The sequence below is a fragment of the Mordavella massiliensis genome (assembly GCF_016902415.1).
Taxonomy (GTDB): Bacteria; Bacillota; Clostridia; order Lachnospirales; family Lachnospiraceae; genus Merdimonas; species Merdimonas faecigallinarum.
Genome location: NZ_JACJLV010000022.1, coordinates 1 through 41,577, shown reverse-complemented (window position 1 = coordinate 41,577; position 41,577 = coordinate 1). Strand labels below are relative to the sequence as shown.

Sequence of the window (41,577 nt, the reverse complement as noted above, 5' to 3'; positions counted from 1 at the left end):
TTAGTATATTATATAGAGTACAGAATAAAAATGCAATCAATACAAAGGAGTATCAGAATATGAGTCGTACATTATTACAGCAGTGGAGAGACATTGCATATGATGAAAGCGCTGATAAAGGACAGCTTCAGAAGTTCTGGGGCCGTTATTTTCAGATCGAGAAGGAAATCTATGAGCAGCTGCTCTCCAATCCGGATGAAGAAGTAAAAGGAACCGTAAAGGAACTGGCCGAAAAGTACGGACAGGAAGTCCTGACCATGGTGGGATTCCTGGACGGGATCAATGAAAGCCTGAAGGAAGAAAATCCCATCGAGACCATGGATGAGGATACGGTAGTAAGCCTTGCCTTTGATAAGGAGAAGCTTTATAAAAACATGGTGGACGCAAGGGCAGAGTGGCTCTATGAGCTTCCGCAGTGGAAAGACATCTACTCTGAAGAGGAATTAAAGAGACTGTACAAAGAGCAGAGAGAGTCAAGAACTGTCCGCAAGGGGAAAAAGATCGGACGTAACGATCCGTGTCCCTGCGGTTCCGGCAAAAAATATAAACAATGCTGTGGCAGATAGGACTGGCGGCCTGCGGGGCCGCCTGTTTCCTGTATTACGGGGTGATCTGTGCCTGCCTGCATAAGTGGGATTCCACCTTTTCCAGATTCTGGCCCGCGGCCGGCCTGCTGTTTCTTCTGCTGGCGGCGCTTTTTCGGTGGACAGACCTGGACGGGATCCTTGCGGGGCTTTTTCTTCTGGCTGCAGCTGTTTTCCTTTTTACAGAAGGAAAGATCCTTTCCGGCATGCGAAAAGGCAGGACAGGGAAATGCCGGTATCTGATCGTGCTCGGCGCCCATGTGGAGAAAGACCAGATCACAGATTCCCTGCGAAGAAGACTGGATACGGCGCTGGAATACTTAAAGACGCATCCGGATACCCTGGCAGTCCTGTCCGGCGGACAAGGAAAAGGAGAGGCTGTGACAGAAGCGGCGGCCATGGCCGGTTATCTGCAGCAAAGAGGGATCAGAGAAGAGCGTCTGTTTCAGGAGGACCGCTCCACGACAACGGAAGAGAATCTGAAGTTTTCCCGTGCATTTCTTGCGGATCCGGAAGCGGCAGTGGGGATTGTTTCTAATAATTTCCATCTTTACCGGGCGTGCGCCCTGGCGCGGAGGCTGGGATATCAGAAGGTGTTTCCGCTGCCGGCCGGGTGCCATCCGGTCCTTTTTCCCAATTATATGGTGCGGGAATGTTTTGCGGTGTGGAAAAGCTGGGGCAGGCTGATCCTTTCAAAGATTTAACGCCGGTTTTCCAAAACTCTGGTTGACAAAGAAAAAACCGGTGTTATAATGAGAACATATACGAAAAAGCGTTGAAGAGAAGAGTAGGAAGGGAAAGAGACGACAGAGAGAGGGACAAGGATGCTGAGAGTCCCGGATCTTGGAACCTTTACGAAGACCACCTTGGAGCGGCTGTAAACCAGCACGGTGATTCCGTTATCATCAGAAATGAAGTGGTTCCGGCTGTTATGGCCGGTGCAATCAGGGTGGAACCGCGAGATGACTCGTCCCTTACAGTAAGCAGTTGCTGTAAGGGATTTTTTTGTTATCAGCATGGAAAGGAAGGATACAAAGGATGGCAGAAAGAGAAGCTTATCAGCATAAGGTCCAGTATTATGAGACCGACCAGATGGGGATCGTCCATCATTCCAACTATATCCGCTGGTTTGAGGAAGCCAGGACCGATTATATGGATCGCCTGGGCATGGGATACGCCAGGATGGAGGAGATGGGGATCTTAAGCCCGGTGCTGTCAGTGTCGGCGGATTACCTGCGCATGGTTTATTTTGGCGACACGGTATCCATTGACTGTTATATCAAAGAATATAACGGGATCAAGCTGACCATTGCCTATGAGGTGACAGCAGGAAAGACCGGGATGGTCCACTGCAAAGGCGTGAGTAAACACTGCTTCATCAACCGGGAGGGAAGGCCATTGTCTCTGAAACATTCCGCACCGGAATTTCACGAGATGTTCCTTGCGGGAAAGGAAGCGGCAAAGGACAGGCACCCGGAAGCAGAGGATCACAGAAAACAGCAGAAATAACGAAAAGCAGAATAAAAAGAAAGGAAGAGGGAAACTATGAAAATCACATTGAAAGACGGATCTGTAAAAGAGTATGCAGGCGGGATGTCCGTACTGGATATCGCAAAGGATATCAGCGAGGGACTGGCAAGAGCGGCCACATCCGCAAAGGTGAATGGGGAGATGGCGGATCTTAGGACCATGATCACAGACGACTGTGAACTGGAACTTCTGACCTTTGACAGCGAGGAAGGAAAAGGAGCGTTCTGGCATACCACATCCCACATTATGGCGCAGGCGGTCAAACGGCTGTATCCGGAGACAAAGCTTGCCATCGGCCCGTCGATCGACCACGGATTCTACTATGATCTGGACCGGGAGACTCCCTTTACCACAGAGGATCTGGAAAAGATCGAAGCAGAGATGAAAAAGATCGTAAAAGAGGCGCTTCCTATTGAGCGGTTTACCAAAACCAGGGAAGAGGCTATCGCATATTTTAAGGAGAAGGATGAGCCTTATAAAGTAGAACTGGTAGAAGATCTTCCGGAAGGGGAAGAGATCAGCTTCTATCAGCAGGGAGAGTTTGTAGATCTGTGTGCAGGCCCGCATCTGATGACTACAAAAAATGTAAAGGCATTTAAGCTGACCAGCCTGGCGGGAGCCTACTGGAGAGGCAGCGAGAAAAACAAAATGCTGACCCGTATCTACGGCATTTCCTATCCGAAGAAATCCGAACTGGATGAATATCTCCACATGATGGAAGAGGCTAAAAAGCGGGATCACAGAAAGCTGGGAAGAGAACTTGGCATCTTCATGATGTGCGACGAAGGCCCGGGATTCCCGTTCTTCCTTCCCAAGGGAATGGTGCTGAAAAATACGCTTCTGGATTACTGGAGAGACCTGCATAAAAAGAACGGCTATGTAGAGATTTCGACTCCGCTGATCTTAAGCCGTCACCTGTGGGAGAATTCCGGCCACTGGGATCACTACAAAGATAACATGTATACCACACAGATCGACGGGGATGATTATGCGGTAAAGCCCATGAACTGTCCCGGAGGCATGCTGGTTTACAAGTCTGAACCCCGTTCTTACAAGGATCTGCCGCTGCGGGCAGGCGAGCTTGGGATCGTCCACAGACATGAGAAGTCCGGCGCGCTCCACGGTCTGTTCCGTGTACGGTGCTTCACACAGGACGACGCTCATATCTTCATGATGCCGGAGCAGATCCGGGATGAGATCAAAGGCGTGGCCAGACTGATCGACGAGATCTACAGCCTGTTCGGATTCAAATACCATGTGGAATTGTCCACCCGTCCGGAGGACAGCATGGGAAGCGATGAAGACTGGGAGATCGCAACCGAAGGACTGAAAGGCGCTCTGGACGACCTGGGGCTGGATTATGTGATCAACGAAGGCGACGGCGCTTTCTACGGACCGAAGATCGACTTCCATCTGGAAGATTCTATCGGACGTACCTGGCAGTGCGGAACCATTCAGCTGGATATGCAGATGCCCCAGCGCTTTGATCTGGAGTACACAGGCGCGGACGGAGAAAAACACCGTCCGATCATGATCCACAGAGTGGCCTTTGGATCCATCGAGCGTTTCATCGGTATCCTGATCGAGCATTTCGCGGGCGCATTCCCCACCTGGCTTGCGCCGGTACAGGTAAAAGTCCTGCCGATCTCTGATAAATATATGGACTACGGCAAAGACGTCCTGGCAAAACTGGAGGCAGCAGGTATCCGGGCAGAGATCGATACCCGCGCGGAAAAGATCGGATACAAGATCCGTGAGGCACAGATGAATAAGATCCCGTATATGCTGGTGGTCGGCGCCAAAGAAGAAGAGGCCGGGGCAGTATCCGTAAGAAGCCGTTTCGCCGGAGACGAAGGCCAGAAGAATCTGGATGCATTTATCGAGAACATCCGCAAAGAGATCGACTCCAAGGAGCAGAGAGCGGTAGAGATCTCCGAAGAATAATATTTTTTAAAAATATATGAAAACCTGGATGTTTGAAAGATAGAAAAACGGGCATAATAACCTTCGATCATAGTTCCAAAAAGAACAGGAGGGATATTATGCCGGAACTGAAATGTACCGTGCAGACTTGTACGCACAACCAGAATAACTACTGCTGCCTGGACAGGATCGTGGTGGGCGGAAATACCGCAAAGCAGGCGGAAGACACCTGCTGCGACAGCTTTGAGAAGAGAAAAGGCCAGTCCATGAGCAACTCGGCCAAAGAAGCATCCGCTTACAGCAGCATCGACTGTAAGGCAAAAGACTGCATGTACAACAAAGAATGTGAATGCCAGGCGGGCAAGATCAGCGTAGAAGGCGGAGACGCCTGCCGCTGCCAGGAGACGGCCTGCGCCACATTCCAGAAATCCATCTAAAGGTCAAATGGGGACAAATGGGGACGGGGGATTTTCAGAAATCCCCCGTCCCCATTTGATATTGACGGGATTTTCCCGAGAGGGTATAATTTATGTATTGTACGTACATACCGCGCGCTTTTGACCGAAAGGCGCGGTATCATAGTTTTTGTAAAAAGGAGAGACAGCCATGCCCATCAGAGTGCAGAATGATCTTCCCGTAAGGGAAATACTGGAAAAGGAAAATATATTTGTGATGGACGAGCACCGGGCCACGCACCAGGATATCCGTCCGATCAGCATCGGCCTTCTGAACCTTATGCCGTTAAAGGAGGATACGGAGCTTCAGATCTTAAGATCCCTGTCCAATACTCCTTTGCAGGTGGATGTTACGTTTGTCATGGTGTCTTCTCATGTATCGAAGAATACGCCGACCAGCCACCTGAATAAATTTTATTACCGGTTCGAGGAGATCCGTGACCGGAAGTTTGACGGGTTTATCATTACCGGCGCGCCGGTGGAGCAGATCCCCTTTGAGGAAGTGGATTACTGGGAGGAATTAAAGGAGATCATGGAGTGGAGCAAAACCCACGTGACCAGCACCCTGCATCTGTGCTGGGGCGCCCAGGCCGGCATCTACTATCATTACGGCATCGACAAAGAGATGCTGCCCCAGAAGGTGTTCGGCGTGTTCCGGCATCGGGTGCTGAACCGGAAGATCCCGCTGGTGCGGGGCTTTGACGACGTATTTCTGGCGCCGCATTCCAGGCACACCCAGACGCCTATTGACAAAGTCCGCGCCGATGACAGACTTACCATTCTGGCGGAGTCCGAGGAGGCGGGACTGTTTCTTGCCATGGCGGAAAACGGGCGGAAGATCTTTGTAATGGGCCATCCGGAATATGACCGGATCACCCTGGATCAGGAGTATAAACGGGACCTTTCCAAAGGCCTGGATATCCAGATGCCAAAGCATTATTATACGGAGGACGATCCTTCCGTCAGGCCCCTTCTTACCTGGCGGGCGGCGGCCAATAACCTGTACACCAACTGGCTGAACTATTATGTCTATCAGGTAACACCGTACGATCTGTACGGAACGCCGTTTTAAATAAAATAATAAGAAAAAATGGATGAAGAAATCCCTGCAGAAAAGAAATCTTTTTTGCAGGGATTTCTTCTTTTGTTCAGAATAGACAGATATTTGAAATAAGTATATGGAATAACCCTTATATCCACGGCATAAATTGTACTAAAATTCAAACATCATTAGTCAGAATGACGAATAATATGTCATTTTTATAACAAATGTTGCTATTTTCAATATATTCATGTAGAATGAAGCTAAGATTGAAGGCGGGAGAACTGCGGAAGGAGGTAAGGTTCTCTTGCGCGGGCATAGTAACATTTCAACAAAACATGTACAGACAAAGGAAAAGAGAAAAGAAAAGGGGGCTTGAATTTATGTTTGATGCCATTAACAATGTTGTGACAACAGTCAACGGTGTGGTTTGGGGCTGGCCTATGATCATCCTGCTTCTTGGAACCCATGTTTTTATGACGTTCCGGACAGGATTCATTCAGAGACACTCCATCGGAAAAGGTATTAAGCTTTCCGTAACCAAGGACCCGGAGGCAGAAGGTGAAGTATCCCAGTTCGGAGCGCTGACCACGGCTCTTGCCGCTACTATTGGTACCGGTAACATCATCGGTGTCGGTACGGCCATCGCCATGGGCGGCCCCGGAGCGGTTCTTTGGATCTGGCTCAGTGGTGTATTCGGAATCGCTACCAAATATTCAGAATCACTGATCGCTGTAAAATACAGAGTGAAGACAGAAGACGGACGTATGCAGGGCGGTGCTTTCTACGCACTGGAGCGCGGACTGAACATGAAGTGGCTCGGTATGCTGTTTGCGATCCTGGCAGGTCTTGCATCCTTCGGTATCGGATGTGCGACACAGGTAAATGCCATCGCAACCGTTGCAAACGAGAACTTTAATATTCCTCCGCTGGCAGTCGGCATCGTGATCGCTGCTCTTACCGCTTTCGTTATCTTCGGCGGAATTAAATCTATTGCAAACGTATGTGAGAAGCTGGTTCCTTTCATGGCCGTCTTCTACGTGCTGGGATGTCTTATCATCCTTGGCATGAACTATGACTTTATCATTCCTGCGATCGCAACGATCTGCAGACTTGCATTCACACCTGGCGCGGCAGCCGGCGGTCTGGTTGGTACCGGTATCCTGATGGCGATGCGTTTTGGTATTGCAAGAGGTCTGTTCTCCAATGAATCTGGTATGGGTTCTGCTCCTATCGCAGCTGCAGCGGCTCAGACCAGAAACCCGGTTCGTCAGGCGCTGGTATCCTCTACCGGTACTTTCTGGGATACAGTAGTTGTTTGTCTGATGACTGGTCTTGTACTGGTAACGACCATTATGAAGAACCCGAACATCAATGCAGACGAAGTATCTGACGGCGGTATCCTGACTTCTCTGGCATTCGGACAGATCCCGGTTCTTGGCCCATTGATCCTGACTCTTGGTATCATCACTTTCGCTTACTCCACCATTCTCGGATGGGCATACTACGGTGAGCGCTGCGTGGAATACTTTGCAGGAAGATTTGGTAAAGGCGTCCTGATCGGATACCGCTGCCTGTACATCGCAGTTGCAGTGATCGCTCCGGTTGTAGCTCTTGACCTGGTATGGCTGATCGCCGATACCCTGAACGCCTTCATGGCCGTACCGAACCTGATAGCGGTTCTGCTGCTGTCCAATGAGATTGTTCGTGAAACCAAGAAATACATCAATAACCTGGATATGAAGGATGAGACTCCGGTTCCGGTTATTAAGAGTAAGAAATAACAGATAACAGAAACATTTAACAAACTTTGTCTTGACAAATGTACTTTGTTGAATTAAAGTAATACGTGTAAAAAGAAAAACCGATGAGAAAGAGTAGTAGCTGATCTAGAGAAGTCAAAGAGAGCGGCAGGCGGTGGGATTGCCGTATGGATCCGGTCAGTGAATGGACTTTCGAGGGCGGCCTGAAATCTTCGGAGAGTATGGTTTGTCGGGAACCGAACCCGTTATCAATCAGGAGTGTATGTTAGTACATGAGAAAAGTGGACGATTCGTCAATTTGAGTGGTACCGCGATGATATGATTATATTACCGCCTCAAACCTTATGTTTGAGGCGGTTTTTTATTTCATAACACGGTTATAACATGGCGGCGCCGTCCGGATCTATTTTCTCTCCTAACAATCCGGGATGCTGGCAAACGCATCTCGCATCAAAAAAAGAAAAGGAGACAAAATTATGAAGAAGAAATTAATGGCAGGACTTTTGGTAACAGCGATGACAGCAGTGATGGCGGCAGGATGCGGCTCCGGCTCTTCCGAAAGCGGCGGAGAAGACGGTTATACCATCGGGATCTCCCAGTTTGCAGAGCATGGTTCTCTGGATAACTGCAGGGAAGGTTTCCTGGCCGGCCTTGAGGCAGAAGGGATTGTGGAAGGAGAGAATCTGACGGTGGATTATCAGAACGCGGCTTCTGACATGGGAACCACAGGACAGATTTCCGACAGCTTCGTGTCTTCCGGTGTGGATCTGATCTGCGCCATCGCAACGCCCAGTGCACAGAGCGCATACAACGCGGCCATGGATACAGATATTCCGGTGGTTTATACAGCAGTCACCGATACAGAGGCTGCGGAACTGACCGATGCGGACGGCATGCCGGTAGGCAATGTGACAGGAACTTCGGATAAACTGCCCATTGAGGAACAGTTGAAAATGATGCGGGAGATCCTTCCGGACGCAAAAACCCTGGGAATCATGTATACGACCAGCGAGGCCAATTCGGTATCTGCCATTGAAGAATACGAAGCTCTGGCAGGAGATTATGGATTTGAACTGGTGACCACAGGCATCTCCACCACAGCGGACGTGGCTCTTGCTGCAGACGATCTGTTAAGCAAGGTGGACTGCATCACCAACCTGACAGACAACACGGTGGTGGCTTCTCTTCCTACCATTCTGGAGAAGGCAAATGAGCAGAAGGTTCCGGTATTTGGAAGCGAGATCGAGCAGGTGAAGATCGGATGTCTGGCTGCAGAGGGAATCGACTATATCGCCCTTGGCGAGCAGACCGGCAAGATGGCGGCCCAGATCCTCAAAGGAGAAAAAGAGGCTTCCGAGATGGCCAGCGAAGTGATCACAGAACCCGGATTCTATGTGAATACCAAAGTGGCGGAAAATCTTGGCATTACCATTCCGGAAGCATTAATATCCTCTGCGGTAGAAAACTTTGACGAGATCACTGCGGAGTAAACACTAGGAGGCATTTTCATGAACTTTTTCATTACCATACTGGAGCAGGGCCTGATCTACGGGATCCTTGCACTGGGAGTTTATATCACATACAAGATCCTGGATTTTCCGGATCTTACTGTAGACGGAAGTTTTCCTCTGGGAGCGGCGGTAACAGCCGCCCTCATCACCAGAGGCATGGATCCGTATCTGACTCTTCCGATCGCCTTTCTGGCAGGCGTTCTGGCAGGAATCTGCACGGGACTGATCCATGTAAAAGGAAAGGTAAGGGATCTGTTGTCCGGTATCATTATGATGACGGCTTTGTGGTCCATCAATCTTTATATTGCAGGAACTTCCAATGTACCGCTGTTCTCCCAGGAGACCATTTTTAAGAACGACCGGATCGAAGGACTGATCCCCAAGGCGCTTTCGCCTTACACCACATTGATCCTGATCTTCCTTCTTACCATTGTCTGCAAGGTAATCCTGGATCTGTACTTAAAGACGAAGTCCGGTTTTCTGTTAAGAGCGGTCGGAGACAATGCGGTGCTGGTTACCTCCCTTGCAAAGGATCAGGGAAATGTGAAGATCTTAGGTCTGGCTATCGCAAACGGCCTGGTGTCTCTGGCCGGCTGTGTTTTTGCCCAGGAGGAGCGGGTGTTTGAGATCTCCAGCGGAACCGGAGCCATTGTCATTGGTCTGGCAAGCGTGATCATCGGCACCAGCCTGTTCCGCAAGGTAACGCTTTTGAAAGCAACCTCCGCGGTACTGATCGGTTCTGTGATCTACAAGGCATGTGTGGCCATAGCGCTTCGAAGCTTTGAGCCCCAGGCCATGAAGCTGATCACAGCAGTGCTTTTCCTGATCATTTTGCTGATCAGTATGGAAAGAAAGAAGAAGGTGAAGGCAGATGCTTGAATTAAAAGGAATCAGTAAATATTATAATCCGGGAACCATCAATGAAATGTGCCTGTTTAAAGGATTTGACCTGACCATTGAAAAAGGAGAGTTCCTCTCCGTGGTGGGAAGCAATGGTTCCGGAAAAACCTCCATGCTGAACATTATCTGCGGGAGCATCCCGGCGGAGTCGGGACAGATCCTGATGGGAGGCAGGGATATTACAAAGGAAAAAGAATTTAAGAGAAACGCAAAGATCGGAAGAGTTTATCAGAATCCGGCCATGGGGACCTGTCCGTCCATGACGATCCTGGAAAATATGTCTCTGGCAGACAATAAAGGAAAGCTGTACGGACTGGGAAGAGGCACCAATAAGGCCCGCATTGATTTTTACAGAGAGCAGCTCTCCTGGCTGGGTCTTGGCCTGGAGGATAAACTGGATGTGAAGGTGGGGGCGCTTTCCGGCGGGCAGCGCCAGGCCATGGCGCTTCTGATGTCCACCATGACGCCCATTGAATTCCTGATCCTGGATGAACACACGGCGGCCCTGGATCCCAAGACGGCGGATCTGATCATGGAACTGACAGACCGGATCGTGCGGGAAAAGAAGCTGACCACCATCATGGTGACACACAATTTAAGATACGCGGTAGAGTACGGCGACCGTCTGATCATGATGCACGAAGGCACGGTGATCCTGGATAAAAAGGGAGAGGAAAAGCAGGCGGTATCCGTAGAAGAAGTGCTGACTCTCTTTAATGAGATCAGTATTGAGTGTGGAAACTAGAGAACAGGAGAATGTGAAATGGCAAAAAGAATCGCACAGTTTGAGAAAGTAAGCTTCGGACAGTTCCTGGAAGGATATCAGGATTCATTTGGTGCAGCGCCGGAAACAGAGATCCGGGAGATTTATGACAGGATCTGCCTGCCCAGGCGGGCAACCGCAGGATCCGCGGGATATGACTTCTATACTCCGGTATCCATAACCCTTGCGCCGGAGGAGACGGTGAAGATCCCTACCGGAATCCGTGTAAAAATGGACCTGGACTGGGTGCTGAAGTGCTATCCGAGAAGCGGACTGGGATTCAAGTACCGTCTGCAGCTGAATAATACCGTGGGCATCATTGACAGTGACTATTACGGTTCAGATAACGAAGGGCATATTTTTGCAAAGATCACCAACGACAGTAAAGAAGGAAAGACGGTGGAATTAGCCGCCGGAACCGGATTTATGCAGGGAATCTTTGTGGAGTATGGTATTACGGCAGATGACGATGCGGAAGGGATCCGAAACGGTGGATTCGGAAGCACCACAAAATAGATGAACCATTACAAGAAAAATACATAATTCCAGACAGATCCGGACATACTGTTTTATCAGAAGAGAATGGGCCGGCGAAAAGCCGGACGAAGCAGAAAGGCGGGGAACCACCATGGCAGATAAAAAGGAAAAGCAGCAGTCCCGGATGAGGAAGAAAGAAGAAGAGAGGGAAAAACTGAAACATACGAAGATCGGCGGGTCCAGGGAGGAGAATGCCGGCTATATGAATCAGATCCTGCCGGTGCAGGAAAGCTTTGACCTGGTAAAGAGAGACCTTCTGATCGGCGGCCGGATGGCAACCTTTTATTTTATAGACGGATTTACCAAGGATGAGGTCATGCTCAAGGTAATGGATTCCATGATGAAGATCAAAGAAGAAGAGATGCCGGCAGACGCCCAGCAGTTTACCCGGATCGGAGTTCCCTATGTGGAGGTGGAGGTGCTGGAAGATTTTGACGCAGTGATCCGCAACCTTTTATCCGGAGTCACCTGTCTGTTTATCGACGGATACGAAGGATGCATTGCCATTGACTGCCGCACCTACCCGGCCAGGGGCGTGGATGAACCGGCCAAGGATAAATCTCTCCGGGGATCCAGGGACGGATTCGTGGAGACGATTGTATTCAATACGGCACTGATGCGGCGAAGGATCCGGGATCCCCATCTGGTGATGGAGATGAAAGAAGTGGGGGACAGTTCCCGTACAGACGTGGCGGTGTGCTATATGAGCGACCGGGTGGACCGGGAGCTGCTTCTCAATGTGAAGCGGCGGATTGGAGAGATCCGGGCGGACGATCTTCGGATGAATCAGCAGAGCCTTGCGGAATGCCTGTTCCGGCGCAAATGGTACAATCCATTTCCCAAATTCAAGTATACCGAGCGTCCGGACACGGCGGCTGCCTGTCTGCTGGAGGGAAAGATCGTGATCCTGGTGGACAATTCCCCGTCTGCCATGATCCTGCCTACTTCGATCTTTGATGTGATCGAGGAGGCCAATGACTATTATTTCCCGACCCTCACCAATCTCTATCTGAAGACGGCCAGAGGGCTGATCACTTTGATGACCGTATTTCTGACACCGGTTTTCCTTTTGTTTGTACAGAATCCCCGGTGGATCCCGGAAGTATTTGATTTTGTGATGGTAAAGGGAGAAGTCAACATTCCCATTATCTTTCAGCTTCTGATGCTGGAGATTGCCATTGACGGACTGAGGCTTGCGGCCATGAGCACGCCTACGATGTTAAGTACGCCCTTAAGTGTGATCGCCGGCCTTGTGATGGGAGAGTTTTCCGTACAGTCCGGCTGGTTTAATTCTGAAGTGATGCTGTATATGGCATTTGTGGCTGTGGCCAATTATACGCAGCCCAATTTTGAACTGGGATATGCCCTGAAATTTATGCGTCTGGAACTTCTGATCCTGACGGCTCTTTTGAACTGGATCGGATTTGCGGCCGGTTTCGTGATCGTGGTGTTAAGTATTTGTTTCAATAAAACTCTGTCCGGGCGGAATTATCTGAATGTGAAATTGAATTGACAGAAAAAGGGTGGTATAATGGGTTAGAAATTGTTACCCAAGGAGGATTGGTCATGAGTGAATTTGTGATTACAGTAAACAGTACGGTAGATCTGCCCAAGGAATGGCTGGAGGAAAGACAGGTTCCGGTCATTGCTCTGAAATATACGATCGACGGAGAGACCTATGAAGATATGAACGGTCTGTCCTCCAAAGAATTTTTCCAGAAGCTTCGGGACGGGAAGATGGCCACCACTTCCCAGATCAACCCGGAGCAGGCCAAGGAAGCGCTGGAGCCTTTCCTGAAAGAAGGAAAGGACGTGCTTCACCTGGCATTCTCTTCCGGACTTAGCGGCACCTGCAACAGCATGATGATGGCGGCGGAAGAGTTAAAAGAAGAGTATCCGGACCGGAAGGTGATCGTCATCGACACCCTGTGCGCCTGCTTAGGAGAAGCGCTGCTTCTTTATTACGCGCTGAAGAGAAAGAGCGAAGGCATGTCCATAGAAGAAGTGGCCAAGTGGGTAGAGGAGAACAAATTACATATCTGCCACGACGTTACCGTGGACGACTTATATCATCTGCACCGGGGAGGCCGGATCTCCAAAGCGACAGCTGTGGTCGGCACCATGGTAAAGATCAAGCCCATGATCTATATGGATAATGAAGGAAAGCTCCAGGTGATCGGAAAAGAAAGAGGAAGAAAGAAATCTCTTAACAGGATTGTGGATATGGCTGTGGAGCAGGCAAAGAACTGGAAGGAAAATGATATTGTCATGATCACCCACGGCGACTGCGTGGAGGACGCGGAATATGTGGCCGGACTGGTCCGTGAAAAGATGGGCATTGACAATATCCTGATCAACAATATCGGTACGGTGATCGGAAGCCACACCGGCCCCGGCGTAGTAGCCGTATTCTGCATGGGAGATCACAGATAATGAGAAAAGAACTGAAGATCGATCCCGCTATGAAGGAATTGTGGCCCGATACAAAAGTGGGATGTTTCTGGTACCGGGTGAACGTAGAACAGAAAAATGAAGCCCTTTGGAGCTATCTGAAAAAAGAGATTTACAAACAGGTAAAGGATGCTATCTTTGATTACGGGGTCAATGAGATCCCCAATATCAAAGAGTCCAGAGCCGCTTACAAGGCATTCGGGAAGGATCCCAGCCGCTACCGGGTTTCCTCGGAAGCGCTGATCCGGAGGATCGGCCAGGGGAAAGGGCTGTATGAAGTGAACACGGTGGTGGACGCCAATAATCTGATCTCCATCCGGTCCGGTTTTTCTGTAGGCTCCTATGATGTGAGCCGCCTGGGAGAGCAGCTGGTCTTCCGGACCGGCAAGCCGGGGGAGACCTATAAAGGGATCGGCAAGGCGGAGGTTCATATCGAGAACCTGCCGGTGCTGGCCGATGCACTTGGCCCTGTGGGAAGTTCCACCAGTGATTCCGAACGGGCCATGATCACAGAAGAGACGAAGGAAGTCCTGACGCTGATCTATTGCTTTTCCGGAAAAGAAGAATTGGAAAAAGCCATGGAATATGGAGAAACGTATCTGAAACAATATGCCGGCGCAGCCGACCTTACAAGCTGGATCGCGGAATAAATGTTCCCGGAGATGTCCTGTGAAAAAACAGGAAAAATCTCCGGGAATTTTTGCGGAATTTTTAGCCGAAAAAACGGTTGACAATTAAAATAAAGGACGTTAGTATAATATTGTTAGTTACCGAACTGTTATGAAAAATACAAAAAAACAGAGGTGATACAGATATGGCAGATCATGCGGGAAAATGGATCAACCGCGTATCTCATCAATTGAAAAGACAGATTTTCTGGGATGAAAAGCCCGAAGATCTCACGATTTTGCAGAAGAGTATTCTGCATTTTATTTTGTTTGAAACGATGCACCGGGATCTCTATCAGAAGGATCTGGAAAAAGAATTCAAGGTCCGAAGATCCACGGCTTCGGAAAACTTAAGGATGCTGGAAAGCAAAGGGTATGTGCGCCGGGAATGTGCCAGGCAGGACGCAAGGCTGAAGCGGATCATTCCCACCCGCAAGGCGGTCCTTCTAAGGGATGAGCTTCTTTCGGCCATTGAACGGACCGAGGGGCGGATCCGGGAAGGCGTGGAAGAAGAGGACCTGGAGGTCTTTTTCAAAGTTCTCAAGCACATCTCTTCAAACTTAAGTGCATGGGAAAAAGAAAATGTAAGAACAGAAAGGATGGAAGAAAAGAATGAATCGGAAGTTGCTTCAGTCAGTCAGGGAATATAAGAAGCAGGCCTTCCTGGCGCCGGTCCTGGTAGTCCTGGAGGTGCTGCTGGAAGTGCTGATCCCTCTTCTGATGGCCAACATCATTGATGTGGGGATCATGAACGGGGATATGAACTATATCATCAAGGTGGGACTGCTCCTGGTAGTGATGGCTATGGTATCCCTGTTTTTCGGCGCGAAAGCCGGACAGGTGGCGGCCGTGGCGGGCGCAGGATATGCCAAGAATTTAAGACACGATATCTTTTATAAGATCCAGGATTTTTCCTTTGGAAATATTGATCACTTTTCTACGTCCAGTCTGGTAACCAGACTGACCACAGACATCACCAACGTACAGATGGCCTTTATGTTTTCCATCCGTATGCTGGCAAGAGCGCCGATCATGGTGGTGCTGTCCTGGATCATGACCGCTACCATCAGCATGAAGATTGCCTGTCTGATGCTGGTGACCATCCCGATCCTGGGCGGGGTACTGATCTTCATCGCCAAAAAGGCGCACCCGCATTTTATCCAGGTGTTTGACGAGTACGACGTCCTGAACAATACTGTCCAGGAAAATGTCAACGCGGCCAGGGTGGTAAAGGCTTATGTAAGGGAAGACCATGAGAATGAAAAATTTCATAAGATCTCCCAGAAGGTGTTTGACCTCTTTACCCGTGCAGAGATGATCGTGGCCTGGAACTCACCGGTCATGAACTTTGTCATGTACACGGTGGTGCTTCTGATCGTGCTGATCGGAGGCGAAGACATCGTCTTTGGCACCATGCAGACCGGCGAGCTGACCAGTATCATGGTATATGCCATGCAGATCCTGATGTCGCTGATGATGGTATCCTTTGTCTTTGTTATGATCATGATCGCGGAGGCGTCCTCTGACCGTATCCGGGAAGTTCTGGAAGAGGTACCGGAGATGGAGGATGCGCCGGACGCGCTGACCGAAGTGGCAAATGGAGACATTGACTTTGAACATGTGGATTTCAGCTACGCAGGAGAAGACGGCAACCTGTCTCTCAAAGACGTCAGCCTTCATATTAAGAGCGGCCAGGTGGTGGGCGTCATCGGCGGTACCGGAAGCGCCAAATCCACGCTGGTACAGCTGATCCCAAGACTCTATGATGTGACCAGAGGATGCGTCAAGGTAGGCGGGCAGGACGTCCGCAAGTACAATCTGGAAAAGCTTCGTGACCAGGTGTCCATGGTGCTGCAGAAAAACGTCCTCTTTACCGGAAGCATTTACGAAAACATCCGCTGGGGCGATGAAAACGCCAGCAACGAAGAAGTACAAAGAGTCTGTAAGCTTGCCCAGGCAGACGGGTTTATCAATGAATTTCCATTAAAATACAACACCATGATCGTGGAAGGCGGAAACAACGTATCCGGCGGACAGAAGCAGAGACTCTGTATCGCGAGAGCCCTGCTGAAAAAACCGAAGATCCTGATCCTGGATGACTCCACCAGCGCGGTGGACACAAGGACAGATGCGCTGATCCGTAAGGCTTTCCGGGAAGAAATCCCGGATACCACCAAGATCATCATTGCCCAGAGAATTTCCTCTGTAGAAGATGCAGATATGATCATTGTGATGGAGAACGGACAGATCAACGGCGTGGGAACTTCCGAAGAACTTCTGAAGACCAACGCCATCTACCGTGAAGTATATGAATCCCAGGTGAAAGGAGGAGAGGACCATGAGTAAGCAGGGACCAGGCGGCAAGCCAAAGGTTACCAAAAGTACGGTAAAAACGGCAAAACGGCTTCTGGGCTATGTGACCAGTACCTATAAGATCCAGTTTGTCCTGGTGCTGATCTGCATCCTGGTCAGCTCCCTTGCCAGCATTTCGGTTTCCCTTTCCTTAAAGTATCTGCTGGATGACTTTATCATCCCGCTGATCGGACAGAAAGAGCCGAACTTTGCAGAACTTTACCGTGCGATCACCGTTCTTGCCATCATTTTTGGCTGCGGTGTGATCGCTACATTTTCCTATACCAGGCTGATGGTTGTCATTGGCCAGGGAGTACTCAAACGAGTCCGCGACGAGATGTTTGAACACATGCAGACCCTGCCGATCCGTTACTTCGACCAGAACACCAACGGTTCCATTATGAGTCTGTATACCAACGATACCGATACCCTGCGTCAGATGATCAACCAGTCGATCCCGCAGGTTCTGATGTCCGGCCTGATGATCATCGTTACCTTTATTGCCATGATCGTCTTAAGCCCGATCCTGACCCTGCTTGCGGTAGTAGTGATCTTTCTGATGATCATCGTGGCAAGGGTGATCGGCGGAAACAGTGGAAAATACTTTATCCACCAGCAGCTGGATCTGGCCAATATCACCGGTTTCGTGGAAGAACGGATGAACGGACAGAGAGTCGTTAAGGTATTTAACCATGAGAAGAAATCCGAGCAGGAATTTGACGCATTAAATGAGAAGCTGTTTGAGAGCGCGGCCAATGCCCATACCTTTGCAAGTATCATGGGTCCTGTCATCGGAAATATCGGCAATCTGCAGTTTGTACTGACTGCGGTGCTGGGTGGTTTCCTCTCTGTCATGGGGATCGGAAATATTACCCTGGGTGTTATGGCTTCCTATCTGCAGTTTACCAAGAGCTTTACCCAGCCGTTCATGCAGGTGGCACAGCAGTTCAACTCCATTATCATGGCGCTGGCAGGCGCGGAGCGTATCTTTAACCTGCTGGATGAGGAGCCGGAGACAGATGAAGGCTATGTAACGCTGGTCAACGCAAGAAAAGATGAGAACGGTGAGATCGTAGAGTGCAAGGAGCGTACTGGTATGTGGGCATGGAAGCATCCCCACCAGGCGGACGGGACCATCACCTATACCGAACTGAAGGGAGACGTGCGGTTCTTTGATATGTCCTTTGGCTATGAACCGGATCACATGGTACTCCATGACCTGACACTGTACGCGAAGCCGGGACAGAAGCTGGCCTTTGTCGGTTCTACCGGAGCAGGAAAGACAACCATTACCAACCTGATCAACCGGTTCTATGACGTGCAGGACGGAAAGATCCGTTACGACGGCATCAATATCAACAAGATCAAGAAAGCGGACCTCAGGCATTCCCTTGGCATTGTGCTGCAGGATACCCATCTCTTTACCGGAACCATCAAGGAAAATATCCGGTACGGCAAGCTGGACGCCACAGACGAGGAAATCTACAACGCAGCAAAACTGGCCCATGCGGATCAGTTTATCCGGATGCTGCCCCAGGGCTATGACACTATGCTGACCGGAGACGGAGAGGAACTCTCCCAGGGACAAAGACAGCTGCTGGCCATTGCAAGAGCGGCCATCGCAGATCCGCCGGTACTGATCCTGGATGAGGCGACCTCCAGTATTGATACCCGTACCGAGAGCATCGTGCAGCAGGGCATGGATAACCTGATGAAGGGACGGACGGTATTTGTGATTGCGCACAGACTTTCGACCATCCGCAACAGTAACGCGATCATGGTGCTGGAGCACGGACGGATCATCGAACGAGGCGATCACGAAGATCTGATCAAACAGAAAGGGACTTATTACCAGCTCTATACCGGAAAACTGGAGCTGTCATAAAGAGACTTACAGGTTGCAAAGGCCTGCGGCGAATCGGCTTGCCACAGGCCTTTGTCTATTTGTTGTAAAATTTCCGCTAAGATTTTGATAAAATTCCCCCTTGTGTTGGCAGCGTTTCTTCTATATAATAAAACACATGTATGTGAATGAGAGGAAAGGACTTGTGAGAGTGAGGAGGATTTACAAATGAACAAGCGAAGCAGTTTTTCCGGCAAGCTGGGATTTGTCCTGGCTGCTGCCGGTTCGGCGGTTGGACTTGGGAATATCTGGCGGTTTCCCTATCTTGCCGCGCAATATGGAGGGGGCACCTTCCTTCTGATCTATCTGATCCTGGCGGTTACCTTTGGATTTTCTCTGATGATCGCGGAAGTGGCCATCGGGCGAAAGACAGGACTTAGCGCCATCGGAGCATTTAAGGCTCTGGATTCCAGGTTTGGATTTCTGGGGGTTCTGGCAGCTCTGGTGCCGATCATTATCTTCCCGTATTATTCTGTGATCGGCGGATGGGTGGTGAAATACTTTACGGTATTTCTGACAGGCGGCGCCCATGCGGCTGCAGGAGACGATTATTTTACCGGTTTTGTGGGCGGCACGTTTGAACCGCTGGGATGGTTTCTGATCTTCCTTGGCGTGACTGCTGTGATCGTGCTCCTTGGTGTAGAGAAGGGCATTGAGAAAGTCAGCAAATTTATGATGCCTGTGCTGGTGGTCCTGGCGGTCGGCATCTCGATCTACTGCCTGATGATGGACGGAGCCATGGAAGGCCTTGCTTATTATGTACAGCCACACATGGCGGATGTGTCAGTAAAGACGGTGCTCTCAGCCATGGGACAGCTGTTTTACTCCATGTCTCTTGCCATGGGTATCATGGTGACTTACGGCTCTTATATGAGAAAAGACACCAACCTGGAAAGTTCCGTGCGGCAGATCGAGATCTTTGATACGGCCATCGCATTTCTGGCGGGGCTGATGATCATCCCGGCGGTGTTCGTCTTTTCCGGCGGAGACCCGAAGATGCTGCAGAGCGGGCCGAGCCTGATGTTCGTGATCCTGCCGAAGGTATTTGACACCATGCATTTTGGAAATGCGGTGGGAGCGGCCTTCTTCCTGCTGGTTATTTTTGCGGCGCTGACGTCCTCTATTTCTCTGATGGAGACCATTGTGTCTATTTTCCAGGACAAGTTCCACTGGAGAAGAAGAAACACCTGTATCTTTGTGGCGGTTCTGGCGCTTGTTATGGGAATTCCGTCTTCCCTCGGATTTGGAACACTGTCCTTTATCACCTGGGCGGGCATGACCATCCTGGACATCATGGACTTTGTCAGCAACAGCGTGATGATGCCCATCGTAGCCTTTTTTACCTGCGTCTTTGTAGGATTCTTTGTGAAGCCAAAGACCATTGCAGACGAAGTAAAGGTGACAGACGGAAGATTTGTGGGAGAAAAGCTCTTTACTGTGATGATCAAGTGGATCACGCCGGTATTTCTGGTACTGATCCTGCTCAGTTCCGTGGCAAATGCCATGGGCTGGTTCAAGCTGTAGGAGGCCGGGAAACGGCCCCCGGCAAAAAAAGTGCTTTTCAAAGCATTTTCCGGTTGACAGCACGGAAAACATGTGCTAAATTAATACCTGTATGAAAAAGAAAGTAGAGTATCCACTCTCACCATAGCACAAGCGGGTGACTATTGGTTCGATATTGTGTAGAAAAAACGGATATCACAGATGACGTTTTTTATGCTGATATGTAAGTGGATAGTCTCGAACTGTTCACTTATTTTTTTGTTTAATGGAGGTATAAGGCAATTAGCGAGTTAATGATCAACGGACAGATCCGTGACAAGGAAGTCCGTGTAATCGGACAGGACGGAGAACAGATTGGGATTATGTCTCCCAGAGAGGCGATGAAGCTCGCCCAGGAGGCAGAGCTTGACCTGGTGAAGATCGCGCCGAAGGCACAGCCGCCGGTATGCAAGATCATCGATTACGGCAAGTACAAATACGAACTTGCCAGAAAAGAAAAGGAAGCCAGGAAAAAACAGAAGACGGTTGAGGTTAAGGAAGTTCGTCTTTCACCGAATATCGAGACAAATGACCTAAATACCAAGGTCAACAATGCAAAGAAATTTATCAGCAAGGGCAATAAAGTAAAAGTCACATTGCGGTTCCGCGGCCGTGAGATGGCCCACGTACAGCAGACCAAGCACATCCTGGATGATTTTGCAAAACTTCTGGAGGATGTGGCTGTTGTAGAAAAAGCGCCAAAACTGGAAGGCCGGAACATGAGCATGGTTTTAACTGAAAGACGTTAAAAATACATTACATTTTTAAGGAGGAGCTTATTATGCCAAAAATCAAAACAAATAGAGCTGCTGCAAAGCGCTTCAAAAAGACAGGTACAGGAAAGTTAGTTAGAAATAAAGCTTACAAGAGCCATATCTTAACTAAGAAATCTACCAAGAGAAAAAGAAATCTTAGAAAACCGACTGTTACAGATGCAACCAACGTAAAGAACATGAAGAAAGTATTACCGTATCTGTAAGATATCGGCAGGATAGAAGGAGGAGAATAAGAGATGGCAAGAATTAAAGGCGGATTAAACGCAAAGAAGAAACATAACAGAACACTGAAACTGGCAAAAGGATACAGAGGAGCTCGCTCCAAACAGTACAGAGTAGCTAAACAGTCTGTCATGAGAGCTCTGGCTTCTTCCTACGCAGGAAGAAAGCAGCGCAAACGCCAGATGCGTCAGCTGTGGATCGCACGTATCAACGCTGCGGCAAGAATGAACGGACTGTCTTACAGCAAGTTCATGCACGGACTGAAGCTGGCAAACATCGATATGAACAGAAAGATGCTTGCTGAGATGGCAGTCAATGATGCAGAAGGATTTGCAGCACTGGCAGAAGCTGCAAAAGCAAAATTAGCTTAATCAATAGATTGGACCGGGATTGTGTACCCGGTCCTTTTATAATTGAAAAATATGCTGTAATTCCTGCTGGTTTTTAATTCCCAGTTTCTTAAAAACAGAGGTTTTCTGATTGGCGATAGTTTTTTCTGAAGATAAGATATCCACATTTCTTCCCAGCATCATATCAAAAACAGAACGCTCGGCGCTTGAAAGATCCTTCAGGATCAGTTCCTGGATAAAGCGTTCCTGGACGGTAATACCTGTGGCACTCTCGCGAATGATCCCGCAGAGATTCTGACACTGGCTCTTAAAGATATATCCGCATGCAAAAGATTTTTTACTGGCAGAAATGACAATTGACGGATCTTCAAATGAAGTCAGCAAAAGAACCTTTGCGTTTGTAGACAATCGGATCTGCCTTGACACCTCGATTCCATCCAGATTATTTCCGGTAAGATTCAGATCGGTCAGTACAATGTCGGGCCTTAATTTGCGCGCAAGTTCTAATCCTGCATATCCATTCTCTGCATAGGTACAAAACGTAAGATCATCCGTCTGTTCAATTGTCTTTCGAATCAGATAAACAAAATCAATATCATTTTCGATTAACAGGATTCGGATTTTTTTCTCAGAACTCATTTCTGCGATCCCCCTTTTTACATATCCTCTTGAGAGGAAAAGAAAGAGTAAACCGGCTTCCGCCATGGAGAATGGTGTCTGCTTCAATGTTGCCTGCATGTTTCCGCATGATTTTCATACAGTAAGGAAGTCCGAGGCCAAAATTAGTTTCCGTATTTTTAGTCGTATAATAAGGTTCGAAAATATGTTCCAATTGTTCTTTTTTTAACCCAATTCCCGTATCTTGCACCGTAATCTGGTATTTGTGCCGTTGCGTATCAATATAGTCCATGATTAAGATTTCTCCAGTATTTCCGGTTGCCTGGATCGCATCCACAGCATTGGAAAGGAGATTGTGAAAGACTTCATGGAGAAGCAAAGGATCACAGAACAGGTAAATCTCCGGGTTTAAATGGCAGGAAAGAGTATTTCCTTTTGTCAGTGAATCTGCAGAATCAAAGGGATACAGCTTTGTAACAGGGATCCAGGATTCTACGATCGTCAGCTGCTGGGAATACTTTTTGATCCGGTCACAGTAATTCTGGATTCCAAAGACTGCGCGTTCCATAATTTCAAACTCAGGCGGAAAAGTTTTGGAATCATCCGGAAAATGTTGTTTCAAATTAGTGATGCACCAGTTTAATTTAACGACATAGTTTTTTAACATATGGACGGTCAGTTCTGTATTTCTGTTCGTAAAAAGTCTTGTATTGCTATTGGTTTTCATCTGCTTTTCCCTCCATATACTGTCTGATTTTCGCAAGGGCGGCTTTCCTATGCCGGAAAACCGTTGAGCGTACAACATTCAGCAGTTGGCCGATCTCCGCGTCGCTCATATCCAAGAAATAGGATAAAAGGACGATGTTACGCTTTCTTTCGGACAGGGTTTCCAATGCTTCCCCAAGCAGCGCATTTCTGACGAACACATCATAGCCGGACACTTGAAAACGGATAAAATCGCTTTCGTACTCGTCCAGTACATAAAGCCGGTTGAGTTCGCTTTCGCATAGTTCCGAAAAACATACTTCGCGTGTTGCGCGTTTGGCAAGTTCGATCAAATAATTCTTCGCTTCGCCTTTTAGGGTTTTCTTCGCCAATGCGTCATACTGATGTTGTATCGTTTTCTTGTAGGAAGAAGATTGCTCCATAGAGTTCACCTCCTTCCCGCGTGGAGTAGAGGACGGGGTTTAAGGGCTTGTCCTCTCGCCCCCTTTCGTTCCTTATCCAAGTGGAAAGAGGTGTTTTGTTTCTCTGCTCAAAAAAGAATTGCAGAAAAAGCAAAAATGCGCCCGCCCGCAAGACGCGGACGAGCACAAAGGAAATGTGAGCAGTATTTAGATGTTCTGACAGTTCACCTCCATAGCCGGAATATCCCACATGAGGATCAAGGCTTTTTTTGACAAGTAAATAGTTGTCGAATTATGTTGTAAAAAAAGAAACACGACGATACCTCCCCGATACCGCCGTATCTATAAGGGCAAACAACATCACACTCCGCCTTTTACTTTTCAGAGAAGAAACGGCGGTTGCATTTACAAAAATAAAAGAGCCGATAACCGCATTTCATCTTGCGTGTTATCGGCTCTGCGTCTGTGCGTCCGGCTCTTTGATAACGGATATTTTCAATTCTTGAATGTCGATCAGCGTTTCTTGTTTACATTTTGGGCAGTATAATGGGAAATTTCTTAGTATTGTGTCCTCTCGTATTTGAAGCCTTGTCTTGCTGCCGCAGACTGGACACAATATCCATTGCTTATCCTCCACAAATTATCCCACCATTCGTGCAAGTTTTTTCCTGTAAACATAAAACGCCAAAGCCATAGAAACGAGCATATAGGCAAGCATAATAAGCCAGCCTTCCTTCGTACCTAAAATTCCTCCAACTGACGGATCCATGCTGAATACAACACCTCGAATCTGACTTAATCCGTATGTGTTGGGGATTACTAACGCGATTGACCGTAATATGCCAGTAGAATATTTAATAGAAGCGGTTGCCCCTGAAAGGAACCACAACACCACTGTTGTAGCCATGGTAAAAACGGCTGCGCCGCTGAAGCTATTAGCAAGTAACGCAATAATTTCTGCGAAAAACACATAGGTCATTCCTAATATCAATAGCGGTAAGATCATGCCCGGTAAAAAGGCTGCAAGATTGATCCCCGTTATAAAATATACCAAAACAGCGTTGATACTTGCTGTGATCGTTCCGGCCAAAAGCGCAACAACAACTCTTGCAAATAGAGACGACCATATACTGTTAGGTGACAGCTTGTATTCATACAAGGTATCATCTACTTTTTCCTTGTAAAACAGATACAGCATATTGAACATAGATCCAAGCAAAAAGGCTAATAGAAAAACAGCGATTGCAATGATGTTAAACCAATGTAGCTGCGTTTCCACATTAAGGACTTCTTCCACTTCAATTTGTAAATTAGAATCAGTAGAACGGTAAAAATCCAATATCCCCTCTTTAAGATACAAACGCAAGTTTTTTGCCATATCCGTATTATAGTTGTTAAAAATATAATCAATGTTGGTATTTTTCCCATCTTCTAAATCTGCACTAAAAGTTTCGGGAACAATAATAACGCCATTTATTTTGCCCTGCTGATAGAGTTCCATGGCTGTTTCATAGTCGGTTTCAGTTTCCTCAAAGTACGGCCTATCTCCAAGCGGAGAGATTTGTGTAAATACTGCTGTTTCTAATTCTTCTCCATAAACCCCTGTATCTTCATTTACATAGGCCAATTTTAATGATGTGAAATCCCCGAATGTAAAGGCAAAGACGATCAGAATAATTGTTGGCGCAATAATACCAGCAACAAGCGACTTGGGATCAGCCTTAAAGAGTATCAATAATTTTTTCAATTCTGCTGCAAATACTCTCATTACATAGCCTCCTCTCTGCGCGTCCATCTCGTAAAAATGGAGAAAATCAAAAATAGGGCAACAATAAAGGCTATACCTAAAATAGTGAATCCTCCCGCAAGCTGCGTATTTCCGTTAAAGTAGCACCAACGGACAATATCTATCGCATAAGTGGCAGGATTGATCTTTCCTAAAAAGTTTGCAATATCACCATAGTAAGAAAGTGGACCGAAACCGCCGCCGCCAACCCAAAGAACAAGTGCTGACACAAGGGAAAGCAAAAATGCTGTCAAAGACGATTTAATGAAGATTCCAAGGCACATTCCCAAACAAGCAAAAATGCCATAAACCAAAAGGATAGAAATTATAAAGAAAATAAGATGTATCGGAAAAGCCCTTGAAATCATAAAGAAAATGGCAAGAAACGCAATTCCGGAAACACAACACTTAATGACATTGGCAATAATTTTTCCTATGACGATTGCTTTAGAGGAATATGGTGTGAGTTTTAATAACTGTGTTGTATGATTTCCCCATTCGCTCGTAATGGATAACATACCGAATACTAAACCCGAAAGCATAAGCCCAAATACAAGTACGCTCACACCAAATCCTGTGTCCCAAGGAATGTCCTGCTCGTACATTGTAATCTCGTTTACTGTCACATTACCACTTGGCCTTAAATCTTCCACATAGTTTACGATTGCTCCACTTAAACGATTGCGGAAGTTTTTTGTCATATTCTCATTCACATCGTTTATGTAATGGGTAATTTCTCCAGTTATAAGATCGCCGTTTACAGACGGTTCCTGCTCAATGACAATCAGATTACTTTCCGCATTGGTTGGCGGCACTTTTTCTGCTGCTGTATGCAGTTCAAAATACGCTGTCCCGTCCGGCGCATGGTAATTCTCCATGGATTTCAGAAAATCACTGGAATCTGATCCGGGGTAAGTCTGGACCGGAATCAATATTCCTGATGATAACATCAAAGAAAACGCCAGCAAAAATAGAAGCGGGGAAATAAGCGTAGCCAAATTAAACGAAATATCTTCTTTCACACATTTTAATTCCTTTGATATGATTGAGATAATACGCATAATATCCCCCCTAATCTCTCAAGTTCTTACCTGTGTAGTGCAGAAACACATCATCAAGGCTTGGTTTAAGAAGTGAAACACTTTCAATTTCTATGACATCCTTTAGTTTTCCTAATACAATCGCTAAATCCTGTTCACCTTTTGGCGCATTGATGATGATTTCTCCATTATCATTTTTGAAGTCTCCAATTTTTTCTTTGATAATTTCTTCTGGGAAACACTCACATGGTTTAGGAACAAGATGAATTGTTCCCGTCCCTAATTCGGATTTAAGTTTAGCGGGAGCACCTTCACATATTTTTTTACCACGATCAATAATAATCACTTCATCGCAAAGAGCATCTGCTTCTGCCATGATATTTGTTGCGACAATAATTGTCTTGTTGTTATCTTTCAGATTCCGAATATACTCATAAATCCTGTGGGTACTTTGAACATCTACGCCCAAAGTCGGCTCGTCCAAAAGAAGTATTTGTGGGTCATTCAATAAAGCGCGACCAATTCCCAGCCGCCTGCTCATACCTCCGGAATAATTTTTGACAGGTTCATCTGCGCGTTCCGAAAGATCCACGAGTGCTAATATTTCGTCTATTCTCTTTTCTATGTTCTTTTGCATTTTCGGAAGATATAAAGCGGCATGAAAACGCAAGTTTTCTCTTGCTGAAAGTTCAGGATAAAGAGCTGTGCTTTGTGGGAGCAAGCCAATTTGTCGCCTTGTTTCTTTATAATCTCTAACAGGATCAAGTCCAACAACGCGAATTGTTCCGTTGTCCGGCTTATATAGACCTGTAATAAGATTAAAAAGCGTAGTTTTTCCTGCACCGTTGGGACCGATAAGACCATAGATCTTTCCCGGCTCGGTTTCCATATTGATACAGTCAATTCTTTTTACCTTGCCTAAAGTCTTATCGACATCTTTAAGACATATGGTATATTCCCTATCAATATCTGACATAGATTACACCGATCCTTTCTTCACTTAGATTGTCATTCATCTTTTAAGATTCCGTCCATGAAGATATTTACAATAATGCTTCCGACAGTATCAGCGGAAACATTGTGGTTGAAAAAGAAATTAGGATTATATACACCCCTGATAAGTGCCATAATCAATGTCGATAAGAGTTTAGCGTCCATGTCCTCACGAATTGTTCCACCATTCTGTGCGTCTGTAAGCAAGCGCGCTATCATTTCCTCTTTTGATTTTCTTACATCATCTATCTGCTGCCAAAGTTCAGGTAGACTATGCTCTAAATCATACAAAAAGTCTTTATCCATTTTCAGATAAAGGGAAGAAATAATTTTTATACCCTGCTCGATTTTTCTTTGCAATGGTAATTCGCTTTGTAATAAATTGGACATTTCCAAATCAGAGTTTTCAAGGATCCTTTTAATCACTCGGCTGGTAACTTCGTATTTGCTATCAAAAATCTTGTAAAGCGTTACTTTGCTAATCCCGGCTTCTTTAGCAACCTCATTCAAGTTCAAACTTTTATAGCCATAGCGAAAAAGTTGTCTTTCCGTAATATCCAAAATCGTTTTTTCTAAAGCCTTTTTTTCATAGGCCATACCTTTACACCTCACAAAATGAACTTATTTTACTCTATGAGTTTATTTTATAAAAATTGTGGCAGAATGTCAAGTGGGGATCATAGGTAATTTTTGAATCACATTATATGATTTATTTGCGTGAATAATAGGAACTATGTACGCATATCTCAAAGGAAAGGTGAACTGTAAAATGTAGTAGGGTGAATGAATATGCCGAAAAGACCAACACCACTATATGATTTTACGGCTTTCGGGGCTGCTATCAAGGCCGCAAGGAATGAGCATGGAGAGAGCCGCAAAAAGGTTTGCGACGAGTTATATATTTCTCCGCGCTATCTTGCGAATATTGAAAATGATGGGCGGCAGCCGAGTTTACAAGTGTTCTATGATCTTGTAACCCGTTACCATATATCCGTCGATCAATTCTTTTTTCCAAGCGATACCGAAAAGACAACGCAACGGTTACAACTGGATCAACTGCTGAACGGTATGAGCGATACGGGAATACGGATTATAACCGCAACGGCAAAGGAAATAACGGAAGTCGAAAGAACAGAGGAATAATCCCTCTACATGGCAGATTGCAGCGCATGGCCGCTGCAATCTTTTTTTGCGTCAAAGACAAGGGAACGCGCAACAAATACCGCCTTTCTAATGGGATATGGAGTAGATAGCAAGCACAGCAAATGAGTACCCATTTGCAAAAACCGCTTGTTGGGAGTTTCCCAAACCCTTATCCATACCAAGAAAGGCGGCTGCACTTATGGCAAACCGAAAGAGGAATATCCAAATGAAGTTTTGGATCGGCAGGCTATGAAAGGTGGGCTAAAATCCATAATCTAAAACAAGCCGCAAAAACCTTTAATTTCTTGACGGAAAACAAGATTGAGTATTACAGCGATCTTGAACAGAAAATCGCGGATATTATGACCGCCCATGACGCGGCGGCAAAGGCGGTACGAGAGGTAGAGCAGAACATGGGGCAACTCTCTTCCGCCGCGAGGTGATGCGGACCTACGGAGCAAGCGTGACGCCGTCGCCGTCTATGGAGACGGAAATCGGCAGGAAGATCCTGGCAGAGCATCCGGGTACCACCGGAAGCCTGGGATGTGCAATTTCAGAAGCGGTGGAGACAGCCACGCAGAACGAAGGATATCGGTATGTACTGGGAAGCGTGTTAAATCAGGTGCTGCTGCATCAGTCCATCATTGGCATGGAGACAAAGATTGCGCTTGACCAGTACGGAATCGTGCCGGATATGATCATTGGCTGTGCCGGAGGCGGGTCCAACCTGGGAGGCCTGATCTCCCCGTTTATGGGAGAAAAGCTGAGAGGGGAAAGAGATTATCAGTTTATCACTGTAGAACCAGCCTCTTGTCCGAGTTTGACCAGAGGCGTCTATGCCTATGATTTCTGTGATACGGGCATGGTGTGTCCGCTGGCGAAAATGTATACTCTGGGAAGTGGCTTCATTCCTTCGCCCAACCATGCCGGAGGACTCAGATATCATGGTATGAGTTCCATCCTGTCTCAGCTGTATGCAGATGGTTATATGGAGGCCAGATCCGTCGGCCAGGTGGAAGTCTTCCAGGCGGCGGAAGCATTTGCCAGAGTAGAAGGCATCCTGCCGGCGCCGGAGAGCAGCCACGCCATCAAGGTGGCCATAGACGAGGCGATGAAGTGTAAGGAAACCGGAGAAGAGAAAACCATTGTCTTCGGCTTGACCGGCACCGGATATTTCGATATGATGGCTTATGAGAAGTTCCATAATGGAGAGATGACAGACTATATTCCCACAGATGAAGATCTGAAACAGGGAATTGACGGCATTCCCAGGTTTCCGGGAAATATGGAGTAAAGAATAGGAGAGATGACGGATGAAGATATTGGTGGTCGTGGATATGCAGAATGATTTTATCGATGGGGCTCTTGGAACCAAAGAGGCCGTGAGCATCGTGCCTCGTGTGGTGGAAAAGATCCGGCAGTTTGACGGAAGGGTTCTTTATACCAGAGATACCCACGAAGAAAATTACCTGGAGACTCAGGAGGGAAGAAATCTGCCGGTTCCACACTGCATCCGGGGAACGAAAGGCTGGGAACTGGCCTCGCAGATCGAAGCGATCCGGGTGGAAAAAGCCGGGGAAGCGCCTCTTGATAAGCCGACCTTTGGAAGCTGTGAGCTTGGACAGTTATTAAAGGCACAGGATGATGACCTGAAAAAACAGGGAGAACTGGGGATAGAGTCCATTACGTTGATCGGTTTGTGTACGGATATCTGTGTGATCTCCAACGCCATGATCGTCAAAGCATTTCTTCCGGAAGTGCCGGTGAAAGTAGATGCCGCATGTTGTGCGGGAGTGACGCCGGAAAGCCATAAAAATGCATTGGAAGCTATGAAAGTTTGCCAGATTGAAATTGAGCGTGATATAATATAATTATTAAAAGAAATGGAGGGAGAGCAATGACAATTGGAAGCATATTTGTATGGGAGTGCAGCCAGAGGAGAAGTGAGCTGGGACAGTGATATTGATTTACTGTTGGTACTCGATCCATCACAAAAGAACAGCAGAGAATTAAAACGTGAAATTATATATCTAAAAGGATCTCTTACAGATGAAGAAGTGGATGCTCCGGAAGTAGATTTAAAATTATTATTTGTAGAAAGGCCGCCATTTTCAGGCGGCCTTTGAAATTTATTCAGGATAAACCAGCTGTTCTTTCTTGATATCAGTCAATACCTCGTCCAGATATTTCCGGGCCAGGTATCTTGCCATGGGAAGGTTCATATCCAGGTAGTTGCCACAGTCTTTTGCGGCGGCTCCCGGCACGTCTCCTTCAAAATCCGCGATAAAACTGAACATTTCCTGCATCAGCGGCACGATATCGGCGGAGGTATATTCGCCGGACAGGATCAGATAGAAACCGGTGCGGCAGCCCATGGGGCCAAAATAAATGGTCTTATCTGCATAAGTTTCATGATTGCGCAGAAAAGTAGCGCCCAGGTGCTCGATGGTGTGGACCTCGGCGGTATTCATGACCGGTTCGTCATTGGGGCTTGTCATACGCAGGTCAAAGGTCGTAACAGGGTATGCATTTACATAGTCAACGCGGGACACATACACGCCGGGCACCAGGCGGAGATGGTCTACCGTAAAGCTTTTGATTTTTTTCATTTTTTATGCTCCTTCTCGTAATCAATTCTTTTTCAGTATAACATTTTTTACTGCATTTTACTATGTAAAAGTGGTACAGGGTGTGGTATACTTATTTCGTGTGTATTAGGAGGCAGAAGATGAAGTTATATTTAGTAAGACACGGGATCACCGACTGGAACGCAAGAAAAAAGATCCAGGGGCAGGTGGACATCCCGTTGAATGAGACAGGAAGAGACCTGGCGAGAAAGACGGCGGAAGGTTTAAAGGATGTGCCGTTTGACCTGTGCATGACAAGCCCTCTTTGCCGGGCGAAGGAAACAGCCAGGATCATTCTTGGCAGCCGGAATGTGAATATCCTGGACGAGCCGCGGCTCATGGAGATGGCATTTGGCGATTACGAAGGGAAATGCTGTTCCAGGGAAGGCTGGGAACTGCCGGAGGGATTTCATAAGTTTTTTGACGATCCGGCGGGATATGAGCCGCCAAGAGGCGGAGAGTCCTTTGCGGACGTGAAGAAACGGACCGGAGAATTTCTTGCAGATCTTTATCAGAAGCCGGAGTATCAGGGACTGAATATCCTGATCACCACCCACGGGGCTGCGCTGGCGGGTCTGTTAAATAATATCAAAGAGGAGCCCCTGTCCCGGTACTGGGGCGATGGCGTGCACAGAAATTGTGCAGTAACAGAAGTCGAGGTAAGAGACGGCGTGCCTGAGATCCTTTCGGAAAATGTGATCTATTACGAAAATGTAAAGGATCCCTGGGCGGATGAAAAATAAAAGCAGCAGGAGGAGAGAATCATGATCGGAGATAAGAAAGTATTATTCAGCGGGATGCAGGCCACAGGAAACCTGACCCTTGGAAATTATCTGGGAGCCTTAAAGAACTGGGTGACCTTAAGCGATGAGTACGAGTGCTTTTACAGCGTAGTGGATATGCATTCCATTACCGTAAGACAGGACCCTGCCACCTTAAGAAAACGAGCAAGAGCGCTGCTGACTCTGTACATTGCGGCAGGACTGGATCCGGAGAAAAACTGCATTTACTACCAGTCCCATGTATCCGGCCACGCAGAACTGGCCTGGATCTTAAACTGCTTTACCTACATGGGGGAACTGAACCGGATGACCCAGTTTAAAGATAAGGCGGCAAAACATGCGGACAATATCAACGCCGGACTTTTCACCTATCCGGTGCTGATGGCAGCGGATATCCTGCTGTATCAGGCGGACGTGGTGCCGGTGGGAATCGACCAGATGCAGCATCTGGAGATCACCAGAGACATTGCAGAACGGTTTAACAACATTTATGGCGACGTATTTACGATCCCGGAAGCGTATGTTGGCAAGGTGGGCGCAAAGATCATGAGCCTGCAGGATCCGGAAAGGAAGATGTCCAAGTCCGATGAAAATCCCAATGCCAGCATTTACCTGATGGATGATATGGACACGATTATGCGTAAATGCAAGCGGGCGGTGACAGATTCTGAGGCGCAGATCCTGTACCGGGACGAGCAGCCGGGCGTGAAGAACCTGATCAATATCTACAGCGCCTGCACCGGCAAGACGCCGGACGAGGTAGTCAAGGAATTTGACGGCAAGGGCTACGGCGACTTTAAGATGGCAGTGGGCGAGTCTGTCTGCGCAGTTCTGAAGCCACTGCAGGACGAGGCGGCCCGTCTGGAAAAGGATAAGGCGTATATTGACGGCATCATCAAAGCAAATGCAGAGAAAGCAGGCTATTTTGCCAATAAGACTCTGAGGAAGGTGCAAAAGAAGATCGGATTCCCGGAAAGGATCCGGTAAGAAGAGCATATATAGCAGAAAACGCAGGAGACATTTTGCCTCCTGCGTTTTTTTACGCGAACTGACTGTTATATAATCTGGCGTAGGCTCCGCCTGCATTTAAAAGTTCCCGGTGGTTTCCGGTCTCTATGATGGTTCCGTGCTGCATCACCAGGATAAGATCCGCATCTACGATGGTGGAGAGCCGGTGGGCGATGACAAAGCTGGTGCGTCCCTGCATCAGCGCCTGCATGGCGCTTCCGATCTCCAGTTCCGTACGGGTATCCACAGAAGATGTGGCTTCGTCCAGGATCAGGATCTTCGGATCACAGAGAAAGACTCTGGCGATGGTAAGAAGCTGGCGCTGGCCGATGGAAATGTTGTCTGCGTCATTGCTTAAGACTGTTTCGTAGCCGTGGGGCAGGGTGCGGATAAAAAAGTCGGCTCTTGCAGCTTTGGCGGCTGCTATGATCTCTTCTCTGGAAGCGTCCGGCCTTCCGTAGGCGATATTTTCTGCGATCGTGCCTTCAAAGAGCCAGGCGTCCTGCAGAACCATGCCGAATGCTCCGCGAAGATCCGCCCTTGTCATGGAGCCGGTGTCCTGGCCGTCTAAGAGGATCTGTCCGCCGTCTGTTTCATAAAAGCGCATCAGCAGATTGACCAGGGTGGTCTTGCCTGCGCCTGTGCTCCCTACAATGGCGATCTTCTGACCAGGGCGGGCCTCAAAGGATACGTCCTGCATGAGGATCCGCTCAGGCGTATAGCCAAAGCGGACATGGGAAAAACAGACGGATCCCCGGACCGGGTCTGATGGAAGGGCAGGATCGGCAGGGTCAGAGGAGATCTCTTCTTCATCCAGCAGGGTGTAGACCCTTTCCACAGAGGCCAGGGCCGACTGCATGGAATTGAGCATATAGGAAAGCTCTGTGATGGGTTCCCCGGCCTGGTTGATATACTGGAAAAATGCCTGGAAGACGCCGGGCGTCATGGTTCCCCGAAGCAGCATACCGCCGCCAAGGACGGTGATGACTACCATGCCAAAGCGGTTGATCATGCGGATGCCGGGATTGATCGCGCTGATCAGGAAATCTGCATCCCGAGAGGCTTTTGCCAGGTCATTGGCTGCGTCAGTGACTTTTTTAAGACTCTCTTTTTCCTGCTGAAAGGCCTGTATCACGGCCCGGCCGGTGTAGGATTCTTCCACCAGGCCGTTTAAGGCACCCACCGCTTCCTGTCTGCGGATAGCGGTCTGCAAAGTATAGTGTGACAGCTTCCGGGTTAACAGCAGTGTGATGCCGGTAAAGAATAAAAAGACCAGGGTCAGCGTCACGCTGAACCGGAACATCATGACAATGGAGCCGATGACAGTCCCTACCGCTACAAAGAAGCGGATCATTCCGGTCTGCAGGGCTTCCGACATTTTATCCAGGTCGTTGGTGATGTGGCTCATGACCTGTCCTGGCTGATGGCCGTCGAAAAAGGACAGGGGGAGCCGCTGCAGTTTTTCTCCTACTTCGCTTCGAAGCTGCAGACTTAAGCGCTCCGCAAAACTTGCCATCAGGAAGTTCTGCAGGACATAGAAGAGCGCGCCGGTCCCGTAGAGAAGAAGGAGCAGAAAGATCTGCCTTCCGCCGTATTCCCAGGTGATGTGAAATGACTGGCCCTTGTTCCACATTTCCTGCACCCGGTTCCAGATCAGATCCACCACCCGGGCGCTGTAGAGGGGAGCCGCGATATTAAAGGCGGTGTAGCAGGCCACAGAGAGCAGCACAATGAGCAGACGGACTTTCTGTCTGCCGATGGAACGGAAGAATCGCAGAAGCGTAGATCTGGCATCCCGGATCTTCAGGGCCTCTTCTTCCAAAAAGCCGGTAGTTTCCTGGTTCTGATTCTCTGACATGGCCTAGTTTCCTCCTTTCATCTGAGAATGGGCGATATCCCGGTAAATCGGGCAGGTTTCCATCAGTTCCTCGTGCCGGCCGATCCCTGCGATCTGTCCCTCATTCAGGACCAGGATCTGGTCGGCGTGAAGGATAGTACTGATCCGCTGGGCAATGATGAGAAGTCCTGCTTCTGTGATCTCTTCTTGCAGCGCGTGGCGCAACGCGGCGTCCGTCTGAAAGTCCAGGGCGGAAAAACTGTCGTCAAACACATAGAGATCGGCTGGTTTTACCAGAGACCGGGCGATGGAGAGGCGCTGCCTCTGGCCGCCGGAAAAATTGGTGCCGCCCTGGGATACATGGCTTTTCAGGCCGCCCGGCAGATCCAGTACAAAATCCGCCTGTGCGGTTTTCAGGGCGCGGATCAGATCCTCTCTGGTGGCGTCCGGATTGCCATAGCGGAGATTTTCCTCGATGGTGCCGGAAAAGAGCCAGGCTCTCTGGGGGATATAGGAAATGGCGCTTCGCAGTTCCGACTGGGGAAGACTGCGGATGTCGGTTCCCTTTAAAGTGATCTGTCCTGCAGTCACGTCATGGAACCGGAGCAGCAGTTTGGCGATGGTAGATTTTCCACTTCCAGTACCGCCGATGATAGCCGTGGTTTTCCCCTTCTCACAGGAAAAAGACAGATCTGAGAGGGTATTTTCATCTGCATCGGCAAACCGGAAGGAGACATGGTCGAATCGGAAGATTTCCGGACCTGCGCCGCTACCGGATTGCCCCGTTCCGTCTTTGATCTCCGGCGTATGGTTCAGCACTGCACAGATCCGGCGCATACAGGTCATGGCTCTTGGCACCAGCAGGATCACCATCTGGGCCATCATCACATAGAAAAGGATCCAGATGGCATACTCGGTGACAGCAGTAATGTCGCCCACCTTCATGGAACCGGTTCCAATCTGATTACCGCCAAGATACAGGATGGCAACGATCGTCAGGTTAATGACCACCGTGGCCAGACAGTCCAGGCCTGCGAACAGACGATTGGCCTGGATGGCGGAGATGGCGTAGTCTTCGAAAGATTTCCGCATCCTTTTTATTTCATGGGTTTCTTTGCGGAACGCCCGGATTACCCGCACGCCGGTCAGATTTTCCCGCAAGACCACATTCATCCGGTCCAAAAAACTCTGGAGCAGTTCAAAAATGCGGGCGGCCTTCCGGATAATGAGAAGGGCGGCGGCCAGCACCAGGAAGGTGGCTCCCAGGATGAGAAAGCCCATATCCCGGTGAATGGAAAAGGAAAAGAAAATGCCAAGCGCACACATCACAGGAACGGGCAGCACCAGCTGAAGGACGTTCATAAGGGACTGCTGCAGGACATTGATGTCATTTAAAGTCCGTGTGATTATGGAAGCAGTCCCGAAGGTCTCAAAATCTGTGGTGGAAAAGGACAGAGTCTTATCATAAAGCGCAACACGAAGATCCCGTCCAAAGTCTGCGGAGAGTCTGGCGCACAGCCAGCTTCCAAGAAGGGTCAGGCCGCCGGATAAAAGGGCGATGCCAAGCATCCAGATCCCCTGGACCAGGATGTCAGAAAGGTCAGCCTGACTGACAGCCAGGTTGATCATATTGGCGGTAATTGTGGGCACCAGAAGAGAGCCTCCTACATCCGCGATCATAATAAGAGAGATGAAAAGAAGCCGTTTCCGGTAAGGTTTTAAGAAAGAAAGTATTGTTTTCATGAGATTAAGCCTGCTCTTTCTCCTTTGTCATTTTCTGGATCTCGTCTTCAAAATAGGCGCATTGCTTTTCTCCAAGCTCCACCATCAGAGCCCGTTCTTCTTCTGACAGCCGCAGAAGAGACCGCTCCTCCGCTTCGATGAGGGGCGTCAGGACTTCCCGGCAGTAGGCCTGTCCTTTGGCTGTGAGAGATACGGACTTGCGGTTGCGCCCGCCGGGAAGCTGCTCCAGCTGCACATAGCCCTTTTTCACAAGCCCCTGTATGGTAAAGTTTACCGTCTGCTTGGGATAGCACCACATGATTGCCAGATCATTCTGGGTGATCACGCCGTCCGGCTCCATGAGCGTATAAAGGATGTTGGCGGCCGGGTCGGAGAGACCGCGGGAGACCGCGTAGATATGATACTGCTCATTCAGCCGTTTAGCGGTCTGAAGGAGCCGGAAATTCTGAGTTTTTACACTTTGATCCATGAAAATTCCTCCATAATAAAAATCCAATATGAGACTTTAAAAGGAGTATAAGTCCCATATTGGATTTTGTCAAGAAAATTAATTTTCGCCTTCTACATCTTCCTTATAGATTGGAAGATTTTTAAAATCTTCTGGAATTTCATCGAGTTCAACAAAAAAATTTCCATCAACATAAATTTGATATGAACTACCGTTGTCTAAAATATAGGCATTGTCAGGTTCTATTGTAACGCCCATACTTGTGTCATTTGATTCGATCTCTTTTAAATTGGATTCCGGAACAATAAAGAGAGAAAGAGAAACGGAAATAAACATAGTAAAGTAGAGCAAAAACAACGCATACCTTTTGGGGCGATATTCGGAGTTGGACTGTTTTAAAAGGAAATGAATTCTTGTAGTTAAAACGGACGGAGATTTTGCAGTAAAACTCAAAAGACTGGTAGAATTTTTCTCTTTTGAACTATGAATGAATTTAGCAGTTTTCTTAATCAAAGAAGCATAATCAAGAATATTAAATCCCGGAATATGATTTACAAGATAAAAATCATTCGATAATTCTAAAAATAAGGAGAGTTCCTTTTTCATGAGGTGGACAAAGGGGTTCCACCAATGAATGCAACAAATAATCTCCATGAAAAAGATAATCCATAAATGATGTTTTTGATAATGAGCAAGTTCATGGAAACAGATATATTTAATTTCATCTTCAGAAAGATTCAAAGTATCTGGCAGAATGATAACAGGGGTAAACAACCCGCAAACAGATGGAGATATGCAGAGAGGTATTTTAGCAATTTGTAAAGGTTTATTGTAGTATGCTTGCAGGGAGCTTGTCGTTTCCTCCCAGAATGGAGTATGTTCCACATAGTAATTGGAAAGATACTTTTTTAAATGGATATAGCGAAAAAGAAATCTTGTCAATAATATGACAGCAACAACCAGCCAGATAAAGAACATAATTGTATCGATGCGTATTTGTGCTTCTGCGTTTGGGTATCTGGCAAATTCTAACAACCCTGGCAAAATATGATAGGAATAAATAGTGTAAGTGAAAGGAAAATTGATAGGAATTGCCATGCGAATCAGAATTAACAGGATACTGATAATAGAGATTTTTATTAAGCGTTCATTAAAGAAAGAAGAGTGGTGGATGATAATATGCAAATATATAATCAGAACAAAAGTAATGATTAAACAAGTTAAGAATGGACCGAATGAAATATAATTTATGGACAAACAAAGACATATTCATGCTATTTTTCTCCTGATTTTAATTCTTCTTTCTTTTGTTCAATCAGTTTTTCTAATTCCTCTAACTCACTCAGATTGGTTTCTGTATCGATCAGAGAGGCAATGAGTGAGGAGACTTTTGCTTTCCCTATAATATCCTGGCAGGCTGTTTCGAGGAAATCTTCCCTGGATACCAGTGGTGTATAACTCCTGGTAAGAACTGTACCGCTGTAAACAATATCGGCCACCTTGATAAACTGCTTGTTGACCAGAGCGCGCAGGCAGGCCTGTACAGTATTGATGTTTAATGAGTCGTTTCTTTTCAGGATTTCTGATGCGATCAGAGGTTTATCGCTGCTCCATAAAATTTTCATGATTTCCAGTTGTTTTTTTGTAATACGTTTTTTCATATACTTTCATCAACACCTTATAAATATAATCTGTAATTAAATTATTGCATAAAAGTAAATGAATGTCTATGGAAAGACAGGTATCTTTGCGGTTTTTTATCACACATTAACTAATGATAGATTAAAAAAATAATAATAAAGCAAATAATAAAATTGTAATTACAATATAGCTTGAAATAGGGAAATGTGTATAGTATAATAAAACAAAAGATTTATGCGGCAGCATAAAGCAATTAACGGAAAATGCAAAAAGAGGAGGGACACTATGAAAAGACTATTTGGAGTTTGTGGTCTTGCCATCCTAATGGTATGTCTGGGAGCTGGCTGTTCAAAACAAGAGGAGGAAAGTAAGCCGGAAAACAATCCGGATACGGAAGGGAAAACTCTGACGGTTTATTCTCTGACAGAAGACGGGAATGTTCAGTTTCTGGCCGATGGATTTCATGAGAAATATCCGGATATATCTGTTGAGATAAGATATGGCAGTACCGAAGAAAATGGGAAGACCAGAGAAGAGGCGATAAATCTTCTTTCTGCCGAGCTGGAAGAGGGAAAAGGAGCGGATCTTATCGTACTGGACGGACTGGATGCGGAATCATACAGGGAGAAAGAATTTCTTGTGGATCTGAAGGATGTGGTGGATCAGAAGACACTGGAAGAAAACGTATTTTCCCATATGCTGGAACCTTATAAAGATGAAGAAGGACAGTTTGCAGTCCCCTGCGGATTTTCCCTTTATGGAATAACCGGGGAAACAGAGGCTGTCAACGCCTTTACGGATGTAGATCAGCTTCTTGATTATGCGGAAGAAAAAGGACTTCCATTTGCTGTAAATGATTATAATCTGGCAGAGGCCGCAAATGTCATCTATCTGAAAGATATTCCGGCCTGCTTCAAAGAGGATGGCTCCGTAGATCAGCAAAATCTGGAGAATCTGTTTGTACATCTGGAAAAGCTGTTTGCGCTGTCCGGTAATTCGTTTGAAGAGGATAATACGGAGTATGGATTTGGAGACGACAGAGAGATTTCCTCTATGGATAATGCAGTGGAGTGGATATATTATGATAAGCTTCCTTTTGTGATGTCGCCTTATCTAAATGTGAATGGAATAAAGGCTGCAAATTATCTGGCCTCTGAAGAGGGACTTGCATATGAATATCTGGAAAGAGACGGACAGCTGGTTTACCAGGATCAGATGATCCTGGGCGTAACAGCCGGGTCTGACCAGATGGAAGCGGCCGGAACCTTTATTGATTATGTGCTGACAGAAGGTCTGACAGAAAAAAGGCAGGATCTTCTGATGCTTCCGGCAAATCAGAAGATCCTGGAAGATTTATTGCAGGGTGAACAGGAGATCTTTACGATCAGTTCTTTTGGTTACGGAGAAGAGCCGGAGATGATAGATGTAATGGGGAAAGATCTTACCAAGGAGCAGGCAGAGCAGCTGACAGACAGGATCAAGAATGCTGTGAAAGCAGAGTATACGAATCCGGAGATCCGGGAAGTGATCCTTCAGGCAGCCGGTGAGGAGTGCCTTGGAGAGAAAACAATGGAGCAGGTTCTGGAGGAAACCAGCCAGGAGATTGCACAAAGATAAGAAAAATATAAAATCAAGGCTCTTCCATAGAACGGACAGAAAGTCGTCTGTGGAAGAGCCTTTTTTCAGATAAAGCGGATTCGGAATCTAATCTTCCTCCTCGGTCTGTACCGAGTAGGTCTGGCGTTTTCTTGCCATTTCATCGCTTTCCAGATATTCATCATAGGTGGTGATCTTATCGATCAGCTTGCCGCCCGGCACGATTTCCATGATCCGGTTGGCCGTCGTCTGGACGATCTGATGGTCGCGGGAGGTGAAAAGAATCACACCCGGGAACTTGATCATACCGTTGTTCAGAGCGGTGATGGACTCCATGTCCAGGTGGTTGGTGGGCTCGTCCAGGATCAGCACGTTGGCTCCGGAGATCATCATTTTGGACAGCATGCAGCGCACTTTTTCTCCTCCGGAGAGAACGCTGACTCTCTTGACGCCGTCTTCGCCGGAGAACAGCATCCGGCCCAGGAAGCCGCGGACGTAGGTTACGTCCTTTTCCTCGGAATACTGGGTCAGCCATTCTACGATGGTGTAGTTGTTTTCAAATTCTGCACCGTGGTCCAGGGGGAAATAAGCCTGGGATGTGGTGATGCCCCACTTGTAAGTCCCTTCGTCCGGTTCCAGTTCACCGGTCAGGATCTGGAAGAGGGTGGTCTTGGCCAGCTCATTGCTTCCTACAAAAGCCACCTTGTCATCGTGGTTCAGGGTAAAGGAAATGTTGTCCAGTACCTTGACGCCGTCAATGGTTTTGGAAAGGCCGTCCACGGTCAGCACTTCATTTCCGATCTCTCTGTTTGGCCGGAAATCAATGTAAGGATATTTCCGGCTGGAAGGCTGGATCTCGTCCAGCTGGATTTTCTCCAGCGCGCGTTTTCTGGAAGTGGCCTGTTTGGATTTGGAGGCGTTGGCGCTGAACCTTGAGATAAACTCCTGCAGCTCCTTGATCTTTTCTTCCTTCTTCTTGTTGGCCTCCTTCATCTGGCGGATCAGAAGCTGGCTGGATTCATACCAGAAGTCATAGTTTCCGGCGTAGAGCTTGATCTTGCCATAATCGATGTCTGCGATCTGGGTGCAGACTTTGTTTAAGAAATACCGGTCGTGGGAGACCACGATGACAGTGTTGTCAAAGTTAATGAGGAACTCCTCCAGCCAGGCGATAGCGTCCAGATCCAGGTGATTGGTGGGCTCGTCCAGGAGCAGGATGTCCGGATTGCCAAAAAGAGCCTGTGCCAGAAGAACCTTTACCTTCTCAGGACCATTTAAATTTTTCATCGTTTCATAATGAAGCTCGGTGCCGATGCCAAGGCCATTTAAAAGAGAAGCGGCGTCGGACTCTGCCTCCCAGCCGTTCATGGCGGCGAATTCGCCCTCCAGTTCGCTGGCCCGGATACCGTCTTCGTCCGTAAAATCCTCCTTGGCGTAGATCACTTCTTTTTCTTTCATGATCTCGTAGAGGCGGGCATTTCCCATAATGACGGTGTCAAGGACCGGATACTCATCATATTTAAAATGATCCTGCTGAAGGAAGGAAAGACGTTCTCCCGGTGTGATGACGACCTCGCCCTTGGTGGGCTCCAGCTGGCCGGAGAGAATTTTTAAGAAAGTGGACTTGCCGGCTCCGTTGGCGCCGATCAGGCCGTAGCAGTTCCCTTCCGTAAATTTAATATTTACATCTTCAAACAAAGCTTTCTTGCCGACGCGGAGCGTCACATTGCTGGTACTGATCATAATCTGACTCCTTTATTTTCATAAAAATGTTATTCTTTTGCGTACATCGCCTATCTTAGCAAATATCCCGGAAAATGACAAGGCAAAAAGAAGCTCTTTTGCCGGAAATTGGACGGTTCGCAAAAAGAAGGTTTTACTTCCGGCGGATTCGGTATATAATAGCGGATAGAAAG

The 41,577-nt window shown here is 47.5% G+C and carries 42 protein-coding genes, 1 pseudogene and 1 other annotated feature; of the genes and pseudogenes, 28 read left to right on the top strand and 15 right to left on the bottom strand.

The window, feature by feature from the left end; genetic code table 11:
- Window positions 1-59: 59 nt before the first annotated feature.
- The 21 genes from H6A13_RS07930 (at window position 60) to rplT (ending at window position 21,293) form a co-directional block, all read left to right on the top strand.
- Complete coding sequence (locus H6A13_RS07930) at window positions 60-566, top strand: SEC-C metal-binding domain-containing protein (RefSeq protein ID WP_204909073.1); 507 nt, start codon at window positions 60-62, stop codon at window positions 564-566.
- Window positions 551-1,288 carry a YdcF family protein gene (locus H6A13_RS07925; RefSeq protein WP_204909071.1) on the top strand — a complete coding sequence of 246 codons (738 nt, stop codon included), beginning with the start codon at window positions 551-553 and terminating at the stop codon, window positions 1,286-1,288. Before H6A13_RS07930 ends, H6A13_RS07925 begins: the two co-directional genes overlap by 16 nt.
- A gap of 334 nt (window positions 1,289-1,622) precedes the next feature.
- Window positions 1,623-2,093: an acyl-CoA thioesterase gene (locus H6A13_RS07920; RefSeq protein WP_204909070.1), complete on the top strand. Its 471-nt coding sequence runs from the start codon at window positions 1,623-1,625 to the stop codon at window positions 2,091-2,093.
- A gap of 36 nt (window positions 2,094-2,129) precedes the next feature.
- Window positions 2,130-4,058 carry a threonine--tRNA ligase gene (gene thrS / locus H6A13_RS07915; RefSeq protein WP_204909069.1) on the top strand — a complete coding sequence of 643 codons (1,929 nt, stop codon included), beginning with the start codon at window positions 2,130-2,132 and terminating at the stop codon, window positions 4,056-4,058.
- A 98-nt stretch (window positions 4,059-4,156) separates the two neighbouring features.
- The gene (locus H6A13_RS07910; protein ID WP_204909068.1) at window positions 4,157-4,474 is read left to right on the top strand and encodes a DUF1540 domain-containing protein; all 318 of its coding nucleotides are present in this window, start codon (window positions 4,157-4,159) and stop codon (window positions 4,472-4,474) included.
- A gap of 169 nt (window positions 4,475-4,643) precedes the next feature.
- Window positions 4,644-5,564 carry a homoserine O-acetyltransferase MetA gene (metA, locus tag H6A13_RS07905; protein ID WP_204909067.1) on the top strand — a complete coding sequence of 307 codons (921 nt, stop codon included), beginning with the start codon at window positions 4,644-4,646 and terminating at the stop codon, window positions 5,562-5,564.
- 353 nt (window positions 5,565-5,917) lie between these two features.
- Window positions 5,918-7,318: an alanine/glycine:cation symporter family protein gene (locus H6A13_RS07900; protein WP_204909066.1), complete on the top strand. Its 1,401-nt coding sequence runs from the start codon at window positions 5,918-5,920 to the stop codon at window positions 7,316-7,318.
- 74 nt (window positions 7,319-7,392) lie between these two features.
- Window positions 7,393-7,638 (top strand) — a binding site (T-box leader).
- A 135-nt stretch (window positions 7,639-7,773) separates the two neighbouring features.
- Window positions 7,774-8,787: an ABC transporter substrate-binding protein gene (locus H6A13_RS07895; protein ID WP_204909065.1), complete on the top strand. Its 1,014-nt coding sequence runs from the start codon at window positions 7,774-7,776 to the stop codon at window positions 8,785-8,787.
- 18 nt (window positions 8,788-8,805) lie between these two features.
- Window positions 8,806-9,687: an ABC transporter permease gene (locus H6A13_RS07890; protein WP_204909064.1), complete on the top strand. Its 882-nt coding sequence runs from the start codon at window positions 8,806-8,808 to the stop codon at window positions 9,685-9,687.
- Window positions 9,680-10,453, top strand: a complete 774-nt coding sequence (locus tag H6A13_RS07885; RefSeq protein ID WP_204909063.1) for an ABC transporter ATP-binding protein — start codon at window positions 9,680-9,682, stop codon at window positions 10,451-10,453. The genes H6A13_RS07890 and H6A13_RS07885 overlap by 8 nt, the downstream gene beginning before the upstream one ends.
- Before the next feature lie 18 nt (window positions 10,454-10,471).
- Complete coding sequence (locus tag H6A13_RS07880; RefSeq protein WP_204909062.1) at window positions 10,472-10,987, top strand: dCTP deaminase/dUTPase family protein; 516 nt, start codon at window positions 10,472-10,474, stop codon at window positions 10,985-10,987.
- 112 nt (window positions 10,988-11,099) lie between these two features.
- A complete protein-coding gene (locus tag H6A13_RS07875; protein ID WP_338043036.1) occupies window positions 11,100-12,521 on the top strand; it encodes a spore germination protein in 1,422 nt (473 codons plus the stop codon).
- 53 nt (window positions 12,522-12,574) lie between these two features.
- Complete coding sequence (locus H6A13_RS07870) at window positions 12,575-13,441, top strand: DegV family protein (protein WP_204909061.1); 867 nt, start codon at window positions 12,575-12,577, stop codon at window positions 13,439-13,441.
- Window positions 13,441-14,109, top strand: coding sequence for a B3/B4 domain-containing protein (locus H6A13_RS07865; protein ID WP_204909060.1), 669 nt, complete (start codon window positions 13,441-13,443; stop codon window positions 14,107-14,109). The genes H6A13_RS07870 and H6A13_RS07865 overlap by 1 nt, the downstream gene beginning before the upstream one ends.
- 164 nt (window positions 14,110-14,273) lie before the next feature.
- Window positions 14,274-14,777, top strand: coding sequence for a MarR family winged helix-turn-helix transcriptional regulator (locus H6A13_RS07860; RefSeq protein WP_204909059.1), 504 nt, complete (start codon window positions 14,274-14,276; stop codon window positions 14,775-14,777).
- The gene (locus H6A13_RS07855; RefSeq protein ID WP_204909058.1) at window positions 14,740-16,473 is read left to right on the top strand and encodes an ABC transporter ATP-binding protein; all 1,734 of its coding nucleotides are present in this window, start codon (window positions 14,740-14,742) and stop codon (window positions 16,471-16,473) included. Before H6A13_RS07860 ends, H6A13_RS07855 begins: the two co-directional genes overlap by 38 nt.
- Window positions 16,466-18,364, top strand: a complete 1,899-nt coding sequence (locus H6A13_RS07850; RefSeq protein ID WP_204909057.1) for an ABC transporter ATP-binding protein — start codon at window positions 16,466-16,468, stop codon at window positions 18,362-18,364. Before H6A13_RS07855 ends, H6A13_RS07850 begins: the two co-directional genes overlap by 8 nt.
- 186 nt (window positions 18,365-18,550) lie before the next feature.
- Window positions 18,551-19,906 carry a sodium-dependent transporter gene (locus H6A13_RS07845; RefSeq protein WP_204909056.1) on the top strand — a complete coding sequence of 452 codons (1,356 nt, stop codon included), beginning with the start codon at window positions 18,551-18,553 and terminating at the stop codon, window positions 19,904-19,906.
- 272 nt (window positions 19,907-20,178) lie between these two features.
- Window positions 20,179-20,673: a translation initiation factor IF-3 gene (gene infC, locus H6A13_RS07840; RefSeq protein ID WP_204909055.1), complete on the top strand. Its 495-nt coding sequence runs from the start codon at window positions 20,179-20,181 to the stop codon at window positions 20,671-20,673.
- A gap of 32 nt (window positions 20,674-20,705) precedes the next feature.
- The gene (rpmI, locus tag H6A13_RS07835) at window positions 20,706-20,903 is read left to right on the top strand and encodes a 50S ribosomal protein L35 (protein WP_006441630.1); all 198 of its coding nucleotides are present in this window, start codon (window positions 20,706-20,708) and stop codon (window positions 20,901-20,903) included.
- A gap of 33 nt (window positions 20,904-20,936) precedes the next feature.
- Entirely contained in the window at window positions 20,937-21,293 is a 357-nt protein-coding gene (gene rplT / locus H6A13_RS07830) for a 50S ribosomal protein L20 (protein ID WP_204909054.1), read from the top strand.
- Window positions 21,294-21,329: 36 nt separating this feature from the next.
- Here rplT and H6A13_RS07825 read toward each other — a convergent pair whose 3' ends face one another.
- From H6A13_RS07825 to H6A13_RS07790, 8 genes are all read right to left on the bottom strand, one after another.
- The gene (locus tag H6A13_RS07825; RefSeq protein WP_204909053.1) at window positions 21,330-21,911 is read right to left on the bottom strand and encodes a response regulator; all 582 of its coding nucleotides are present in this window, start codon (window positions 21,909-21,911) and stop codon (window positions 21,330-21,332) included.
- A complete protein-coding gene (locus tag H6A13_RS07820) occupies window positions 21,901-22,617 on the bottom strand; it encodes a sensor histidine kinase (RefSeq protein WP_204909052.1) in 717 nt (238 codons plus the stop codon). The genes H6A13_RS07825 and H6A13_RS07820 overlap by 11 nt, the downstream gene beginning before the upstream one ends.
- Window positions 22,604-23,038: a sigma-70 family RNA polymerase sigma factor gene (locus H6A13_RS07815; protein ID WP_204909051.1), complete on the bottom strand. Its 435-nt coding sequence runs from the start codon at window positions 23,036-23,038 to the stop codon at window positions 22,604-22,606. Before H6A13_RS07815 ends, H6A13_RS07820 begins: the two co-directional genes overlap by 14 nt.
- Before the next feature lie 427 nt (window positions 23,039-23,465).
- Complete coding sequence (locus H6A13_RS07810) at window positions 23,466-23,654, bottom strand: cysteine-rich KTR domain-containing protein (RefSeq protein ID WP_204909050.1); 189 nt, start codon at window positions 23,652-23,654, stop codon at window positions 23,466-23,468.
- A gap of 3 nt (window positions 23,655-23,657) precedes the next feature.
- Window positions 23,658-24,785 carry an ABC transporter permease gene (locus tag H6A13_RS07805; RefSeq protein ID WP_204909049.1) on the bottom strand — a complete coding sequence of 376 codons (1,128 nt, stop codon included), beginning with the start codon at window positions 24,783-24,785 and terminating at the stop codon, window positions 23,658-23,660.
- A complete protein-coding gene (locus H6A13_RS07800; RefSeq protein ID WP_204909048.1) occupies window positions 24,785-25,825 on the bottom strand; it encodes an ABC transporter permease in 1,041 nt (346 codons plus the stop codon). Before H6A13_RS07800 ends, H6A13_RS07805 begins: the two co-directional genes overlap by 1 nt.
- A 49-nt stretch (window positions 25,826-25,874) precedes the next feature.
- Entirely contained in the window at window positions 25,875-26,819 is a 945-nt protein-coding gene (locus H6A13_RS07795; protein WP_204909047.1) for an ABC transporter ATP-binding protein, read from the bottom strand.
- 32 nt (window positions 26,820-26,851) lie between these two features.
- The gene (locus tag H6A13_RS07790) at window positions 26,852-27,433 is read right to left on the bottom strand and encodes a TetR/AcrR family transcriptional regulator (protein ID WP_204909046.1); all 582 of its coding nucleotides are present in this window, start codon (window positions 27,431-27,433) and stop codon (window positions 26,852-26,854) included.
- 192 nt (window positions 27,434-27,625) lie between these two features.
- Between H6A13_RS07790 and H6A13_RS07785 the strand changes: the two genes are divergently transcribed.
- The 4 genes and pseudogenes from H6A13_RS07785 (at window position 27,626) to H6A13_RS07770 (ending at window position 30,105) form a co-directional block, all read left to right on the top strand.
- Window positions 27,626-27,979, top strand: coding sequence for a helix-turn-helix transcriptional regulator (locus H6A13_RS07785; RefSeq protein WP_204909045.1), 354 nt, complete (start codon window positions 27,626-27,628; stop codon window positions 27,977-27,979).
- Window positions 27,980-28,406: 427 nt separating this feature from the next.
- Window positions 28,407-29,273 (top strand): annotated as a pseudogene (locus H6A13_RS07780) (TrpB-like pyridoxal phosphate-dependent enzyme); the annotation flags it as partial.
- Window positions 29,274-29,292: 19 nt separating this feature from the next.
- The gene (locus H6A13_RS07775; RefSeq protein WP_204909044.1) at window positions 29,293-29,850 is read left to right on the top strand and encodes a cysteine hydrolase family protein; all 558 of its coding nucleotides are present in this window, start codon (window positions 29,293-29,295) and stop codon (window positions 29,848-29,850) included.
- Window positions 29,851-29,883: 33 nt separating this feature from the next.
- Entirely contained in the window at window positions 29,884-30,105 is a 222-nt protein-coding gene (locus H6A13_RS07770) for a nucleotidyltransferase domain-containing protein (protein ID WP_204909043.1), read from the top strand.
- Between the two features lie 3 nt (window positions 30,106-30,108).
- On the opposite strand, the gene H6A13_RS07765 is transcribed toward H6A13_RS07770, so the two are convergent.
- Window positions 30,109-30,588 (bottom strand): S-ribosylhomocysteine lyase, encoded by a 480-nt coding sequence (locus H6A13_RS07765; RefSeq protein WP_204909042.1) that lies wholly within the window; start codon window positions 30,586-30,588, stop codon window positions 30,109-30,111.
- Window positions 30,589-30,707: 119 nt separating this feature from the next.
- On the opposite strand from H6A13_RS07765, the gene H6A13_RS07760 reads away from it, so the two are divergent.
- Together H6A13_RS07760 and trpS are read left to right on the top strand one after the other, a co-directional pair.
- A complete protein-coding gene (locus H6A13_RS07760; RefSeq protein ID WP_204909041.1) occupies window positions 30,708-31,349 on the top strand; it encodes a histidine phosphatase family protein in 642 nt (213 codons plus the stop codon).
- 21 nt (window positions 31,350-31,370) lie between these two features.
- Window positions 31,371-32,375: a tryptophan--tRNA ligase gene (gene trpS, locus H6A13_RS07755; RefSeq protein ID WP_204909040.1), complete on the top strand. Its 1,005-nt coding sequence runs from the start codon at window positions 31,371-31,373 to the stop codon at window positions 32,373-32,375.
- Window positions 32,376-32,427: 52 nt separating this feature from the next.
- Here the strand turns inward: trpS and H6A13_RS07750 are convergent, their stop codons facing one another.
- The 5 genes from H6A13_RS07750 to H6A13_RS07730 all read right to left on the bottom strand — a co-directional run bounded on the left by H6A13_RS07750 (window position 32,428) and on the right by H6A13_RS07730 (window position 38,085).
- Window positions 32,428-34,254 carry an ABC transporter ATP-binding protein gene (locus tag H6A13_RS07750; RefSeq protein WP_204909039.1) on the bottom strand — a complete coding sequence of 609 codons (1,827 nt, stop codon included), beginning with the start codon at window positions 34,252-34,254 and terminating at the stop codon, window positions 32,428-32,430.
- Window positions 34,255-34,257: 3 nt separating this feature from the next.
- A complete protein-coding gene (locus H6A13_RS07745) occupies window positions 34,258-35,976 on the bottom strand; it encodes an ABC transporter ATP-binding protein (RefSeq protein WP_204909038.1) in 1,719 nt (572 codons plus the stop codon).
- 4 nt (window positions 35,977-35,980) lie between these two features.
- Window positions 35,981-36,445 carry a MarR family winged helix-turn-helix transcriptional regulator gene (locus tag H6A13_RS07740; protein WP_204909037.1) on the bottom strand — a complete coding sequence of 155 codons (465 nt, stop codon included), beginning with the start codon at window positions 36,443-36,445 and terminating at the stop codon, window positions 35,981-35,983.
- 78 nt (window positions 36,446-36,523) lie between these two features.
- Window positions 36,524-37,522, bottom strand: a complete 999-nt coding sequence (locus H6A13_RS07735) for a M56 family metallopeptidase (protein ID WP_204909036.1) — start codon at window positions 37,520-37,522, stop codon at window positions 36,524-36,526.
- Window positions 37,523-37,698: 176 nt separating this feature from the next.
- Entirely contained in the window at window positions 37,699-38,085 is a 387-nt protein-coding gene (locus tag H6A13_RS07730; RefSeq protein ID WP_204909035.1) for a BlaI/MecI/CopY family transcriptional regulator, read from the bottom strand.
- A 265-nt stretch (window positions 38,086-38,350) separates the two neighbouring features.
- On the opposite strand from H6A13_RS07730, the gene H6A13_RS07725 reads away from it, so the two are divergent.
- Window positions 38,351-39,682, top strand: a complete 1,332-nt coding sequence (locus tag H6A13_RS07725; protein ID WP_204909034.1) for an ABC transporter substrate-binding protein — start codon at window positions 38,351-38,353, stop codon at window positions 39,680-39,682.
- 87 nt (window positions 39,683-39,769) lie between these two features.
- On the opposite strand, the gene H6A13_RS07720 is transcribed toward H6A13_RS07725, so the two are convergent.
- Entirely contained in the window at window positions 39,770-41,404 is a 1,635-nt protein-coding gene (locus H6A13_RS07720; RefSeq protein ID WP_204909033.1) for an ABC-F family ATP-binding cassette domain-containing protein, read from the bottom strand.
- Between the last annotated feature and the right edge of the window lie 173 nt (window positions 41,405-41,577).

Bases quoted from the DNA above. Each gene is read 5' to 3' on its own strand.
- H6A13_RS07855 (WP_204909058.1), top strand. From the start codon at position 14,740: ATGAATCGGAAGTTGCTTCAGTCAGTCAGGGAATATAAGAAGCAGGCC.
- H6A13_RS07745 (WP_204909038.1), bottom strand. From the start codon at position 35,976: ATGAAAACAATACTTTCTTTCTTAAAACCTTACCGGAAACGGCTTCTT.
- H6A13_RS07785 (WP_204909045.1), top strand. From the start codon at position 27,626: ATGCCGAAAAGACCAACACCACTATATGATTTTACGGCTTTCGGGGCT.
- H6A13_RS07865 (WP_204909060.1), top strand. From the start codon at position 13,441: ATGAGAAAAGAACTGAAGATCGATCCCGCTATGAAGGAATTGTGGCCC.
- rpmI (WP_006441630.1), top strand. From the start codon at position 20,706: ATGCCAAAAATCAAAACAAATAGAGCTGCTGCAAAGCGCTTCAAAAAG.
- H6A13_RS07725 (WP_204909034.1), top strand. From the start codon at position 38,351: ATGAAAAGACTATTTGGAGTTTGTGGTCTTGCCATCCTAATGGTATGT.
- H6A13_RS07845 (WP_204909056.1), top strand. From the start codon at position 18,551: ATGAACAAGCGAAGCAGTTTTTCCGGCAAGCTGGGATTTGTCCTGGCT.
- H6A13_RS07825 (WP_204909053.1), bottom strand. From the start codon at position 21,911: ATGAGTTCTGAGAAAAAAATCCGAATCCTGTTAATCGAAAATGATATT.
- H6A13_RS07815 (WP_204909051.1), bottom strand. From the start codon at position 23,038: ATGGAGCAATCTTCTTCCTACAAGAAAACGATACAACATCAGTATGAC.
- H6A13_RS07870 (WP_204909061.1), top strand. From the start codon at position 12,575: ATGAGTGAATTTGTGATTACAGTAAACAGTACGGTAGATCTGCCCAAG.
- infC (WP_204909055.1), top strand. From the start codon at position 20,179: ATGATCAACGGACAGATCCGTGACAAGGAAGTCCGTGTAATCGGACAG.
- H6A13_RS07875 (WP_338043036.1), top strand. From the start codon at position 11,100: ATGGCAGATAAAAAGGAAAAGCAGCAGTCCCGGATGAGGAAGAAAGAA.
- H6A13_RS07790 (WP_204909046.1), bottom strand. From the start codon at position 27,433: ATGGCCTATGAAAAAAAGGCTTTAGAAAAAACGATTTTGGATATTACG.
- H6A13_RS07900 (WP_204909066.1), top strand. From the start codon at position 5,918: ATGTTTGATGCCATTAACAATGTTGTGACAACAGTCAACGGTGTGGTT.
- H6A13_RS07795 (WP_204909047.1), bottom strand. From the start codon at position 26,819: ATGTCAGATATTGATAGGGAATATACCATATGTCTTAAAGATGTCGAT.
- H6A13_RS07860 (WP_204909059.1), top strand. From the start codon at position 14,274: ATGGCAGATCATGCGGGAAAATGGATCAACCGCGTATCTCATCAATTG.
- H6A13_RS07760 (WP_204909041.1), top strand. From the start codon at position 30,708: ATGAAGTTATATTTAGTAAGACACGGGATCACCGACTGGAACGCAAGA.
- H6A13_RS07895 (WP_204909065.1), top strand. From the start codon at position 7,774: ATGAAGAAGAAATTAATGGCAGGACTTTTGGTAACAGCGATGACAGCA.
- thrS (WP_204909069.1), top strand. From the start codon at position 2,130: ATGAAAATCACATTGAAAGACGGATCTGTAAAAGAGTATGCAGGCGGG.
- H6A13_RS07920 (WP_204909070.1), top strand. From the start codon at position 1,623: ATGGCAGAAAGAGAAGCTTATCAGCATAAGGTCCAGTATTATGAGACC.
- H6A13_RS07885 (WP_204909063.1), top strand. From the start codon at position 9,680: ATGCTTGAATTAAAAGGAATCAGTAAATATTATAATCCGGGAACCATC.
- H6A13_RS07805 (WP_204909049.1), bottom strand. From the start codon at position 24,785: ATGAGAGTATTTGCAGCAGAATTGAAAAAATTATTGATACTCTTTAAG.
- H6A13_RS07910 (WP_204909068.1), top strand. From the start codon at position 4,157: ATGCCGGAACTGAAATGTACCGTGCAGACTTGTACGCACAACCAGAAT.
- H6A13_RS07750 (WP_204909039.1), bottom strand. From the start codon at position 34,254: ATGTCAGAGAATCAGAACCAGGAAACTACCGGCTTTTTGGAAGAAGAG.
- H6A13_RS07930 (WP_204909073.1), top strand. From the start codon at position 60: ATGAGTCGTACATTATTACAGCAGTGGAGAGACATTGCATATGATGAA.
- trpS (WP_204909040.1), top strand. From the start codon at position 31,371: ATGATCGGAGATAAGAAAGTATTATTCAGCGGGATGCAGGCCACAGGA.
- metA (WP_204909067.1), top strand. From the start codon at position 4,644: ATGCCCATCAGAGTGCAGAATGATCTTCCCGTAAGGGAAATACTGGAA.
- H6A13_RS07730 (WP_204909035.1), bottom strand. From the start codon at position 38,085: ATGAAAAAACGTATTACAAAAAAACAACTGGAAATCATGAAAATTTTA.
- H6A13_RS07820 (WP_204909052.1), bottom strand. From the start codon at position 22,617: ATGAAAACCAATAGCAATACAAGACTTTTTACGAACAGAAATACAGAA.
- H6A13_RS07740 (WP_204909037.1), bottom strand. From the start codon at position 36,445: ATGGATCAAAGTGTAAAAACTCAGAATTTCCGGCTCCTTCAGACCGCT.
- H6A13_RS07880 (WP_204909062.1), top strand. From the start codon at position 10,472: ATGGCAAAAAGAATCGCACAGTTTGAGAAAGTAAGCTTCGGACAGTTC.
- H6A13_RS07765 (WP_204909042.1), bottom strand. From the start codon at position 30,588: ATGAAAAAAATCAAAAGCTTTACGGTAGACCATCTCCGCCTGGTGCCC.
- H6A13_RS07775 (WP_204909044.1), top strand. From the start codon at position 29,293: ATGAAGATATTGGTGGTCGTGGATATGCAGAATGATTTTATCGATGGG.
- H6A13_RS07720 (WP_204909033.1), bottom strand. From the start codon at position 41,404: ATGATCAGTACCAGCAATGTGACGCTCCGCGTCGGCAAGAAAGCTTTG.
- H6A13_RS07735 (WP_204909036.1), bottom strand. From the start codon at position 37,522: ATGGCAATTCCTATCAATTTTCCTTTCACTTACACTATTTATTCCTAT.
- rplT (WP_204909054.1), top strand. From the start codon at position 20,937: ATGGCAAGAATTAAAGGCGGATTAAACGCAAAGAAGAAACATAACAGA.
- H6A13_RS07925 (WP_204909071.1), top strand. From the start codon at position 551: ATGCTGTGGCAGATAGGACTGGCGGCCTGCGGGGCCGCCTGTTTCCTG.
- H6A13_RS07850 (WP_204909057.1), top strand. From the start codon at position 16,466: ATGAGTAAGCAGGGACCAGGCGGCAAGCCAAAGGTTACCAAAAGTACG.
- H6A13_RS07890 (WP_204909064.1), top strand. From the start codon at position 8,806: ATGAACTTTTTCATTACCATACTGGAGCAGGGCCTGATCTACGGGATC.